Genomic DNA, 57,671 nt, shown 5'->3' with positions numbered 1-57,671 from the left:
TAAAATAACAAAAGGGATTGGGAAATCGATGAGATTAATCAAAAAGATGATACACCCGGATGTAAAATCGATTGAGGGCAATATATTTGAACGAAAAGCGGCAAGAGCTATAATTATGAGAGGCTCAGAAATTTTGCTCTTATATACCAAACGTTACAACGATTATAGTTTTCCGGGTGGTGGACTAGAGCTGAATGAGGATCTTTTAACCGGTTTGAAACGGGAAATTATAGAAGAAACAGGAGCAACCAATCTTCGCGTCCAAAGTGAATTTGGATGTATTGAGGAATATAGACCTCACTACAAACCCGATTTCGATTTGGTTCATATGATTTCATATTATTTTATGTGTACTGTAGATAAGGAACTGGGAAATGCAAAACTTGAGGATTATGAAATTACAAACGGAATGACTGCGGTTTGGATTGATATTAACGAAGCCATCAAGCACAACCGCCAAGTCATCAGGAATCAGGAAGAATCCATGGGTCTTTCCATTGAGCGTGAGACTACAGTACTTGAATTGATTGTCCAGGAGCTTATAAATAGATCCGCTTAATAAAAACCCTTCAATGAACTAGTCATTGAAGGGTTTTTGCTCATTGATATTATTTTCTACTTAACGATAACCACGGGGCAATGAACTCTTTTAACAACCTTATGGCTAACACTGCCTAGCACCATTTCTTGAAGCGCATTAAGCCCTCTGCTCCCGATCACGACCAGTTCAACCTTTTCTTTGTTTGCATAGTCAATAATTGTTGGTCCTGGTTCCCCGTGCAAAATTTTTATCTGATAATTGATCTTCCCTTGTTGAAGCAACTCTTCAACAGGGGCAAGCTTTTTACGCCGGTTTAATTCTAATTCTTCTCTTCCTTGGGCATGCAAAATTTCGCTTTTGGCTTTTGAAAAATCGGCGACAATAACAACTTCAACTTTGCTATTTGGTGATGCTGAAGCAATTTTGACGGCCTCTTTGGTAGCACGCAATGAATTTTCTGATCCGTCAGCAGCTAATAGGATTCGACTATACATTTGATTCACTCCTAGGAAATTAGTTTAATGTGCACTTAATTTTGCATTAGCGTCATTATATACAGCTAATTTATCCACGATTTTTTTACTTGAAGAGTTCAAGCCTTTAATCGTGACACGGTTCTGATTCTCTCTGTATTTAATGACCACTTTATCAATGGCCCCTACAGCAGAATCATCCCACACATGTGAATTGGAGAAATCGATAATGATGTCGGTGTCACTTACTGAAAAATCAAAATTGTCCACAAAACTCTCAACTGAGGCAAAGAAAAGTTGTCCTTCCACGTCGAAAATTAATTGTTTGTTCTGCTGACGCTTGCGCACTTCAATCTTTGAGATTTTAGCTACAAAGAAAATTGCACTCAAGATAACTCCAGCGATAACACCTTTAGACAAATCATGAGTAGCAACAACAATAATAACCGTCACAAGCATCACAGCTGCATCTGATTTAGGCGCTTTCCGCAAGTAAGCAAATGAAGACCAGTCAAATGTCCCAATTGAAACCATAATCATGATACCTACCAGGACAGGCATCGGAATTTGTACAACCAAATCACCCAAAACAAGGATAAGAAACATTAAAAACACACCTGCGATAAGCGTAGATAATCTGCCACGCCCACCCGATTTAACATTGATGACAGACTGTCCGATCATAGCACAACCAGCCATTCCCCCAAAAAAGCCGGTTACGATATTAGCAATACCTTGCCCTCTTGCCTCCCGATTTTTGTGACTACCGGTATCGGTCATATCATCTACAATGGATGCGGTCAATAACGACTCCAACAAACCTACAATCGCCAAAGCTAATGAATAAGGAAAAATTATTTGCAACGTTTCCAGATTAAATGGTACATCCGGTATGAAGAATGAAGGTAAGGATTGTGTTATATTGCCTAGATCTCCTACCGTCCGCAAATCAAATCCTGAGAAAATAGCTACTGCCGTCAACAAGATAATCGCGATGAGTGGTGCCGGAATTGCTTTAAAAAACAAGGGTACTACATATACTATGATGAGTGTTATTGCTACGAAAACATAAGTCATTGTGGATATTCCCCAGAAATGCGGAACTTGAGCCATAAAAATCAAAATAGCGAGTGCATTGACGAAACCAACCATGACAGCTCTTGGGATGAACTTCATCAGCTTCGCGATCTTTAAGAATCCAAACACCAATTGAATAACACCCGTCAATATCGTTGCAGCCAGCAAATAATTGAGACCATGATCTTTAACTAATGGAACCATTAGAAGAGCCATTGCACCGGTAGCTGCAGAAATCATGCCTGGTCGACCACCAACAAAAGCAATGATAACGGCTATACAGAATGATGCGTACAGGCCTACCATTGGGTCGACTCCAGCTATGATCGAAAATGCGATCGCTTCGGGAATTAGAGCCAAAGCAACAACAATACCCGCCAATACATCTCCTTTCACATTAAATAACCAATCTCTTTTTAGTTTCTCAATCACTTAACTCCCACCTCAAATTTAATTGGCTTTTTATTCTCTACTCATTGTCAAAGCCGTTTTTTATATCAACAGTCTAACATCATCTTTCCCCAAATGGAACCTTTTTGATTCAAATAATTTATGGTATGATAAAATCACCGTAACAGTACAAGGAGTGTAGGTATGATTATTGGATATACGCGTCCGTATCACGATGATTTGACTTGTGATGAGCAAAATATAATTATAAAAAACAAGTCATGTGAGACCATAATTACTGAAAGTCATTCTTCAGCTAAGAATAGAACTGCACTTAACCGGATGATGGATAATCTTAATCCGGGTGATAAAATCGTTGTTGCTAAACTTTTTTCATTGGCAGATTCAACACGTCATTTAGTGGAGTTATTAGAGGATTTAAATCAAAAAAATGCTTATTTAGAATCAATTAAGGAAGGAATTGATACCAGCAGTCCAAAGGGATACTTCTTTGAGGATATCGTCAAACACTTAGTTGATTTCCAAAGTGATGTTATAAGCGAAAAGACAAAAAAAGGAATGAACGAAGCCAAACAAAAAGGAAATGTTCCAGGAAGACCTCGAAAGTCAGATAAAAATGTAAAACAAGCGATTATGATGTATCAGAGTAAAAAATATAGCTTATCGGAGATAAAAGAGGAAACGGGGATCAGTAAGTCTACATTATATCGTTATTTAGAGAACTAATATTATTTGGGTCATTCGTTACCCTACGGTATCCTGAAAAAGTTCGACCTATATAATCCTAATCGCATATACATTCAGTAACTAGATCAAACGAAATAATTATTTTATTTCTAAAATAGCACAAACTTTCAATTGAGAATCTAGTCAATGTCTGCTCGGAAATCTTTACTCTTCGCTAACCCATAACCAGTTTACTCTACCATATTATCTTACATTGGATGGCTCTTGCTTCGCACTCTTCTTTTATCTTGCCGATTGCTCCATTAGAAATTACTAACATTTCGGAAGTTTTGTTCGCTAAGCAAATTTTACTTAAAAAGTCGAATTCCTGAACACTTTGGAACCGACTTTTTTAGATTGGTTTTTTGGATTATCGCGTCCTTGTAATGGTATCATTGGAATTCCTCCTTAAAAGATGTGTATTGAGGTATTGCATGTCATTTCCCTCTCATTTTTTTTGATTGTTCACCATCTAAATAAAAAACGAACATTACTCTAAGTGATGCTTCGATTGGAGAAAAAGCGACTTCTTCAAGCTGCAGGTACCAACCTACTAAAAAAATCAAGTTCAGACGTTTGTTGTGGCTGCAAAGTAAACAACCCCCAAGATGCTTCTGTCTAGAAAACGTGAGAGTTTATATAGGGAGAGGCTTCCAAGTCCCATCCTCATAGACTCCAGCCCATCTTTTGAATCGTTTACATGCGGCCGTACTAGGTTGTCGACAATTGTAGCTGGTGTGTTTCTGATGTTTCTGATCTTGGTAGAGTTGTGTTCCAAGGCCTGTCTTAGCAGAGATTATGATCATGGTGGGTCGGCGCCGTAGATAAAGTTGTAATTAAGTACCGTGCCAATCATATCCATGTCACGGTTAAAGGACAAAATGCATCAAGTAAAAAAATTTCAAATAGATTAGATATATACCATGATTCTAACGCGCGAATAAAATCACATTCGAACAGGAGTGATGTACATGTATCAACATATTTTACTTGCTGCAGATGGTTTCGTGCTGCAACTGAAGCAGCTAGAGTCGCATCTCTAAGTGATGGTGCAACAGTAGAGGTTTTCTTGCTGTAGATCCAACTAAAATAAAAGAAGAAGTCCTCCATCCACAGAACCATGATGAAATTGTGTTAAAACGGAAACAAAAACTATTACCAGTTACAGAAGAACTGGGAACCGTGAATCATCAAATCACAATTGTCATTGGTGATCCGGGTCCAACAGTTGTGGATTACTCAAAGAAGAAAAATGTTGATATGATCATTATAGGAAGTCGTGGCCTTAATTCATTTCAAGAATTTGTTTTAGGAAGTGTCAGCCACAAAGTAGTAAAGAGAGAGCCCGGTGTCCTGTTATGGTTGTAAAATAGAACTAACACCGTTTCACAATCTACGGTGTCGGACTTCCCCATAAGCCGCTGGTTACCCGTATGACTCTAATTTAGAGATTCTATTGTAATATGCGTTGTAGGCCCTTATCTATAGTTTATCCCACTTCTGGGACTTGGCCTTTATGGATTCAATCTAAGCCTAGACTGAAAAAGAATGGAAAGATAACAGATATAATATCTTCTACGAAAAAGAGCCTGTCGGTTTGATGGACCGACAGGCTCTTTAGTATTTAATGGGCATAGAAAGGTACTACCAATTGTTGTTGGATAACCTCAAATCTACAAACTCTTAATAAACCCCAAAATACGGATGATGCTTATAGTATTGATTTACGAACGATGTAAAAGTATTTTTCATAAAAAAGTAATGGTCCCGAAAGTCATTAACTTCGGGACCATCATACTACTTCATAATTATAATGCAAATTTCACATCTTTAATGTACACTTCATAACTATATTGTTTAGTTCGCAACTTTAATGTTACTGAACAGTCGGGACCTAAGCCAACAGAGAGGACACCTGCGGAACATAATTTGCTCTCAGAAGATCATCAATTCCTTTTCCTAAAGATGCATCCCACATCGCAAGACTCAGTGCCATATCGCTCTCTTTAGCAAAAAATTCTGCACAGAGTTCTAATGAACGTTGAACTTCTGGTGTTGTAACAGCGTCAGCATCATATGCTAGAACAACATGCCGGCAACCGAGCTGTTTAAGTGGTTCAAGAGCTAATCTGAAAGCTCCTGTTCCAGGTATAGCCATAAACGGCTTTACCATCATATCCGCAGCAAGATCTGCTTTCATTGCTCCCTCAGTGATCCAAATCTCCGAGCAGTCAATAAGGCCACTAGGATCCTCGCCTGTTTTCCAGTAAGGTAAACATGGATACGGTAATGCCAGATGAACCGGAAGCGGTCCACCTATAGAGGCTCCATTTAATTTTGAACCACTACTCCACCACCAGTACTTGGTACCTTGCTGCAATCGTACACTAAAGACGAATTGCCCTGACTTGGAATTGCATATCTTCTTATCCTTCTCTGTAAGGATCACTTCAAGGATCTTGTCCTGGACTTGAAGCGAGCATTTCGCTCGTCTCAATCCGTTAGAGAGTGGTTCAACCTCTTCCAAGATGTTCCCTTTTATAGAACCTTCCATCGTTAATTCCAGTTTTGGCTTGTCTACACGTATCTGCCAGCCTATGATCTCATTTAAAATCGAACGAAACGGCACCATCAATCCGGTATCGCCGGCCATCGTCCAATACGGCCCATATCGCCCCTCTTGAGCGAAAAAGCCTGGAACGCCCAATAAGTCCGTATCACTGCTTATGCGACCAATGACGCCTTTGGCGACTTTGTAACGATCACGATCCGGCATAGTCCGATATTCTCTCAAACGAATGGACTGGTCATCCATCATTCGATCCTTCAGCAGATGGTTAGCATGCTTTGCAGTTAACGGGATTTCTCTCGTTAAGGCACGGTATACACGATTAAGATGGTCGTTTGAACGTTTTTCTACGGCATTTGAAACCTCTACTTCGATCTTTTCTCGAGGAATATGTTCCGTCAAATAATGTGTATACTGTCGGCCAATATCTGTATCCTTGAATTTATCAGATGGTACCCGCATGCAATGGACAATGGTCTGGTCCTCATTGATCCCACACCACCCTTTCTTCCCGCAAATCGGGCATTGAGACATAATCTCATACCATCCAACATGTCTTGTTCTACGTAGCCTCATGCCTTAACTCCTTTCTTTAAGAAACCTGTTGATCCTCAATCTCTTGTTTAAAATGCATTTCAACCAATCGAAGTTGTCCGACCTCAAGTGAATTAAACCGCCCATTAAAGGTGACTTTTAGTAATTGGGAGATTCGATTTTTCACATAGGTTTGATCAAATCCCTTTGTAAGATTGATCAATTGGTTTACTAGTGAATTTTTCATTTTGACCGGATCATCAGGTTCACTTGTCTGTTTAGTAGTCGTGCGAGAGAAATCACGATCGAGATCCTGGACTTCTCCTCTGTCATTCTGATTCATCACCTTAGATTTCCTCTCATTTTTCAGATCCTCCAGCGCCTTCTGCCTAGATATGTCGATGAACATATCCTCGAAAGACGTTAGGCCGGATCCAATACATCCGTATCCTGCCTGAGCGAGTGATCGCCCTACCGCGCTTGTCGTGGCATTTTCAATTGGATTTGTCGCATCGACGCCGGTACCTCCAAATCCGATCACAGCTCGATCACGTGTTTTAACTCGCTGACCCTTTTTGTTGAGTCCATCAAATACGCATTCAATGACCCAATGAGTTCCGATCTGGTCCGCATAGGTTTCGAGTGTGTACCCGCTGTCATGCTCTTGGTGTACGTCAATCATTTCCGTAATGCGGCCTTCTACGTCCACATAAGGCCTGAACGTTTCAACAAATGTCTTACTGTGGTACGAATGCAGGCCACGTCTCCGCTGCTCATCCGTTAGAAAGAATTCCTTATCCCAGATTTTCTCATTTCTTGAGAGAATCCGGATATGTTTGTGATATTTAGCCGGGACCGAATCATATACCTGTTGAATATGATCTTTGGCTAGTTTACGTTTTTCAAGTGCCATGCCTAGTAGATGATCTGCCAGGCCACCACTAAGTTCTTTTTTTTGAGATTCACTACCATCATGTTGCCTGCTCCCATGGTTTCCAGCCATGTAAACACTCCTCCTCGAAGATTGTTTAGTTTCCCTCTTTCCTGTGCTGATCATGGATCCATGATCGTGCCTCCTTCACCTGTTTATGATCAAAAAAAGAGCCCATCAAATGATGAGCTCCGAAAAATGGACGCAAAAAAAGCACATACTTCTAGCGCATGCACCCTGCAAATCCACTACCTATTTGCCATAAACAGCTTCTCGCTCTCCGCCGAAATTGTCAGTCAGCAGAGAAAATCAATTCATCTTTCTTATAATACCTCAATTATAACATCTTCCACCGATAGAGAAAAGTTACGTCCTATACAAATCTAAAGTATAATAGCGTAAGAGGTGGTGACCAGCATATGTCATATGAGGCTTCCTATTTTGGCTTGCAGAAAATAACCCTTACTGAAATCAAAATCCTCCTTTGGCTTTCCGATGTGATCCGTTGGAACCTTACACCATTTCATTCCTATGAAGCTACGCTTGCCGATCTATCCCAGCGTATGGGGCGGAAAAGTATTAAATATTCAGAACTGAAATCTAGCCTGGACCAACTGGCAACACAAGAGATCATAATTCACGCCGGCAGTGTAGAATTCGAGAAGAAACTAATAGAACATTTAGAATTATCTCGTGGATCAGTTATCAAGTTTCGGATGCACGCCTTTGTGGAGATTTTGTTTCTCCGTATTGCCAAACTGTTTAATTCCGATGAAATCGACTTACTATTGAAGGCTAAGAGCAGCTTTACGATTAAGCTATACTCCCTGATTCGTGACAGCATTTGGGCCGACGAGGTGGTCTCCTTAGAAAATTTAAGGGCCATGCTTGGGGTGCATCATCAATATCCGCGATACGCCAATTTTAAAGCGAGAATATTAGCCCCAGCCATCGAAGAGATCAAGGAACTGCTCGGGTTATCGATTAACATTGTAGAACATAAAACGGCCGGCAATCGCATAATTGGCCTGCAGTTCCACCTTTCCCGATTTCTCACTCATGCTCACCTGGATATCAATCAAGAATACTTTTTTGATCAAGCCAGACTCTTCACTGGGTTCTTAGGGGTCAAGCTTACCCCAGATCTATATTCCAAGTGGCTGAGGAAAGGTGAATACGCCTTCATTATAGCACTTGACTATGTACAAACCCGGATTGATGGGATTCGGCAGCCAGTGCCGTATTTATCAAAACTGATTGATACCGGATCCTATGGCCAACCTTTAAATGGCCTGCGGCCAGAGGAGTATCTACTCATTCGTGATTTCCTGGAACCCTTCCGCGGTACTACCAGTTTCACTCCTCATTTTGTGATCGAAAATGAATTTAAAAAGTTATGCAGTGAAAAAGGATTTAAACAGAAGGCGGGTCAGATCTGGCTCAAGTCCAAAGAAAAAATCATCAACGATATCAATAATTACGTCACCCACAATCGAAAAAAGAAGCACCCCGCCGATTAGACATAGGGGTGCTCTAATAAATATTCATACAATTCTCGGACATATTTTTGGTCAAAATCCTCCGGTTCCAAGGGCCTTAAGTTACGATTTCTTCGTATCTCTAATGTACGGTGAATCTCATCCACTACATCCTGAGCCATATCACTCCGTAGTTTCTTCTCTTCGGATTTTTTAGCACCATGAATCTTTTCGTGATGCTGTTCGATTAAACGCCGTAAACGGGCATTTAAGTGAGGGATAGATGTATCAAAGTCAAACCTGTCTTCATCCTCATATCCGGCACCGTTATGAACGAAATCCTCGCGGATTGCTTTTACCATATATCCGCTGATATTATCGATATTTGCCTCTTGTTTTGTCTCATATACGTATTGAATGTTGTCCTTAACTCTCTTCTCACCAAATGTTTGGATCAGCTCTTCAGCAACCGGCTTTCGGACGCCGAAGCGGGTCAATAATGAGTATGCTGTGACATCCTTCTCGAAAATCTCCGGATCCTTTAGAAGCAATTTTTTGCGGTGATTAGGCTTTATGTAACATGTTATTGCCACTACTTTATGTCCGACTTTCGTTTCCTCAAAGTCAAAAGAAATATCCGTCTTTTCGGCTAGCTCTTCCTGTGTCTTCAAAAGAACCCGCTGCTTCAAATGCCCGTAATGAGTCAGTTTCCCTGGATCGATCTCCAACAAATTTCGGAGCTGCTCAAGCGTAAACCTTCTTTTTCCGAAATTCAGGTATCGCTTAAGTAGTTCATACATCCGTATCGAGTATTTACTCTTCAGAACTAAGACATTAGCCAATTTATATCGGGTGAAGTCCTTCTTCAGCTTCAGTAAATAAGGCTTCAACTGTGGTGAAAATTCAAGTTCGACCAAACCTTTGCGATGATGGTAACGTGATGCGGAAAGCCAGTTCACTACAAGATCCGATTCACCATTGTTTTCACGAATTACCAGCGTCTTTCGCTGTAATCCTGTCACAACTTCCCGGATTTTTTTATAAAAATTCTTCTCTTGCAAATCTAAGATGTCGGCAAACTCCTTCACCTTCACGAAATGCGTTTTGAAGTCTTCATCATCAGGTTGGATCAATGAAATGAGCGTATAGATGACACGCGATTCCTGTAGGTCAAGGTTAAGAGGCATTTCAATCAATGCATTTGACTTTGTGACGACATATTCAGGCGAAATAGACGTGGGACCCAAATCAAATTCTAGCTGTTCTAGCTGTTCTGCTTCCATTCCCTTAACCCTCCCTTCATGATTACTATAATTAACCGGCTCCCGATTTTCCACTCCTTTATATGTGACAGAAAAAAGTAAGATATTACCTGTAAATCAATGGACATCTGTCACAATATTAGGAGTTTTTTGGGGGATCCGCCACAAACAAGGTATTTTACTTATTCAAAACAGCCTTATAAGAGTCTTCTCGGTACAATTATCACACAATGAGGAGTTATGTACTACTTTACTGTCACAAAACAAGGAGTACGTAGATTAGAAGAATCCTCTAGCTGTCACAATTATAGGAGTGTTACGAGATAACTATCACATTTTTAGGAGTAAATCTATACTTCTGTCACAAATTGAGGAGTTCTTTATGGCTAAAAAAGATTATCTCCGGTCTTTTGTCACAAAAATAGGAGTTAGATACACAGAAGATCAAGCTCTACCGAAGGATTCACCTTTTTTGTTGTTATCAAGCGTCACAAATTGAGGAGTTTAAAGTAATGTCTGTCACATAAAAGGGAGTATTTCTATCTTGGGTTTGCCTGCAGTCACAAAAACAGGAGTGTTTTATAGCTCTGCTGTCACAAATCGAGGACTTATCGTTCACTTCTGTCACAAGATAAGGAGTAACCCATTCATTTTTTTGTTCAAAACTTCACCATAACGATATAAGAAGCTTCTAGGCGTTCAATCGAAGGTAACAAATTGGGCGAAATAGCCTTCATCCTACTCCCAAAGTTGTGACATTTCTACTCCACAAATCGTGACAGGCGACTCCTTAATTAGTGACAATCAACTCCCCCAATTGTGATTTCTATACTCCTTAATATGTGACGTTCAACTCCCTAACTTGTGACAGAAAGGCGCTAGAAAGCCAATAGAATCAATAGATTCTGAGACTTGTAAACAAACAATCATTCTTATAATCATTTAAAATAAATAAACATTAATATAAAACAAGCATTATGCGTCCAGCCTTCGGCTTTTTCTTAAATTTATTTTTCTGTCACAAAATAAGGAGTGGAAATATGTAGAACTTTGAAGGTAATATATTAATATATATATTAGAATAAGAGAAAATAATAAAGCCCCCATTCCGATCGACATTTTGCTGTCCGCGGCCGCCAAGCGTAAGACAGTAAAATATGGAGGAAGTAAGGACTTCATTTACATAACAAAGTTGTGAATATTTTATCATAACCTTTGTCCTCTGTGAAGTATCTGCTTTCAAAGGTAGGGCCAATCAAGGAGTCCATTATGATTGATAAGAACCTAAAAGGAACGCAACATAAGTTGTTGTATTATCGGTACCGGCCAACCGGTACGGAAAAACCTAAGGTAAGAAAAGTCGGTGGTATCGAGCAAATTTATACCGAAAAAGAGCTTGAGAAAATCTATATCTCTGAAAATGATGTTCGCAAGTTTACCTTGGATAAACATGGTCAGCCAATACCTTATGTGGATGGTCATGTTACGATACTTAGCAACTATATTTTCGATTATTGGAGTCATTTCTTAACCGCTGAAGGGGTTGCCCTATACGGACATTTGAAACGTTACTGTTACGGCGATAAAGATTATTGTTGGCCAGACCTTAATCTAATCGGCATGAAAATGAATAAAAGCCGAAACACGATCAAAAAAATACTCGGAAACCTTGAACGTTACGGATTTGTACTAGTTTTTAATGTTCAAAACGCTGACAAGAACAATATGGAGGAAAGCCCACTGTATAAGGTTCGCAAGCAGGTTCCTTTCCTACCTCAAGAGCTCTATGAGCAGCTGCCGACTGAATTGAAACTTGATCACGATAAATATATGCAAAGTATCGTTACGAACTTTGATCACATTCTCAATTTGGATCCAGCTGTCGACTATTTCGAAATTTATGAAGATGTTATCAAAAATGGAACCGTTGTTCGTAAAGAAAAAACTGTGCTGCAGCTCGAGAAAGAAACCCGAAATAAAATCAGTCTATTACAAGAGGAGCGCTCCGCAGAGGATGAACTTTTATGGGAGCAGGTCCTGTCCGAAATAAAATCCAAGATTTCCCGACCATCTTTTGATACTTGGTTTAAAAACACTTTTGCTATTAAGCGGGATCAAATCTATACAGTGTATTCCCCTGTTCCCTTTACACGGGACTGGTTAAGGGATCGTTATAAGAATATGATCTTAAATATCTTTCGCTCGCTAAATGGAGAAATCATCGATGTACAATTTGACAGTTTACAGTTAGATTAAGCAGGCCACAAAGGCCTGCTTTTTTGTTGGATTGAATCGCCTCTCAAATATTGAGGAGCCATCTATCAATATTTCTTCAACCGCTTCTCAATATCTGAAAGGCGGACTATAAAAAGATGAGAATCGGTGCCTCTCATTTTTGAATAGCGAGTTGTCCACTTTTCATCCGCCTGTCACATTTTGAGTATTTATCTCTCAAATTATGATAAACAGATACGCTAATCAATTACTGAGATACTCCTTCTTAAATTATGAGATAGTCTGGATCAATGGTTGAGAGACCCTCTATCAAGGTTTGAGAACAAATAAATACTTAATTAAGAATCAAAACAAATGAATCGAATTAAGAAAAATCATTTACACCTTCATCTTATGAGTGACAAGCAAAGGATATGAATAAGCAGAAAAAAACCACCAGATTGGGCAGCCTTTACTATAGTGATTTTGTTTCAGATAACCGAAAAATATATCCGCAATACTGACTGATTTCCACTTTCTGATGACATGGATGTTTAGCAGAAAATAAAGTATTAGACTGGATCTTTATATTCCACGCGGATTTTCGAATTGTCATACCATCAGACTCAATAACCCTTGAAATTGAAACAGCGACAGCCATGGACGAGAAAATAAAGTCCTAGACTGTCGCTGTTTTCATTGAACTAACGTGTCCAGTTAGCGTAATAAGGCTGTGGATGATCCGACAAAAGGCCAAGAGTTACATGCTATCTTAACGCCATTAACAAATCATCAAATTTTTCTCGCCATTCTCGGTGAGTCGTCCATTTAACGTCTTGATTGTCACCATGTCTCCTAGGGACAATATGGAAATGAGTGTGAAACACATCTTGTTGTGCCTCGGGTCCTGAACTGTTGATTATCTGGACATTTTTATTCCTAACTTTGTGTTATATAACATAGTTATCTTTTTAACAACTGGCATTACTTTTATCAATTCATCTTCAGGTGTGTCAAAAATGTTCTCATAATGCCTATTTGGAATAATTAAAGTATGATATTCATTTACGGGATTTATATCGAGAAAAGCATAAACGGACTCATTTTGATAAACCTTCCAAGAATTAGCTTCACCTTTTACGATTTTGCAAAATATACAGTCTTCCATTAACAATCTCTTCTCCTTACCCCAGTAACAGAACATTTACCATTGAGCGACATTCGAGTATTGATTTAAAGCGGAACAGGCAAGGTTACCGAACCTTTGGATATCTGAAATATAATCAAATCCATTTTTCCCTCCAAAAGTCCAAAGACTATTTGTCATTCTCACCACCACTGCTTTAAGCTTAGGTATAACAGTACATGAACATCCTGAAGCTCCAAGAATTTGATAACTCCCTTCTGGAAGGTCCGAGCCCATTTCAGAGTTTTTTACATTCTTGTCTTGTATCCACCAGAATGATCCTAGCCTTGGTAAATGGGATGGTAACGAAGAAGGAGTTAAGACAGAAGTGAGGTTATCAAACAACTCTTTGGGAAGGATTTGTTGACCTTGAAAATATCCCTTATTTAAGTGGAAATTTCCCCATAAAGCAAGATCCCTTGCGCTTACATAAAGATTACGATCACTACCTTCATCTGATTCAAGTCTTAAAGTGGGGTAGCTATTAGGATCATTTATATCACAAACTAAAGATTCTTTACCTGCTGTTCTCCACTCGGTCTCCGTTATACCCAACGGTTCAAACACTCGCTTGTTTATTAGTTCAGCTACAGTTTTTCCGGTTGCATTCTTGATAATTGCTGCTAGTATTTCAGGTCTTTTTCCTTCAAAAGACGTACCTGCTTCAAATCTACGTAGTACACCGTCTCCTTGAAATTGCAAACCCGTTGTCCTTGTAACTAAATGTCTAATTGTTGTGTTATTTAGAATGCTACTATCATAAGTCATTAAATAATTACTTATTGGCTCATCGAGACTTTTTATTGCGCCATCATGTATAGCAATAGCAGCTGCTAGACCTATATATGTAACCCTTGTTGAATAAACATTAAATTGAGAAAACACATCCACCCTTCTGGCACCCTTATGGAAATGATAATATCCAGAATACCACTCATGAAGGATTTTGTTGTCTTTCATAACGCATATTGCAGCAGCCGAAGCAGCAATGCGATCTTTAATTTCATTTGTATATTGATTCAAATCATTAAAGTAATCCATTTGCTACACCTCACTTCACAGAATTTTCGTTCGTATATAATGATAATGATTTCGCTTAATTTTTGGATCTGCCCTTAGCTTTAAAAAAGGAGTGTATTCGGCTCTACCTGTTTTTATTTAACTAACATGCCCGTTAGCTTGATGAGAATTGGAGCAGCTGCTAACCGGCAAACTGCTCCATGATGTTTTCAACTAACGTTTCTCGTTAGTATAACGTCAATTGGCGCTTATCAAATTCTCAAATTCCTTAGCGTAATCTGCTCGTTAGGTTAATGAAAGAGCTGTCGAATTTTAATTGGATATGTAGGATATGTGTCAAATCGGTAATCGGATCAAGTTCTTGTCCTCGGCCAATATTCAGCAGTATATGTAATTTATGAAAAGTGGGAAAACTTCAAATGGAATGTCGTTGACAGTGATCGATTTGAATATGGCGTTACCCCCCCAATGGCAACAATACGTAATGTAGGATTCTTCACTAGTGAACCAGGTTATTATCGAGCAAGATTATCAGGATCATTTACTTGTGTTGAAAATGGTGTCTACATGCCTGGTGGATATGATCCATCTAATTTCTGGATTAATTAAATCGAACAAAAATAGTAACCTATGATCATAGGTTACTATTTTTTTCTACACAGATTGGAGTGAGTAATTTGCATTGGCTGAGAAAATTATCTTCTCTTGAAAAAAAAGAGTTGCTAAAAGGTGGGAATAATAACCACAGTGACGAGATGCTTAGAATAAAAAGGATAGTCCCAGCCTACAGCGATAAAATTCATATTTCACCACTTGCGGAGTTTTTTCTGCGCCTCTCCCTTTCTTCAGGGGAAACGAATGTCGTATACATACCTATCACAAACCAGGAAGATTACGAAATTGCAAAAAAAGAATTAGCCATTCATTTTCAAGATGTAAAGGTCGCATATTGTGACAACACTATAAAGCAGCTCATTTTACAATATATTCGTGAGGAAACATTACAATACCTTAATAAAATCAATATAAATAAAGAAGAACCAGATATAATTACTGAGTTATTCATGTTATCGGATTCCAATCCAATACCTCAAACAAATGATGTTAACATATACGAGATAATGCACAAAGATTCAATTAATGTTGAAAGATTCAAATTTTTAGATGATAGTTTTGTTTTCATTTCTAGTTGTTATAAGAATCAGGACTTTCTTTTCACCCCAAGTGGTTGGAGCTTATCAGATAATCTTAAAGACTCTAATGCTCTTAGCTTCTTGGTACATCATTCGAGAAGATCATTTCTTTGGACTAATAATGATAATCAAATTCTTTATATACATCTTAAATTTTAGATTCGACAAAGATGGATTTTATTAAGGCATGAGACGTGTAGTGGAATCCCCTGATCACTATGAACGTTCAGTCTAGTCACGTCTTTTTGCTGAGTCCATGTCTAATTGTACAAGATCATTGTCATTTCGGTGACTTTTTTCATATTTGCACTTATCACCTCCAGGGGATTACTTTAATGTTTATAAGATATAGTCATCGGTCAGATACAAAAACCTGCTGTTAAAGGCTTATCTTTTAGGGTAATCTGCCCGTTAGCTTAATGAGGCGGTGGTAGTCTAATTCTTTATTTTCTTTGGACAATGGATACGAAGTGAGTACACAAGATATAGATAAACAATAAGAGCCTGCCGGGGTAATGCCTGGCAGTCTTATTGTTAGTACGCAGAAACAATATCATCAATCTTGATCCATTCCCATGCACCTATTCCGGTCGCCAGCTTGATTTCACGTCGGTATGTATGAATTACCGAGACTGTTCCGGCCAGCTCCTGGTCCTCATATTCGTCGAACAAGCGCAATTTAATTTTACGATGCGTATGAAATGACTCAGCCAGCGCTTGCTCGATCAATTCCATTTCCTGCGAATCAAGTACCGGCTTATCCTTCCTCCCCTCTTCCAGCTGCCTGCGGATGATTGTTTCCTTATGTTCTGGAAGCATCATCCGGCTAGACTCCCATAATCCGTTACCGTCTAATTTCGTCATTTATAGTGTCCTCCTATCTTAGCCGATCGATCGAGCGCCTGCCCGGCTGCCGTCATTGAAACTGCCCTAATCAAGATTGAATTTCCATATTTCAGTTTCAGCGCATCGGTTGTCCGCTCAAGCGCCATCTGTCTTTCACGTCCAGTATCAAAAAGCGACAACTGATATTCATTATCCGGAGTGAGCTGCGTTAGGCTGATCCCCACACGACGTATTGGTAGCCCATCCCAATGTTCTTCCAGTAGCCTACAGGCCCAGCGATATACTTGCATGGTGATATTGGAGGGATCCTCCATCTTCATTTGTCTGCTAAACCCCGTAGGACGGTCAAAGTCTGCCCCCATACAACCGACCGACACAACATGACCCATGAAACCGAGGGCTCTGCATCGTTGGCAGACCAGCTCCGTCAGTTCCAATAGCACGACCTTGATTTCCTCCAGATGAGCATAATCCCGTGGCAAGGTCATCATGTGGCCGACTGATTTAGGAGCTACTTGGTGAGTCCCTGGCCGGACCGGGCTGTCGTCGATACCATTTGCGATGCGCCAATACATTTCAGCTTGGATGTCGGAGTTTTTCCCGAATTTTCGCCGCATCATTTGCTTAAGCTTCCCAAGAGGTGTCTGTGCGACGTGTCCGATCGTCGGGAGGCCCATAGTAATGAAATGTCTCGTCATCCTGCTCCCAGCCATAAACATGTCACTGACTGGCCGTGTCCAAAGTGTTTCAGGCAGCATTTCTTTGGTCAGGGTGAATATGCCGGATGAGTTCTTCTTAGCGTAATTATCACAGGCAGTCTTGGCAAGGATTTTGGTTTCGGCTAACCCGAACCGAGTATAGACCCCCGTGACTGCCTGAACGTGAGCCTGGATGATCCGTGCCATTTCTTCTGGAGTATCCGCAAAAAGATGCATTGATCCTGTTACATCAAGAAATTGCTCGTCAATACTGTAAGGCTCGACCAAGTCCGTATAGCTTTTGTAGATGTCCGTTATCAGCATGGATACGTCGATGTATCGCTGCATTCGCGGCTTGATCACTACAAGGTCTGGGCATTTTGCCACTGCTTCCCCAAGTCGTTCTGCTGTTGTAATTCCCTTTGCTTTAGCAAGAGGACATGCTGCTAACACAATTCCTGAACGACGTTCCGGATCCCCAGCGACCACCAAAGGCCGATCCTTATATTCAGGATGTTCAGCCTTTTCAACTGAGGCATAAAAAGACTGGCAGTCACCAAGCATCACCACACGTTTGGATGATTTCAACGCATATTCCTCCTTCGATAAAACAGGAACATTTGTTTGTATTATATGCGAACAACAGTTCCTTTATCAATGAGAAAAAAAGGGAAACTTTCAGATGATGTTCCTATTTTGTTCGGCTGTGCTATACAACAATTTAAGATATTGTTAAATAAAGCAGCTGGGCTCTAACGAAGAAAACAGACCGCATTACGAAGGTAGAGAATTATAAGGGGGTATTATCATGCGAAGATTCAACGAAATAAATGTTCATAACTCCACAGTCATCGAATGGGAAGGAAAGTTGTTAATTACGACACAGGATCCTTATCCAACTGATGAGGGGAAAATGTACACGGCTTTGGCAATAGATGAGGATGGGAACAAATACATTCTGGTATGGGATAATATCGATCCATTAGCGGTTGAAAAATCGAAAAACCATTGGGACCAGCCTTCGGGGATAACCCGCATAAAGTAGCACTTGTTAGGGGGGATATAGGACAGAGCGTGGAGCATAAGGACGGATGTTCTTTGCTGGGACAAGCGAGTATTTGCACGTACATCAGAAGAACATTGAACGAATAATGCTGGGCCTACCTGACCCATCAATAGCTCGAAAAACCAAGACGTACGAAAATGTGAAAAGAACAAGCGGGATCTCATCCGCCTGTTCTTTTCAGTTATTTTTATTTATTTCGATTTCGACGATCCATTGACATTGCTGTATATTCATTTATCAAACAATCAAGTTCCTGTGATTTTCTCAGAACATAAGCGGAATGAAGCCCTAAGCGTTTCCCCGCTTTATTCAGTATTCCTCGTTTTCGCTCAATATCTCTTTCCACTTCTTTCAAGGTCCTGGTCATTCCGATTCCTCCCGGTATTTAGTGTTATATCAATGCGCATTCCGCCAAAAATGGTCACTTGTGAAAATACCAAGCTGCAGCATTACTTCCCACCATTTACGGAAAGCAGCATTAATCAACTGCCTTTCCTCACCGGTCGGGTATGGTCCACCAAACTGAGTGCCATATACTAAGTACGAATTAGTCATTCCGGCCTCGGATAATTCATCTTCAATCCATGCCTCGAATGCCCTAGCAAAGAGTTCATGATTGCTACGCCAGTAGGCTCCTCGACTTTTAGCATCGGAATAAAACAGGCTTTCGTCTGAAGGGATGTAGAAGTTGTTTGGAACTTCCCTTCCCGCTTCCTTAAGTAAGTTACAATAAAGAATGCCTATGTCCATCCACATATTTTTCTTTATACGATATCGGCCCACCAAGGACTGAAGTGCGGCGCTCACATCGTAGTTATTCTTAGCTAATTCTCCCTTAACGCTTTGGTAATAATGATTTTCTGGAAGAGGGAGCGGATCAGGAACGCGAACAAGCCGTCTACCAGTACCTTCTTTTATGACCTTGATCAACGCTGCGAATGTCTCTTTTACCTCAACTGGAAGATGGGGGCCTGCATCGGTTCCGGATAATAAAGCCCGCTTACCATTCGTAAACTGATGGGAGTAAGAATATAAATTCTGATCCAAGGCATGAGCCCATTCATGGCACTGAGCCCCACCGCCGCGATACTTAGTCAAGTTCATGACGTTGGTAGCAACTTCAAAATGTGCAGCTGCTTTACCACTCCCTCGTGCTCCAAAGGCAAGCCCTAAGGCGCCATAAAATGAAATGGCTTTTGGGGGAAGCTTCAAAATCGAACCGAGATCGGCCCATGCATTCCCTGAACATAAAACGTGATATCGGCCGGCAGCATCATCGACCCAATTGCCGAACTGAATGCCGCGAAATCCATAATATTCAATGAAATCATCTGGCTTCGCAACCCCCGAGGGATTCTCCGATAAACGGATAACCTCTTCGGGCACCTTACGTTCCCAAAATGCTTTATTATTTTGCCGACTACTGCTTCGTTCCTTGGGCTTTGCCCAGTTCCAGTCTCGTCCTTCCTCCGAATCGAAAGCCCTCTGATAAACCTTTCGGTAGCCAGCAACAGTGCGTGACTTTGAAATGAAAAAGGATATAAATCGGTCTCCGAGTGATAGCCAATAGCTATATGTCAAAAGATCCGGATTTTTCTTTACTCGATACTCGGATTGCGAATAATATGCATTGCGAACATTCTCGCGTAGTATTGTCACGGCCTCTTGAACAGAGTCTATCGTCTTTGCGTCTTTAAATAACGTTCTCAGTTCATTCACTGCTTGAATAAAGTATCTTCTTTGCAGCGGATCATCGGCAGGACGTTGGCTAACGCGGCCCCAAATGAGCTTAATCACTAGGGCAGCTTCAGATGTGTAGCCCTCCTCCTGGAATGTTTCAGCACTTAATGAGTCGATCATCCCATCTTTGCAGACTTGATGGTATGCCTGGATAGGGTCATCTTCAATCGCGGTCTGCCACTCTGGTGAAAATCTGGCCAGACCGGCCGTAAGATGCTTCCGTGCTCCGCGCAATTCCTCGCCACAATCGTAGGCGTATTGTTTCTTACTGCTGGATGACGACGGAAGTGGATCCAGTACGACTTCATGCGGCATAGAAACTTGAAAGTCCTGATCGTATAAGAAGTAATCAAACAGTGACATAACTGATTGTTTAGACATATTTATACCTCCATGCTCCTCCGCGCAAGGCGGAGGTATTTTACCGTCCGCCAGGACGTAGAGAAAACAATGGGCAGTCATTCGTTTATCTTCAAATCATCGCTCTTCTTTTAACAAGCGCCCGCTTTATAGCTTCTGCATCTTCCTCCGAACATTGATCGACCCCTGTTCCATACGGATCAAACACAGAGTGCCCGAGCAATCGCTGGAATGGACCAGAAACACCGATTAACCGGTAGATCGCTTTACGGAACCTTTCAGTTACAGGAAAGCCTTCGACAGTTTCACGTTCTAGAACCATCTGATAGGCCGTAATGATTTCACTCTTACGCCATTCAATATCGAATCTAGCCATGGTCTGCAGGACGTGGGTTCGACAATCGATCGTCAAGTCACCGATCCCGCTTCCGATTTTAGACTTTCCGATGCGTTGAAATCCGGTAATGCCACCATAACGAATGTCCTGACCGATGGCTTTCAGAATTCGCCGGAACTGATAGTACTTTTCGTATTCCGGATGAGTCGAGATTAAATTCCCCATGCTCTTGTCCTGCGCTATGGTACAAAGATAGCATCCCATTCTAGCCGATTTACCGCACTGCATCATGGCCTCATTATCATTAACGACGGCTGCACCGAGTGGACATTCACTACCTGCTGCATTTCCGTAAAAAGCCAATAACTCTGTATTGCGAGCTCCTTTCCATGGTGCTCTGTTAAAAGCTAAATACGTCACGACTTCCTGTTTTGTCCAATCTCTAACCGGCGATGCTGTGCGAATATTACCGACTGGGTGGTGTCCGTAGAAATCACTACCAAAGTGCTTAGAGAGGCTGCGTCTTCTTTGTACACTTTCATTATCTCTGGAACCCAACACGAGCACCGTATCATCCGCTCCATCTGCTAGGAATACCGCTTCAAGAAACTCACGCGCCGGCTCAATTTTTAAGCGGCGGACACAATACTTAAAGGTTACTGACGGGGCCTGGTATCCCTTGCCGATCATGCATACCAGGAGGGTGTTATCCTCACGTGGCTCGACGATATGGTACTCAATCCATGAGAAAGCTTTATGTAAAGCTTCCCGGAGATCATGAATAACTTTTTTGACGCCTGGATTTTCTACCAACGTGTCAGCAGAAATGACCATGATGCGTTTCGATGGATCCGGATTCTTTATTGCATGTTCAATCATCAGCTGCAGCGTAAGTCTAGAATCAACGCCCCCAGAATTTAAAAGTCCGATGATGGAATGTTCGTCATAAATCTTTTTGATTTTCGCCCTGGTGACTGCCAGCAGCTCGTTATCAACCTTTTCAAGGTAATCCAAGGTCTCCCCCTCAATTGCTCGTTTGGATCGCTTCTTCGGCTCGTTAGGTACCAAATCCCCAAAATCAAAAGATGGCTGGCAGCGATCTTCCGGAAACGGGAGCGGGAGTTTACTCGCACCGTATGGAGGGATATCTAGCGAATATATTTCAATCAATAAAGCGCACGTTGTATGAACTCCGTAAACCTGGAACTTATGCTTCGGACTCATAAGACTCCAGTCATTTATCGACGGATACAGAGCGGTTCTGAACATATCCGAGTCATCACATACTGTAGAGGCCACCAACGCGTCAATGGCTGCTTGTTCAGGCATTCTTAACCGGAACCCCGACTTCTCCAGGAACAAAAAAAGCGCTCCTGCAGCAGAATCGCTTCTAAAAATATCCTTCCATAAGTAACCACTGTCGGGAGCAATGCAATCCTGATCCGGCCGATCCTTTACGAAATGGTGGACTGCGTAGTAGGCTCCATTATGAAAAACGCCGGTCCAGTCCCGAATGACTCCATGAAATGCGAATCCGGCAGACTCGAAGTAATCCCACATGTCCAAGATGACCGAATTATAGTCTTTTAGGCGGTTCTGGATACCAACCTTAGTGGTGTTTTCGACTCGTTCATATGTCTCCATTGTTTCTATTCCCCTCCCTCTCTAGCATCCAGAAGTATGAATGTTGTAATAAATCCGGATGTAGTGCTCGTCAACAATGTCATATGCCCTGACTATCAGATGTAACGAGTAAGAGTTGCGGCAATACAGCTCCTTATTCTTGATGAAATCTACTGCTTCCTCAATCGTATCGAATTGTTCTGAATCGATACGGCTCTCCAATGCACTAATTTGGTTTACATTAGGAAGGCTTAAGATCAACCGGTCATCCTTATAAACTCGCAGCATCCTCAATCCGTCTTTTTCAAATACTGTCTCCAAGTCGATCATCTCTATTTCCTCCTTATTTTTGGACATAAAAAAGAAGGCCCTAAAGGCATACGTGTAGCGCGTATGCTTTATAGCCTTCCTGTTTCAATCCGATTTTTATTAGCTGTAGCCAGCTATTCACCATCTTTACCGAATAAACAACGGCAAAGAAAATACAAAGATAAATCTTAATATTTTTATTATAAAGCTGGATAAATACGTTGTAAATAAGACCGTAATTAACGATTAATTGTTGGGCCGTCCCAGTTCATTAAACTATTTGACATATAAGTGAAAGCATCGGATAAATATGCAACTATTGTAGGCAAGATCATAACAAAACATGCCATAGCTATGACTACTAACACAAGTTTTCTAAGTCTGTATTCCATCTGTTTTTTTCCTCCTTTCCTCAGTGTAAACGTTGGGACTTAAATTGAGGTTTCATTTTTTGAAGTGGCTGCTCTAATCGATATCAGCCTAGTGTATTCCCATTTCGAAATACCTTAATAAATAACAATATTAGACAAGAAAGAAGGGAAATCCTTTCATTTTGTCGAATTTGGAAAATCAAATACTTTGAGGGTGGTATATATGTATCTTTCACGAATGATTATTGAAGACTTCAGAGGAATCCAAACAATGGATTTGTCTTTTAACCCAGATATAAATATCATAATCGGCGAAAATGGATCATCAAAATCGACAATAATCGATGCCATTCGGTTACTTTATAATTTAGGCGAGCCAATAAAAGAACTATTTGTCAAAAACGAAGACTTTGCAACAAACCTTCAAACCGGTGATTCCGCAAGCACCATCAGGATCACTTATGAATTTAGAGGGCTAACGGATATTCAAAAAGGAGCCCTATACGAATACATAGTTCTCGACCCTAATGAAGATTTCGCCTCAATTACAATTAGTTATGAAAAAAGGCGAGACAAGCACCCTAAATTTGAATACTTCACTGGAGCAAATCCGGGTCAAAGAGCTAGCTCTAGCACATTTGAAATATTCCAACATTACTATTTAGGAGCTCTTAGAGACAGTACTAGCGACTTGCTTTCAGCGAAGAAGAATATTTTAGGCAGGGTTATCAAGCGGAGTGTAGAGGCTAACCAAACTGAAGAAGAGTATAAGGCTATTCTTGAACAGGCAAATACCGATTTATTGCAGAAGGTAGAAGTAGGTTCAACTAAGACTAATATTAACAATAATCTTGCTCAAATTTATTCTACTATTTCACAAATAGATTTACATATTGAACAGTCTAAAATCGATTATATAGTCAATGTAATTAAACCATATCTCCCCTTTTCAAATCCTAACGTTGGGAATTCAGGGTTGAGCCTTTATCAAAACAGTCTAGGATATAATAATTTAATTTACATTGCTACTGTATTAAGTGATATGAGCGATCGGGTAAATAGAGATAATACCATTCATTATGCCCTCTTAATCGAGGAGCCCGAGGCTCACTTACACCCTCAGTTACAATTAAATCTGTACAATTTTTTGAAACAACAAATTTGTAGCGATAGTTGTCAATTGTTTATCACAACTCATTCGCCAACCTTAACTTCTAAATCCGATCTAGATAAGTTATTTATCGTTGACGGCAATAAGACCGTAAGTATCGGCCAAATTTTTAACGATAGAGAGCAAGAGAACTTATCACAAAACAATAAAGTATTGAGAAACGCAGACTTTCTCACTAGAAGAAAAATGTTAGAAAGATATTTAGACGTAACTAAGTCTCAGCTGTTCTATGCAAAATCTTTAATCTTAGTAGAGGGCATTTCTGAAGAACTTCTACTATCAGCCTTCGCAGAACTAGAGAATTTTAAATTTGAAGAAAAGGATATAGAACTCGTACAAACTGGAACATCCTTTTACCCTTTTCTCCTTCTATTCAATTCAACAAATGAAGCTAAAAGAATAAATAAAAAAGTAGCTGTACTCACAGATGACGATAGATATACTGAATCCAAACACTCAGAATATTCGTTCGAAAACTTGTTGTTAGACAACTATAGAAAACTTAATGAATTGAGGGAAAATATCTCTCGAAGTTCCATAAGTAGTAGAATTGGAAATTTAAATTCATTCAAAAATCATCAGGATACAATTGGCATATTTGCAGGATATAAAACATTTGAATTTGAAATAGCTTTTTCTAATGTCGTGGCTAGAAAAAGTGAGGTGTTTAATAATACTTTATTTAAATATCTAGTTGATATTGAAAATGAAAAACTAGGCAGTATTCGAACCTACTTAGATCAGTGCTCCAGTGAACTAAATGAAATTGAAAGAATGAATGTTGCATTACTAACATGGAAGTGTCTCCCATCAAAATCCGAATTTGCTCAAGATTTTGCACATTACCTTATTACTAATAAAACTGATGCGATGCAGCATTTTACGATACCTTCTTATATAAAAAATGCATTTGCACATTTGAGGTAGGTTTTCAATATGGAATTTGAGACTAATGATGAACGCCAGCGGTATTTATCAAGTCAAGGTAGAATTATTGTAAATGCATGTCCCGGAAGCGGTAAAACTACTTCAGTTGCATATAAGCTAAATAAGCTTGTATGCAACTGGAGACAAAGCTATTCGGGTATCGCTTGCTTATCTTTTACTAACGTAGCAAAAGACGAAATTAATGAGAAATATTATTCATTTTCAGGGAATTCACTAAGTCATCCTCATCTCGTCTCAACACTTGATAGCTTTATAAATCAATATATAACTTTGCCCCATTATCAAAAAGTATTAGGTTATACTAATAAACCAGTTATCATTGAAGATAATACTTGGCTTGATAACTTACCCTTACATCGATTTAAATTTGGAAATGTTCCCATTCAGTTCAGATATAGTCCATCGAAAATTGATATTACACATGATGACCAATTTGTTTACGATGGTCATTCATTAAACCTTAATCCGGAAGACAAAAATAAATTTAACCGTTATTGCCATGAAATTAAAAGAATTCAATTTAATAATGGACTTCTTAAAAACTCCGATTCGTTATACATTGCCTACAAGATCATATCTACTAATCCTGAAATTGCTAGATTATTAAGTTTAAGATTTCCTTATATCATCATTGATGAAGCTCAGGATACTTCCGAAATCCAACACCTGATATTGGAAAAGCTCATCGAAAACGGTCTTGAAAATATTGAATTAATTGGGGATCCTTATCAATCTCTTTACGAATGGAGGGAGGCACGACCAGATTTGTTTTTAGAGAAAATTGCTTCCGGAAAGTGGACACCTTTAGAACTGTCTACTTGCAAAAGATCAGTACAGCCTATTGTTAACGCCTATAGCTTATTTAGAATGCAAGAACACAATAATCTTATCGGGCAGAAACTCCAAAATAAAGGCGATATGCCTTTACATTTAATTTACTTTGAAGAATATGACCGATTACTTACAAAATATCAGGAAATTTCTTCGGGCTTTAACGAGAAGAAAGTTCTTGTAAGAGGAAAATCATTGTTGGAATCACTTAATGCGACACTCCAATTTGATGATTATTGGAAGGACTCACCCTTCTCTCCATTGCAATTAATACTTTCTAAATCGGAGCTTGATAATGGGGACATAAAAGCAGCAATAAACAGGTTGTACAAATTTGTCCCGCTACTCCTTGACACGACAATCGCAGGAGATGAACTGAAGAAGAAATTATTTTATGATGATAATAAGCAAAACTATGCGCTGAAAGCTCAGATTCTTACACTTATTAAGAACGTTCCTGACTATGATATTTCTTTATTGGACTGGACGGCAGAGTTGGAAAACCTATGTCAGAGAATACTGGGTTTGTCCGAAGCGCCTTCGTTTACATTAAAAGCAGGAAAGTTTAGGCCCTATCATAAAAGAAGAGTAAACGAACTATATAAACAGCCAAGCAATTATTCAAAAGTAACGACAATCCATAAAGTAAAGGGAAAAACATTCGACTCAGTAATGCTAGTTCTTAGTGCTAACAGTACTGGTCAAAACCTCTCTATTAATGACTTTTGTCGTCCCAATCAAATGCCCGATGAGAAGAAGCGTTTACTTTATGTTGCAATGTCCCGACCAAAGTGGCAGTTGGTAGTAGCAATCCCGAAGTCAGCAGGAATGGACCAGGAAAAAGTAACATTACTTTTTGGGAATTGTAAAATTCATGAAGTATAATACTGTAATACACCAACAAACGACTTGTCATTTATTACGGTAGAGGGTATTCAGTTTTATGGAATTACTTTCAACGTGCCGCTGCTGAACGTGTTCCGGTACACATGGGGAGATCATGCTAAGAATTGAAACGGCATGCAAGACTGGATGTCAGTCATTGCAGCCGTTTTTTTATACGCTAGTATATAACATTAATAAACTCCCTTCGTTTCCGGAAAGATTAAAATATCGAGCACAATGATTCTACCAAGCGCCACTCCAACTATGATCTTCCTTTAAATAAACCTTCGATAAGGAACGTTTGTACTCGTCTGAAATAACGACGCGTAACGCAGCGTTACGTATAAGGTGTATGTATACCGCACTTTCCATATTATGAAAGGCATATTGAAGCAACATTGGTAACGTAAAGGATCCTTAGATTATTAATGTGAAGAATAAATCCTTAATTATGTGGATAAACATATGAATAGATCATCACTTGGAGGTATTCATGAGAAGGAAAGATGAATGGAGCTATGAAGACGACCTATTACTAGCCCAAACAGTTTTAGAACACATAGAGAATGGTAAAACTCAACTCAAGGCATTTGAAGAGGTAGCATTAAGGATGAAGCGCACCCCAGCAGCATGTGGTTTTCGTTGGAACAGTACTGTAAGGAAAAAATTCGATAAGCAGATTAAATCAGCTAAATTGAAAAGTAAATCTGAAAAGAAGAACCTTCGAAAAAGCATTGTATCAACTATCACTCACGGTAAGGATCTTCTTACAGAATCTCAACAATCCGTTTCTCCGTTTGATCCACTTATTGAGACTCTTACTATGTTGAAGCGGGAGTATGAAAGAATGAGGGAAACAATCGATGACTTAACGAAGCAAGTTTCTCATCTCACACTACAAGTTGAGAACCATGAATCGGCCAAGTCTCTTGTATCAGGATCTCCGTCAGAAGATATGCAAAACTTAATGCAAATTATAAGGAGAGCTGAGCAATTAGGAATGTTTGAAAAAAATGTACCAAAAGAAAAACCTGCCGGTTAAAGGCAGGTTTTTTGAGTGATTAAGTGCTCCCGTCGCCCTCTCGATTCGATCAGGAACATCTTAATGAACAATGGCTTCAGGCAGTTGTTCAGATTCTTGACGAACCCAAACTGCCTCATAACTGAGTGTAAAGCCGGCATCTACAGAAGCTGCCATCAAGGCTACGAGGAACGTAGTTCCCATTGCTTTAGCTGCTTCTGGAGGAACGGCATTCCCTATATACTCCCTTGCCTTTGCATCGCTGCAGCCAGTAAGTTGAAAAGGCAAGCCGTTAGGAAGTCTAGCTGGGAAAGATTGAAGCATAGCTAGTTCGAACGTTGTAAGAGGACGATGCCACGTACCATCTTCTGCAATAATTAGATACACCCCTCGATCCTGATCCGCAGGAAAAATGCTTCCTTTTTCCGAAACCTCAGCATTCGGAGATAAAGTGTTTCGCGGATCCGAAACGCTCGCTGCAGACTGCATAATTCGATTTGCGGATCGAACAGTTTTTGCGGTATCATCCCATCGCTGTATGACATAGCTATCGGGGTGCAGATTGGTTTTACAACGTGGATCCGAAAACGCCAAGGCCCCGCTTCCGAACCGCGTTCCAGTTACACACGGGGAGGGTTCATCTGATCGAACGACCTGGTAAACGTCAGGGTGTCTCCCCTTACGTTCTTTTAGCCGCGGATCATTCACGCAAACGGCACCATTATTTGGTCCCACAGCCCCTGTTACGGTTTGGGATGACTCATTCCATCGAGATATTCGGTAAATGGAACGATGAGTGCTATTTTCGTTCAAGCCCATCCGGGGGTCCGACACCGCTGTAGCCCCATTACTTCGTCCGGGACCAGCTCCACCTGTTACCGTTCGTGCAATATCGTTCCAATCTTCGACTGCCCAGGCTCCTCTCCGAGGCTCGTGTTCAATGCGATAGTTCCACCAATCCAACTGATTCAGATCTCTCCAATCCCCGCCAGCGGGGATCAGGGCTAGCCGCATCCATGTCTTCCACTCAAGCTTTGGAAGGCGATGAAGCGGGCCACCTGCGAGGGTATCACCTGGTAATGGCAAAGCATCAAGAACTTCACCAATCGTTTTTAACGGCTTCCGCGGCGGCTGGTATACAAAGTTATTCATACGCTGTTCATTTCTTGCTATTAATAAGTACCGCTTTCTCCGTTCTCCCAGGCCACCTAGCTCTCCACAATCATGGGTATTATCACTCGAAAGATACCCAAAAGACTTCAGCATCTTTTTAATCCGATCGAGAATGTTTTTCCCTCTGGTCATGATTCTTGGGACATTCTCTAAGAGGATTAGAGCAGGTAGATTGCCACCATACTCGAGGCAGGCTCTAAGTGCGATTTCAAGTCCACGAATTGTTAACTCATTGAGTGCTTGATATTTCTTTGTTTTTGCAGACTTCTCAGGCAGAAGCCCTGAGAACCCTTTACAGGGAGGGGATGTAAAGATAACATCGGGCACTTCCCATCCGAATGCATCCCAAAGATCGCCTGGAGTAGCCTCGTGCCAATTTTCCGGCGGCTCCTGTCCGTGAAAATCGATGTATTGTTCTCTTGAAAACAAATCCATGCAAACAGCTTTACTGCCGGTGATCATCTCATAATTTTGGCATACCACAGGGTCAGAATCTATGCTGCAGAGCGTTCGAAAACGTCCTACATACCCCATATAATCCCCGCGGGCTTGAGCAAAACCAAGCGAACCGCCGCCGGCGCCGCCAAATAAATGAGCCACAGTGTGTTCCGTTTTAACTTTTGGTTTATTTACACAAACGACCATCTTTATTCCTCCTGCTCCTCCCCGTCTGCACTGGGGAGGAAATTGATGTCCCCAGTGCAGAGGGTTAAAGCATTCGATGTATTGGTTTGGTCTTATACCGTGAACAGTCTTCCTGTCTCTCTCTTACCCCAGACAATAGGCATATTCGGCGATGTCTTTCCGGGATACTTTACCACCGAAGACACCGTATTTGGCCTTCTGAATATTTCTGAGGGCAGCATGCTCCTCTAGTGTTCCGCGTTTATCGCGGACGTTGACAGCCGGATTGAATGAAGGCCGAATTCCGGCATTAAAAGCTTTGATTGCTGTATTGGAAATCTTCAAATGAATCTCTCCTCTCTTTTGCTCCTCCGTAATAGTCGGGCGTTTCACAAGATGCTGGCCGTGATCTCCGAAATTCGTTGGATGTCCGGTTGTGCTTCTTTGTAGAGGTTCGAAATGGCTAAATACTGCTTAGCGGATATCCGTTTTACCTCACTCCAGTTTGTTTCTAAAGTCGACGTAGCTCGATCATTGATCTCGTCCATCACTTCAAGTGTACCTGGTTGATCCCTTATGACTTTGTAGATAAAACCCCGTTCAACTTCTTTACCATCGTTCAACGCCATCACGTAAACGTCGGTGCTGCCTCGGTCCAACCAGACAATTTCATTTCCTAGGGTGTTGAAGAAGTCCTCAACTCTCATCTCGCCATCGAAAGGATAAGACCAAATGTAGACTTCGGATTCCGGATCACCCGGAATGACCGAAGTTAAATGAAGATAGCCCGTTTCCGTCGTAAGCTCCGATTTGCCATCCTTCTCCAACCCGTGTTTCGTTAAATAATGCTTGGTTTGGTCACTGCAAATTCTCACGAAACGATGGAAATCAAAGTCGGAATACACTTTTTCTATAAGTCCTTCGTCCACAAGGACGCAATTAAACAATCGTTGTTCTATCATTTCAGGTTGCCTCCTTTCCTTCTATATCGCTCCAAATTAAAAAAACGAAATCTGCTGTTCAGAACGTTTTGGAACGTAGTTCATGAACAAATATTCCGTCTCCACCCTGCGTTTTTGGCCAAGCGACGCCTTTACGACGGCACCGACCTTCGCTTCTATGGTCACATAATTCCATTCTTTATATAGCTCAAGTACAAGCGGGTCACCATAGTAGGTGACGAGACACTTACCTTCGATATATTTGAGAATTTCGGCAAGCTCTGCATGATCCTCTTCTCGGAATCCACCTTTATAGCAATTCTCGCGACCAACATAAGGCGGATCAACAAAAAAGAAAACATCCGGACCGTCATAACGCTTAATGATTTCTCGAAAGTCTAAGCATTCTATCATGACGTTTCGAAAACGCTTCTCCAATGCATCCAATTTGGCAATCGAGGATTGATAATCGGCTGCCGCATTTTTAACTTTCCCAGCGCGCCAACCGCTCGGTTGATTTGGCATGGGGATGATGCTTTGTCTCAGCAGATAGAAATACCGGACTGCTCGCTCATAGGGATCCTTTGGCATTTCTTCCCGAAGCCATGTTTCGTATAAATAACGACTTGTCGGTAAAGAAGCTAAGTCTTCCAACAGTTTCTCTTTTTGTTTCCGCAGAACCATGTAAAAATTGACGAGGTCTCCGTCCTTATCATTGAATACTTCGACCTTACTAGGCTGCTCTCGCGCGATGGTCATGTTTGCAGCTCCACCGAACAGATCAACCCAACAATAATGATCTGGTAGATAAGGAATAATAGACCGTGCCAACTTAACTTAGCCTCCGAAATATCTCAACCCAGACTGTACTACAGTTCCATTCAACGCCATCATCCATCTCTCCTATTTTCCGAAGTCGGTTTATCGATTCGGAAATAGGCAGGACTCTCTCTGTCCTCTTACGTTACCTCGATTAGAGAAGCGTAAGTGCTACTTATCCCGATAGGGAGCTCGCAGAAGGGGGCTACAATGAACCGCAAAACGGGAAAATACCCGCTCCTTCATTCACACCTGAAATTAGAGAGTATGGGGGCGCCTTCTTCTCTTCGTCATCATAACTTCTCCTACTATTTAAGAAGTGCGATTTGCATACGCTGCAGTGCAGCAAAAACATTGTTTTCAGCCATCAAAGCGTAATTGTGTTTGATCAAGTACAACCTTAATTTTGCTACACTCTGGCCGAACTTGCTCTTAAAGTGCTCAAAATCAGCATGACAATGAAGCTCCGCTAAGGATTGTATAGACTCCAGGAAGCGGGTTAGATCGCCAGTGATATCCTCTCTCTCCATAATGACTTTAAAAGCCTCATATGCTTTGTTCGCATCCTTTTTCTTTTGTCGATAGCTGCCGATCAGTTTTTTCAGTTCCTCCAAGTTGGCCTCAATGCCATACAAATGAGCTCTGTTCTCGAACTGATCAATCAGTTTACTTGCTTCAATTGGTGACTGGAATTGAATCAAAGACGACACTATCATTTTCTCTCGTTCTATTTCCTTGAGTCTGATCCGGGTAAGCTCGTCCTCAATCAACTCCGCGTACCATGATGGCTTTGCTCCAAGCGGTACTCCGTCGCCGTAAACGCGATATTCGATCCCATTTGCATTGAATAGTTGCTTTAACGGGTCGGATATTGTTTTACCGGTATGGATCTCCACGAAGGGAAGCGGGTGAATCTGTTGAATAAAGGCTACGATCTTCTCCGCAAATGCCACACATTCATCTTTGCGTGGGTGCCATTTCTGGACAGGGTACGGCTCAACGAGCTCCTGGTACTTGAAAATGCGCTGCCCAAATACGCTTAGAAAGAAAATGTTCTCTTGCGGAAAATTACGAACCTCCATATACCGAATGATGTTATTGACCCAGCGGCTGCGCGATCCTTGATAGAACGTAAAAGCCGGCATCGAACTAGTTTGCCGGGATGATGATTCTGTGATCAGGGCAATTCGGTTCAAAACAATCACTCTTTCTTTATTTCTCCTCGCAAGTTCGAAGGTCCATAACCAAAATCTTCTTTGGCCCCGTAGGATGACGATCTTGTCGTTTACTGCGATGGCTCCGCCAACTCCCCCCTGGGCTTATTCCATCGAATCGGAATCCTGCTGCTCGTAGTGAGGCTCCCGCTTCTTCTTCCAGCGTGTAAGTAATGAGGGAGTGGTATCCCATTTCCTTTGCTACTCGTGCAGCAGCTGCATATAACTTACTACAGACGTTTTTGTAGGCACGATGGACGCATAAACGGGTAACTTCTAGCGTCTGACCGTTATCTCGGAAGCGGGACACGTGCCGGCCGGCAGTAAGGACACCAACTAAGCTACGTCCATTGCTGAAGCCAAGCGCAAATTTCATACCTTGTGGAGCTGGATGATGGCGATGATACATGCCAATGAAGTTATATGCTTCTTTAAAATTCACTGGCACTGGAACCAATTCGAATTTCCTCCAATCCGGATAAAGACATTTCATGTACCGGGTCGCTTGTTTACGGCTATGGGCTGAGTCCCATAAGACGTCAAATCCTTCGTTCATTAACTCCCAGCGCAGAGAATCTGCACTGTCCAACTCCTCATCTGAAAGCACCATGTACCGCTTCAAATCTTCATTTACGAATACCCAATAAAATTGTTCGTGCTTTCTTGATGAAGTTGAAGTGATGTGACTCAATTTTCTTCCTTCCTCCTTTTTTGCACAAAAAAAGAAGACGCAAAAAAAGCGTACGTATCCCGTACACTTTTACGTCTCCTTTGAGTGCAAATCATTTTTAAGCAGCTAGTTGACTGCTGACCCTTCCTCGCCGAAACTGACGGCAAGGAAAATAAAAAAACTTAAGTAATATCAGTATTATATCGCATATTTGTTCCTGGTGTAAATCTTAGGTGCATCCATCAGATAAATATACATGCATAAATGGTTCTTAAGGAACATTCCAATATTACCCATGTTAGAATATATTAGGTTTATTCAATTAAATCTATTAATGGGAGTGTGTGTTAATTTATGAACATTAAGAAAATTGTTGTACTAGGTATTATCGCATCAATGGTTTCGATTCTACCTACCAGCGCTTTTGCAGAAACTAAAACTTGGACCAATCCTAATAATTATGTATGGAAACCTGATTCCGGATCAATGTCTGCCTATAAGTACACATCGAACGGTAAAAACTACATACATGCTGATATAAACTTTAAATATGGTAGTTCTCAAAGGACAAGCATTATCAATTCAGGATACTATCCAACTGTTGAAATAAAAGTGGATGGGGGTAATCCAAAACTACAAGGATTGTCATACTCTACAACGATGCCAGATCCCAAGTCAGATTATGATTCTTGTTATTATAGTACATTTAGTGCAATTTGCGAAATAGAAGTTGCTTCTAAATCCCCGAGCAGTATCGCCGCCAGTACAAATTACTATTTGGGTACTGAATGGGGCTATTACCCCTCATATAACACTGGAGCACCATACCTTATTTCTTGGGGATCTCCAAGCAGAGAACCTAAAACATGGGAATGTGCTATAGGTCAATGTGAACTGAATACAGTTGATGAAAGTCTTGCAAAATCATTACAAGGATTTTACGATTATCAAATTTCAGGAAGTACAACTGGTCTCCTAGAAAGCAGTATAACTGCTCTTGAAGAGGAGTATGTAGAGGAACAGCAGGGATCAAGAAATGAATCTGTGGAACAAGCAGTTATACCAACTGAATATGTAACAATGAATGCAAGGGATACTTTGGATATGTATGCTGAAAAGAAGAAAAACCAGGTCAAAGAGATTGACGATGAAGAACTTCTTGATTTCACATTAACTTTTAAAGAAGAAGAGCTAGATGATCTGAAAATTAAGAACTATGCTAAAGATATTCAAGAATTAATTGTTCACGGTAGAGGGTATAATAGTAATGGTGAACGTGTCACCTTCGGAGTTTTTGCTGTAGATGATGAAACATTAAACAGTGTAAAATCTAACCCTAATTATCAGTTCAGAGGATATACTGAAATTTCTGGTAAAGCCAAAGGAAGTGAACTTAAAAAGTTACTGAATGACAAAAACGTTTATACAGTTGAGGTGGCAAAAGACGGAACAATCCCAATGGGCTTGTTCTGGAAACTTGAAAATACAACAAAATAAATAGGATGATAGGAACTGCTCATTAGAGTTGGTTCCTATCTTCTTTATATGTATAATATTTTTGGAGGTGTCTCATTGAAATATACTAATTCTGCTATCTCGATATTGACACTAATCGCAGGAATTATTTTTCTGATCAATGAAGTTAAGCTTAAGGCTGATTTTCAATACGCTTCTTTTATTTTTCTTTTTATGGGAGGATTTAGTCTTTTTGTTCGGAACAGATTTACTGATTTCATCATTTTCTTTATGAACTTGAGCCTAATTGTGTTATTCATGATAGATTTTATTAATAACAAGCATATGTTCTTTAATCAATTGGAATGTACGATAGTAGTAATTAGCATCCTCGTGATCATCATTTTTTTTGCCAGGTTGTTATTTAAAACAAAAGGAAATCCGCGGCCTTGATTTTGAAGACCGTTTTTTTACTGTGCATTTGAGCTAAGGGATTATGACCACACCTTTTTTCGATGTCTATCGGTATCCCAAGATGCTCCATTATCCGACGATAGTTCCAGTATTCTTCCACATATAATCGGATAGCCTCTACTTTCTTCTCAAATGGGTATTAGTTAAACGTCTGTCCTTTTTTAGCCATAGAACTCATCGGATTAACCAGGGGTTTTATCCAATGTCCATTCTAAGTGGTGCACTTCAAAGCCTCCTATGGATCTAGATTCAAAATTGAAAAAGGAAAAGGGGGTTATCGCTTTCGTTCTTCCAACCTTTTAATAGTCTCTTCTCTCTTTTTTTGATTTTCTCTGGTGATTTCGTCTTGAGACTTAAATTTAACCTTTTTCGGCTTCGTCACAAAAGGTACGACTTTTCGATTTTGCATATTCACTGATCACCACCTATTGAATACTCTATTAGCAATCAGTTTGCCCGAATCTACTTGATCTCAAAACCAAACTATGAAAATAAAATGAAAAAGACCTTGGCATACACCAAGGTCTGGTAACTCTATTTATTAATGTTTTTCTGACGACGCAGCAGCTTCTTCCCGAACAGCCTTTAAATCGTCGAGAATCCTTAAGACTTCCTCGCGTTGGTTGCGATTTTTATCCTCGATATCTTTTTGAGACACGAAATTAATTTTCGTTGGCTCTTTGACTTTTGGCATTACCATCTTGGATTCCCTCCTTGCCTTCGATCTCTCGTTTTTGTAATAATAGACAGAACGCCTGTACGAGACGATATACTTCACGTATCTCTATAATATCATTTGATAGAGTCAGACTCAATGCCTTATCGTTGGAATCGTCAAAATGGAAGTTCCAGATCCACGTCTCCCCATAGATTTCCATACGGTAGGCTGCAACCGTCCGACCAGGGAATGGATTATTATAGGAAAATCCATCTTCTTCACTAGGAAGCATTGCAACGTATACAGCCGCAAATTTTCTGGCATTCTCTTCGGTGAGGGTGATTTCGGCAGGACTTGCGCCGGTTGTGCCTTTATCATGGATTTTTCGGATTTTATCCTCTTCCACTCGATATATCGTATAAGCACAAACAAAATCCAGTTCATAAAAGTTCATGCAATCATTGGCGTACCGGTAAAGTGATTTATTAATAGCTTTAACCAAATCGACCAAGTATCCAACAGCCCGTTCGTACCTTTCAACCTCACTCTTCAAGAAATCACGTGCAGTCCGATATTCGTCCTTCTCTGTTTGTACAGCCGCAACGTGACCTTTCGTGTATTCAATAACACTCTTTAAGTCTTCTCCATTGTTGGGGTTGAAGATCGGTATCATAAAATCATACAGACCTTCAAATGTAGGACCGTTTCTATCCAAGAAAGGTTTCCACAGCTTATATTCCAATGGCCTTTTTTCCTTAAATGCACCGATATGGAAATGAGGATCCCCCATCGTAGCCATTTTTTTTGTATGTTGAATAACAAAAATCCAATATACACCGAACAAAAGCAGAAGTGGGAGAAAAATAATCAGCCAAACTGGTATGGAGGCTAGTATTCCCCCAACTACCACCAAGGTTGGACCGATAAGCGGAGCTACAACCCCACCCAGTTTTCCAAGTGCGCCGGCTGCTTTGAACATCCCTATGTAGGATTTTAAGGGACCACTCCAAGCTTTTTTTCTCCAATCCGAAGAGTCTTGTGTTCTCGCATTACGAAAGATCGGATCAAAGGTTGCCTTTAAGTCCCCAAGAAAACTGTGATAATTGTTTTTCGTATCTTTATGCGACATCCATGTCACCACTCATTCTTTTATACTACGAACGCTTGTCCACTCTATTGTAGCGGGAGGTTAGCGAGGTGGCAATAAATCTATGCTGATTTGCATATCATCATATCGATCCTCAAGGCTAGAAAATATTCTGACGTTAAAGGCAAGCGCTTCCTCCGATGTCATCCAGATTGGCGCCCTAACCGTCCCGTGAAGAGAGAGTAGCTTACCGAATATCCGTCCGTTCAGCCAGGATGAAGCATCCGCTGAAAACCATGGGTATTGAAGTAGTAATTCCGTGGAACCTACACCAAGAGCGTGAAAATTCGCTATATCACCGAAGCGTTTGAAAATATCATCGAACAGCTGTGCACGACGCTTAAGACCAACAAAGACGGAACCGCCAATGGCAATGACCTCATAGCCTTGATCGATGTAATCCTGCAGCACGGCCAGCGAATTCTGGACATGATATACCGGAATTGGCTTTCGGCCAACTGCCCGCTCCAAATAAAGCGTATTCGCCTGTGTTGTTTCCGGATCCCCAATCTTATCGATCGTTAAAAATTGATAGATGATATCACTGTGTTGCTTCACGAACTCTGCATATTCATCCAGGTCTAGCGGTTTCACTGTTTTCCCTTTCCGCTTAGTTTCATGAAGGGTCTTCTCCCCCGGATCGAGCATGACGGATTTATAATCAAATCCCAGCTCGCGAAGGTTATCCTTCCAGGTTGCTGCCGTGTCCGATCGAACGGTAAAGTAGTTAATCAAGACGAACAAACCGCCGTTTTGTTTTACGATCCTCACATCACGTTTCCCTTTGCTGATTCCAGAGTAAATGTATCGCAATCCCTTTAAAGAAAGACGAACGCCGGCTGGCGTTCGCAGTACCTTACAGATATCGATCATAATAATCCGGATTAAAGCAGCAAGTGCGCTTGAAAACTTTTGAATCCGGATCAATTCTTTTAAGGTGATTACTCTTTGGTGAAACAGAATAGCTAGGGCTTGTCTCAGACGTTCCCGGGGAATACGATTCGCTTCGTTCCCGCTGGATGTCTTGATGTATACGTATTTTTCAGTAACGCGTTCAATTGTATTTGCTCTGCCAGTCACCGTATGTACCTGGTAACCGGGTTTTCCGTATTTTCGGAAGAATAGCCGTTCCTTTGCCTCCGCTTTTGCCAAGAAATGAATTGTAGACATGGGCGCCTCCTATGGTAGAACACGGTTAATGGGCTGTATCATCCCGCCTTGAACCGGTTTCTCCTTTGTCAACGTGATCGCATGCCTCATTACAATGCATGACTTACACAGCGCCTGCTGCAGCTTTTTACCCGCCGCGATGTAGGCATCTTTAAAATAAACCATCCAAAACAATCCGGCTGCGGAGCCGCATGGTTGAATGGATACTTTGTCGGGAATGAGAAAGAACTCAAATAAATAATGAGCGGTCGTCAAGCACTCTGTTGGCTTAAAGTCTTCAACCCGCAATATCTCAGCAGCTTCAGTAATATACAAGCCTGCATTTTCCCCGCTACCGAGGGTCCATCCCATAACTTCGGTTGCGATGTAATGATTCTGGTCTTCAGGACACATGTGGTCCCAACGACGAAGCAATGGTTCAAGCTCCAGCCGAACCTTTCTCAAAGTATCTACCGTTAAGTTTTTTAAACCTTCACCATGTAAATGATTGATCATGTTTTGCCCGTTTGATTGCGGAGGAAAACCCTCCCACAACCGTAGGGTCTCCCTCCTTTTATGATGAGCCGATTTCTACTGACTCAAAGACTATACTGTTCCCCAGGAATCGAGGCACGATGCTGCTTCCTGTTCACAGTCACTGATTATTTATTGCAGAGTTATGCTGACTTTCGTATGGTTTGGCCGTACATTCTACGTGCCTCAGCAAGCACTGCTATCTCCTGTGCCCAGTGATCTTTACCGAGGGATCCCCAACAATGGCTGATTTGGTACTGTCGCTTTAAATGTAGAGAGATCGCCTCTGCGTTCCAACGGCTGGTCAGTACAGACTCACAGCATTGGTATAAGTCGTAATTGCCCACTTCTTCCTTAAAGACTCGTTTCACCGTATACACATTTACGTATTGAAACATGAACAGAAGCGGGGCTGCCTTGATGAACCACGCAGCAGCCGTACGGATCGCCAGTAACTGTCTCTTTCCAAATGTCCTGGCCCTGTCCATGAAGTCCTGAATTCCTGTTGTCCAAGGTGAAGGGAATGAAACATCTGTCTCAAGAAAATCTTGATTCTCTGAGAGCTCCATCTCCTCTAGATACTCAAATAAATCGATTTGCTCATATTGCATGAATATCCCTCCCTAACCCTCATCCCTGCGGAAAGAGGGTTACAATCTTTATCCCATAACAAAAAGGGACGAGCTTCAAAGCCCCTCCCTTTTCATTCTAAGTAACAATAGTTGCACTCAGCGCGCCCATCTTATGCAGTTTAAAGCCGGATATCTCAACAACGGATTCAATCAGCATAAAGATTCCGACAAGCCTGTTTCCCTTGGAACTGGGAATGTGCCGTGTTCTTGAAAACTGTAGTATTTATCGCCACCAATAATGATATGGTCCATCACCTCAATACCAACAATGATGCCCACCTCAGCCAACCGTTGAGTAATCATGATGTCCTCAGGGCTAGGGTCCGGTATTCCGCTTGGATGGTTATGGGCAAATATAACGTTTGCTGCCCCTTTACGGATCGCCCCTTTGAATATCTCTCTTGGGTGTGCAATGGAGGCATCTAGACTACCCACAGAAATGGTCTCACGACCAATCATATGGTTTTTGGCATTCAGATAGATCGTGACGAAATGTTCACGGTCCAAATATTTAAGATCCTGAAGGACGTCTTTCACATCTTCAGGACTTCGAATTATTAATTCATCTTTTATAATTGGAGCATTCATTCGTTTAGCCAATTCAAAAACCGACATCAACTGAAAACTCTGCTTTTCATCCAGACCGAACAGGACAGATAATTCAAATTCGGATAGCGTGCCCAGATGGGACAATCCATTCTGTAGAATATCGTCCACCATGGCTGAGATGGATCGGTCTCTTACAATCGGTTCCAGGATAACCGTCAGTAAATCTTTTGCAGAGAGACGGCCGGCGTCACACGAATGAAAATAGACGTTTTTCGCTTCCCTAACTGCCGATTCATTTAAAATAGAAATTGACATATTAAATGCACCTCCCGCTCTAGCGTGACAAAAGTTTACCGATAACAGTATACTTTTTCATTTGTGCCCGGCGGTTGTACATCCATTGTAGTTTATAAAGGTTCACCTTGTTATTCATCTTTAATCGCCCTTACCGCAACTGAGGGTATACACCCCCGCCAAAGTTGCAGCAGAGGGGCTCCCTCCTTACGATAATGGTATTTTTATGGCTCCCTGGGCAGACGCCTAAGCGTACCCATCACTTAAGCCGATTCAATGGATCCGGCTTGATCAAAATTTCTATTACCCCACGTTCAGATCAAGGCAGATCTGATCGTCTGGACGATGATGCCCAAGTAAATTATGTTTCAGTTCATCAATCCATAATGAAAAATGATTATGCGGAATTGATTTCCGGATATCGCTGTTTCTAACCTCAAAGTAATAATGATCAAGGATAGGATAGAACGAAAATCGGATCTGTTTTTCTGATTTCACCCAAATGTTAGGGACGCTTTCATAAAAGCCAAATAAAGGTGGTTTAAAATCAGAAGTCGCAACTTTAACTTGTAGCCAGTTGACCGTTATCGGAATATGACTATTGACTGTAAAAAACCAATCGCTTATCAGGCGCTCCATTGGTCCCTTATCGACGATACCCCTTGCATTTAGCCAACGGATCCAGAAATAAGACCGATCAGGGCTATTCATCCGTACACGGGCCTCAATTTCCAGCTTATGATGGCCCACGGAGCGGGACCAGATGTTTTGCCTACCCAGTGTGAAACCTGCTAGCTGTAATATGGGAGCTACGGTTTCCAGTGGTGCGTCCGCATGCCATTTAAATGCGATACTCTGCAGCTTCATCGCTCACGCTCCAATCCGAAGGCCTTCAAAGATGATCGTTCCTAGGGGCAATACGCCACAGTATTTACGACCAGCAGCGAGGATGACGACATTCGCAACATTCATCTCCCGCTCCTGCAGCTGCTCGTTGACCAAGGAGGACCAGACGTGCAACTCACCTGAAGAAAGGGACATTACGTTCACAGGGACAATGGCACTTTGAGCTGGGAGAGGAACGATCCCCTCGCCTGTTAACGAGAATACCTCTTCTCCTAAGCAGAATGCCTTGGTCAGCAGCTCATCCATACGGGTTTCGAAACCTCCAAGATTCATGAGCAGACAGATGGGTTTACGGCTGGATAATCGCATCTCTATTACTCCTCTCTATAGCACGTCGTTGTAAACAGAATATGTGCCAATTTGAAGCGGTACATTATGTCTTACGAACAGTTCCAGAAGGGCATGTTCGTATTCATCTGCTTCATGTTCAGGCACTTCTTTACCACGGTTGCCGACAATTACTTTGATGGGGGTGGATTTGACAACATCGAAGAAAATACAAGCATCGATGCCATTCTTCTCAACGACTGCTACCCCACCGCAAATCAGGCTTCGGTTAAGCTGAATCGAAACCTTTTTAATCATCTTTATGGCCTCCTTTTGGCAACAAAAAAAGAGCGTATTAAGTCGTCGCTCTCTTTATCGCCCTTGTTTGGTTTGCATTAGGCAATTGAAGTTAACTTTGAATTGAGTCTTCGTCTCAGATTTTCCAAAGTAACTTCAACGGTACCGTATACCTTGTACTGATTGAGAAGATCGATGTATTTCTCGATCGTCTGCATGAAGTTGGCATCTTCATCACGAATGTTCGTGACAATCAGCGTCCCCCCATTTAATCGGTACTGAAATACATTCATTGTCTATTAACCCCTTTCACGATGGATCGTTATCCAAAAATCAATCGGTCTATCGTCAGGCATATCCCGATGACATAGCAAACGATTAACAACACTTTGGTCTTATCTGTACTTTTAGTCGGCACTAGAATCAAACCCTTCGTTTTTATGATCTTATAAATAAAAAAAGCCCCGAGAGAATCACGCTTTTTCAACGTTAGACTCTACTCGGGACTTTTCTTTTTATGTCTCCAGGTCACGTGCTGATGTGCGGGTTGATAAAATCCAATGGTGTAAAATGCTCCTTGAGCTTGGACAACGAAACCGTTACATCACCGATAATTCCATGTTTCTCTAGCAGCATCTTATAACCATCGACAATTACACCATCAGGAACCTGTGTCAATACTTCACATTGGCATTTCCTAGCGGGAATGTCGGATACGGTTAACTTACCACCTTCATAAACTTGTGACTTTGTGGTTAACATATTTACGTACTCCCCTTTGCAACGGTCACAATGAGTCGTCATACACAACGCCTCCTTCTGACCTTATTGTATCACGGAACTTGATTTCCCCAAAAAAATTGGTGATTAATCAGTCTCGATATAAGGAAGATAACGCCTTCCAGGTGGGTAACAAGTAATCACCCTGAAATGCTTGCTCGAAAGTAATCCAACTACAATGATAAACCAATTCCCCTGAAGATCCTTACCGAGAATTAAACGGCTTGGGGTAACTAGTTTCATGGAGCGGGATGGCCTTTTTCGATTGTCTTCGCTCGAATATCCTTCAATTATTTTCCCGTTAAAGATCGCAACGGCGATATCGATTTGTGTGTATGTACGATCTTCGTACTCCTCATTGTCGAGACGATCATTTAAATAATGATCGGCGATTTCCATGATGTATCCATCGACACTTCCGTTCACGGCCTTCCGGAAACACTCTAATTCATGTGGCCAGTTTTCCTTATGGTAATCCACGTCTCTATTACCCCCCTTCTTAAAAATAGAAATAAAAAAAGCCCTGAACGCAAAAATAAAGCACACCAATACAAGGTCTGCTCCGTCCTTTTTGCATCAAGGCAATTATTTAGTGTTGTCGTATAAAGACAACATACTCCCTCTTCGCTGAAAAATAGCAGCAAAGAAAATTAATCCATTTAATCGTAATACCTTAATTATAGTCTATTAAAGGAAATGGGGCAATAGGAAGGCTGTTTATTGGCCTTATCTATTGCCCCAGATATTAACTACTAAAGAATTCGTGAATCGATCTGTATTTCGGCTGCTCTTCCATCCGATCACGGTTTAAAGTCTCCCAAAGCTCTAGCACTGCATTTTCTTCCCCATAGAGAGTGCGAACGTTTAATATCCGAAGCATTAATTGATGGATCGGATCATCTGTAGGGAATCCTCTGTGCATCTGGAAAAACACATCTTCGTGCCGGAACAGTACTAGTTGGGCAAATTCAGCTTGCTTTTCAGGTGCTGCTTTTTCAGGCATCAGGACGGCTTGAAAGAGGAGCACATCGTCGTATTGTTCACCAGCCATGAGGAACCATTGTCTTAAACCGGTGAAGGTGATTTCTAAATTCAACATAAAATATGTTTCGGTATGCAGCTGTTTAGCTAAAAGTGCATTCATTAGTATGTCCCCCTAACGTATTGGACGTGAGAAACGAATAGATCCTCATCGGTACCGCTCGAAAGAGTCACTATGATGGCGGCAGGAAGGTCTTTTACATATAGATCAGGAGATTCAGTCTCACCGTAACTACCATAGTTTACCACATTGTTGTAATTAACCGAATTTATTATCGGCTTATTAAAGGTTGGATCGATTAAATCCGTTCGAGTAACTACTTCCGTTGTTTCGGTTTTCCCCGTTTTGGGGTCAGTAACCGTAGATGTGGATCGATGCACCTGCTTCGCATAGTAGCCAAAATATTGCTGGATGCCGAAAACAAGGGTTACGTTACCATCGCCACCTACGCCTCCGCTGCTTCCTCCCCCACTACCCCCGCCAACAAACGCTACATCGTTAAACGGCTGTCCCGTTGCTGGATCGATTCCTCCATTGGCGTCAAGGGATATGAGGTTTTGACTTCGCATGATGCTCTTTAACTTATTGGCATACTGACTATCTGTAGCATAACCGGCACGCTGTAACTCGTTTGCAAAGGCGTAAGGATTGTCTTGAGCTAAGGCAAAACGATAGCGCGAGTTTCTTAAAAGAAATGCGGAATGATCGGCGAAGGATTGCTCTACACTAGAATAGGCACGAAATGATACGATGATTGTTACGATTTTGCCGCCGTACTCTTCTTTAGTTTGAGCTGAACAAGTTGGACCGGTATACCCTTTCTGTGCCTTAATACCAAAAACGTTGTTGCAAATACTTCGATTCCCATATCCGGACTCGAGCGCGGCTTGAGCAAGCGTAATACTTGCAGGAACCCCGCTTCGCCTCTCTTCAGCCTGGGCGGCGGCAGCGTACTGCATGAAAAAGGGATGTGTCAAAGAACCCAAGTTTGGAGGGACCGTGACTACGGGGGCTTCCTCCGGCGTTTCAGTATCCGTCCCCTCACCTGTTCGTGAATCACTTGTTCCAGAATGTACATTCCGTATCGTCACAGTCCCAATATCACTAAATGGCGGAGCGGGAGATTCCATATATACACCACTTAAATACATCATTTTGTCTGAAAAAAAGTCATAATCCCCGCTTTCCTTCGTCCACTTCACCTTATTGAATAGTTTGAATGCTTCTTTACTGGCTGTATCCGTTGCCTTAGACATCAACATTATGAATGGGGTAGGATCTACTGGCTCCTCACCATCCGGGATCCATTCGTAGTGTAGATGAGGGCCGGTAGACTTCCCAGTATTACCCGAAAGACCAATAATCTCCCCGCGGCGAACAGTTTGTCCGGGCTCGACGAATGCCTCACTCAAATGAAGATACCTTGTAGTTGTTGCTAGTTCAGAATCTGAACTTTTTATCGCCACGTATATGCCGGCATTGTAATTGCTTTCCGATGAGTTTCTAGACGGATAGCTTACCGTTGTTACAATACCATCAAACGAGCTGATGATCGGTGTTCCGACAGGTAAACCAAAATCAATTCCCTTGTGAAAGGCTTTTGTTCCAAAGACCGGATCTGTTCGCTCCCCAAACTCACTTGTTATGATTCTATCTAAATCACGATAATAAATTTGAGGAGGAACAACTCTTTCAGTTATAAATGCTGATGAAGCTACTACCGTTGTTGATGAGACTAACGTAGCGATTATCATAAAAAAGGCGAGCACACCTAATAGGACTGCGAGAATAATCCAAAAAATAGGGTTTTTAATAAGCAAAGGCATTGCTTTATTGAGTATTCGCCGCTTGACTTCGCCTTTGAGACGTTGTTTCATGTTCTCCTTGTTTAATCTACCACTTACGATATCGCCAATGAGAGCTTTAGAATCTTGCATGATAATTTTTTCCCCCAATTAGTCAAGCTGTCTATAAGCCCTGGTCTGCTTTCTACCGCTCTGGGCTTTATTGGCTACTGACTTTTCCATACTCCGGTTCGCTGTCGTCACTTCCGCACGATTTAATTGACCGCGAGCCTTTTTCATGATTTCAAGGGAGGCTTGCATATCATCTAGTCCACCTGATACTTCACCGGAGACCTTATTTCTTAGGTTCATAACGACTGCTGTTTTCGCGTTGGTGTCGATTTCTAAGCGCATGTCTTGTAAGTCTTCCGTTGTTATGTTGTTTTTGAGGTTTGCCCGTGAAGTTTCAATTTTGTTCTTGAGATCCGGGTTGCTGAACTTCACGTTGTTTACGGTCAACTTTGGTTCGGTCACAGGTGTCGCTGTGATTGAAGTAGGAAGCTTAATCTGCGTAGCATAATCCATCTTTCCTCCAGTTCTGATTTGAGCTGAAGGAAGCGGGGGCATGCTCTTTATAATGGTTGCGGGATTCTGTAACGGATGAGGCTGAAACTTAGGTGTTTCTTGGATCCCACCATTTTGCACAGCAACCTTTCTGAACGACTCGTTCGCTTTCAGCAGCTTCTCTTTTTGAGTTCCGTATTCAGGGATGGATTGAAAATGTGTAGCGACTGAAATTCGGCCTTTCCTGGACAGCATAGTGGTATTCACTTTATTGGTCGTATTAAGGCCTGCTTTCTTGAATCCATCATCCATGTTCTTAACAAAATCTGTATGACGCACCGGCTCGCCAGTTTCGATAGAAGTATCTACGGCTTGTTTGTACTCGGTTTTGTAGCGTTGGAAAAGTTGGACCATGACAAAATCGTCCACCGCGGTCTCCAGCTTTCGGTTTCGATTAAGTGTTTTTGCTCTATTCATTTGGTTCACAGCATGTTTAGGGCGGTTAACCATGAAAGTACTTGCCTCTCGGATCGCATTTTCATTTGAATACAAGGTTGCTGCAACCTCTTGGTCATTCATGTCCTCATTCACGCCCTGCATAAGGATTGCATTTCGCATATCCCCGCCATCAGCTTTGACAGACGATAACCGAGTCTTTTCTTCCTTCCATTCCTTGTCCAGGCCACGAAATGGATTTTTGCTTCCATTTTGTAGGTTTTCATTTACTTTTTGCACGAATGGCGAGTATTGAGGCTGGCCTCCAGTATCGTTAGATAGCTGCTCGGCAGCCTTCTTCTCCCTCTGGTATCGGAGCACCATGCTCGCAGTGGTAGCATCATTGATGTTATTATCAGCAGTACTGAGTGCAGCCGGCTTAAATGTACTAGGAACCCCTTCATGTTCCTTGCGATTGAACATACTGCTAATTTTACCCGTCGCATTACTGTACAAGGTTCTTGTTACATTACGCTGCAATGCGTCAACAACTGTAGATTTGGCGCGAGCTGGCATTGGGATATGACCTGCAGCTTTACTAAAGACATCCCCAATCTCGTTACGGTATTTGAACACCACGACAACTACGATAGCTTCTACGATCATTGCAGTAAACCAGCCGGCTCCCGCTTGATAGACTACATCATAGGATTGATGTCCAAATACAAGGGATAAACTAAGGAAGAACATCACAAAAGTGGTCATAACACAAAGACCGATTAACTTGATAAACTGCTGCTTCATGGAGTTGAATCCCGCTTCTCGACCTGGAAGAAGAGTGACAAGTAATGTTACGGCCATTACGCCGGCATGAATCAGTAGTTTCACACGATAGAAAACAGAAAGAATTGCCCAGAAGGTGAATAACCCTAGCGTAAATATTGAAAATATATAGTAGCAGACAAGGATAAGCATTTGTTCATAAGGTCTCTCACGACCAATTGCTGGGTACTTACTTTGCGCTTTCTGCAAAATCGCTTCACGTTCCTCCGAAAAAGGTGCCGTAGCGAGTACCTCATTAAGCATCTGAGGGTCTTTTTTTCGAAGCTCCGAATCATCAAACTGAAGCATGCTATATGGTCGGACAACCAGCTCATTCCATACTTGTTCGGAGATTATACCAACGCCGGCATTGGGGTCCATATTGAGTCCCGTTGCTTTGGCAAGGAGTGAATATACCAATCCCCCCATTTCGTTTCCAATACTGTTAAAGGATTTGATAATCGTGCCGGCATTTGAAAAGAACCCAAGGCAAATAACGACAGCCATTATAAAACCAACAGCGGATTGGTAACCGTCCATATAACGCCCACGAATCATATTGAACAAAATATATAGGACCGTAATGGACGCAAAAATTCCGAACAGACTTCCCCATAAACCGTTTCCTAATAAACCGTTATTCACTCCGGTTATGTTTTGAATAATGCTTTCAATGGCATCAATCAGCTGATCCATGAAAGAAAACGTAAATGCTTGATGAGCTAAGAACGTAAATAGTCGCGTGATCTGAACAAGGACGAGAAAGAAGAAGCTTAGAATATGATCATAGACTCTTACAATTCCGTCCGATGCTTTCTGGCCGATTTGCCAAAAGGATCGCTCAGGTAGAAGCGTCTGAAATGAATAATTTGTGGCCCCATACTTGTTGTAAATAGCTTCTTTATTGTTGTCGGAAGGAACCATTTCATCAATGGATGACGCTTCTACTACGGTAGGAAGAACAAGAATCAATAGAAAACAGACGACTATACCAAGCAGTACAAGAGGTTTCTTAATTTTGAGCCGACTAATCTTCGTCTGGATCTTCTTCATCAAGCTCCCCTCCTACATCACCCGCTGCAGAAAACTGCTCGTAATGTTCTTGGAACTTCTCCAGAATCGAGAACTCACTTTCTTCTTCTTGATCAGAACTCTCTTCCTCTGGCGGACGAGTATCAAAACAGTCAAATAGTCGTTGAAACACAACATCGACTGTAAGTACGCCTATACGGCCGTAGATGTCTTGCATGAGACATTGACCATTATCAAGATTTTTAATAAGGTCAATATTTTCTTGGGTGTGTTCCAGTCCGTAATAGGAGAGTGTATTTTTAATCTTTGTTGTATCAGAGTCACGGAAGGCAAACTTCATTCCAATGTTCCCTGCAAGATCTCCGGCTACATCGGTAGGATTCTGTGTTGCAATTCCAAGCCCCCCATTTAGGGAACGGCCTGTACGGATGACTCGATCTGCCATTTCTTTTCCGATTTGAGTCCGTAGGATCGCCCAGGCTTCATCCATTTCGGCTAACGTGAAAACCGAACGATCAAAATAAATAAAGGTATCCATGAAACGGCCGATCGAATACATAGTAGCAACGGACATCTTCTCAACCAGTGAATAGTTCTCTGGAGGTTTTTCGACTGGAGGCATCTTAAGATTTTGGACCTGTAAGATATTCATTGCATAGTCCAGGTTAATGGTTTTTTGCTCTCCATTGCCAAAGAGTAACTTCGCAAATGACAAGTCACTGAAACTATCGAGAACTTCAGCAACAACAGCTGCAGGCTGTCTAGTCTCTCCCATTTCACGAAGAACATCAATACATTTTTTCAGATACGGATTCGGTTCAGATGCTACTCTTGTCACAGCTTGAGAAATATAACTATATTCAACCCGGTCACTTTTCACAGAGGCTAGATAAGATAGGATGTCCATCGCTGCCTCTTTGGCGTCTTCGATGTTGTGCAACATCACGAAAGGATCGAGTTTCCCCTGGTCTTCATGAGAAGCGGATAAGGTAGCTACCTGGATCTGCCCCTTTAGTTCTGGGAGCATTTCTGGCCAATGGGATCGCTCGCCTTTGGGGTCAAAGATCAAAGTTTTTCCCCCACAGGTCGCATTGATATAACCTAACAGATTAAGCAAAACCGATTTACCGCCACCTAATGTCCCACTGATGGTGAAGGAAGGTGAGCGGTTAATTTGGCTTGCATGCCGAAGATCGACATAAACAGGCTGTTGTAATGTTCCCGTCGTACCGATATAAACTCCGATGTTGTCTCCCAGCTGCTGAGTCGCTCCAAACATTCCTGAAGCCAGAGTTTCTGGAGGGATTCGTTGAATATAATCAGAGACATAGCGAGGTGATCCAGGGATAAAATCATTGAAGAGCAGCCATTGATCCCCAGCAGGCATTTCGACGTGAATGTTACCGAAATCTCGAAAATGATCCTGCAATATTTTTGCATTGCTCTTAAGCAAATTGACATCGGTATGGAAAAGACCGAATGTAACATGTGTTATGAATGTAGGGTTTTTCCGTTTTTTATACTCATCTTCGAGGTACAGGGCCTTCTCTTGCTTTTCTGCGAGTTCAATCGGAACTGCAGCTCCAGCCTCCTGTACATTCTTTACCTGGTTATCGATATCAGTCTTTTTCTTAAGGAGCTTCTTGATTGCCTCTGGCGCTTCCAAAACTTCTACTTTGATGCTCATTTGAACTGGAAATGGGAGCGTGGCGGCACTGTAGAGCCATTCACTTCCAGGCATGTCCATATTATCTGGTAGTTCAGAAACGGTTAGGTACGTATGGTAGACAGATTGATCCTCTCCATTATGCGGCTGGCTAATTTGTAGTCGGCGGGGATGCGTGCCACAGTCAATTTCGGCTTCGGTTAAGGTAATGATCTGCCTAGAATCATACAAAAACGTATCGAGCCCACCCCGCTTCCCTTTCCTTTTCTTTGGTGACCAGGGTTTTTCTTTTGTCGAACGTAATACAGGATCGGATATTCCCCACCAGAAATTGCGTTTAATTAACCATTCTGAAGTAGCGGGAGTGCCACGTTTTACTTTTACTCGTCGTGAAATCCTATCATATATTTGCCTCTCTTTTACCATATAAGCTTGAAATTCATGTTCAAAAATCTCTGGTTCATTAAGACCGGAGATATGTTCGAAAAAACGTTTAGGATGAAGAAACAATTTTTTCACTTCGGTATACGCGGTCTCAATTTGCTCTACTAGGTCCTTATCACCGTTTTTGGGGATGTAGACAATGATATATGGACGATACTCTGCGTTGTTGGATCCTTCCGAGGTATCATAGGCTTCGCTCAAATACTCTTCAAGTCCGGTTACATACCGGTTTCCCCATTTTTTAAGCGGCCCGGAGTTTCGTTGCCTGAGGCGTTCATGATGTTTCGCAATATCATGGGCTTTAGGTAGCCAGAGTATATGGAATTGATCCGTTAACATGCTTAAAAATGAAGTTTGTGCTATCAAACGGTCTATTTTTTGTTGGTCACTTTGATGGTCATATACGAAGGGATCTAGCTCATAAATGGCCCAGACCTGCTTGTTATGGTTAAATATTAGGTTCCCTTCAAAGTAAGCGATAGGAAACTCGATGTTGATTTTGTTCGCTTTTTTTGTAGCTTCGACGCTCAATGTCCTACCCTCCTTATTAACAAAGGGAGCGCGGATTACCCGCGCTCCCTTTGAGTGCGATACACCACTTTACTGCCATAGGAATATCGTTTATTGTGCTGGATCGATTTGTATCTCCTAAGGTATTTCGGTCTAATCCAATGGAAAATCATAGATAGCAGCCATTTGTGTGGAGCCTTACCATCAAGCTTCTGCTTCATAATCAGCCACGCTGAGACGAACGGTAAAACAGCATATGTGTAAGCCGGTGGGATAAAAAATAAGATTTTTCCTACGATAAACCAAAACACTAAACAAGCGAAGAATGTGCCGATCGCTCTTACGTTCGCCGGAACGGGTAACTTCTTACCTTCAAAAGCATATATAACCCAATCCCATGTCCATATCTTCGAGTAGTTCGATACGGTCACCCGAGGAGATTCAGATTGCTTTTCGCTCATTAAATGCCCCCGAAGATTGCATCAAAGAAATATTTGGATAATTTTTTGACGTCTTCCCAGTTCATCAGTACTGCCACAATAAGTGCGATTCCCATAAAACTGACGAGCTTCATCCAATCTCGCTTTATCATGTGATAAGCACCAATTGTGATTAGGATTCCTGGTATCACTGCACCAATATTTGATGTAAGCCAAGTCCCCAATTTTTGTCCAGGGCCACTAGCAAATGCCGGCGTGGCCATTAACATTAATGCTATTGAGAGCAATGTGGTGCGGATCACCAGATCCTTATTTAATTTTCTCATTTATCAAAGCATCCCTTCGTTATTCTTGATTATTGGAAGCGGGTTGGTCTGGGTTTTCCTCATCCGTTGTCTGCTGCGGATCGGACGTCAGTTCTTGATTTTCAGTTCCGATAATGTCTTCCTCTTGAGCAGTATCAAGCATGTAGAGGCGCCCATCTTTTTCAATTACTTCGAAAGACCATGCATTGGTGAATGATTCTCCAATATCACTTTTCACTATGACTGTTGCCAGAATTTTCATTACTCCACTTTGTGATTCATTTCGATACATGTTTAGGCTCTCGACACGATCAAAGTCAAAGGCGGATTTATTTAGGGATTTGGGAGCATCGTCTGCATTAGAGTAAAAATATCGAAGCTGACTAATGTTTCCCTCATACCACGCATTAAGAAAGCTGCTGGTTAGTTCTTTTGCTAAAGCAATGGTGCTAGTATCAGAGATTGAAGGACCGTTCGATGCCGCTTCGACGGATTCCGCCTTGGGCATCTCGGAGACAAACCGCGGATATGATCGGATTACCATACCTTCTTCAACCAGTGTTACAGGAACTACCATGTAAACCTTCTTAATTGATTTCTCATTTTCCGGCAATGGTATGATCGCGTCCTCTTGAGTAGAATCATCTTTCGATTGTGGAGGCTGCGATGTGGTTTGGTCCATAAGAGGTTCAACTTCTCTTCGGACCATCACCGTAACCTCAACTTGGTTATCGCTTAGTTTTTTTGTATCAAAGACCTCAGTTGAAAGAACTCGACTCGAGCCTTTGATGTCGAGCGCCTTAATACCAGCATCGGAATCTATGCCCGATATGAATCCGGATAATCGTGTTGATCGTTCAGAGAAGTTGCCCGTGTTCCAGGTGAAGTATTCAGCTGCAAAGTCCGCTGCGAAACCTTTTACCTTTTCTTCGATGATCGGAGCCGTATTCCCGTTTATAACGGTTTGGTTAATTACTCGGGTCCCTTGGACAAACGACATGCAGCCTTTAAAAATTATGAAGCACATGAAAACCCAGACGCATGTTCTGAGCAGCTTTAAGCCGGTTCTAGATTTTGGTGCTCGTTCCTTAATCGACTTATCGGGTTTCTTCTTTTCAGGTGCTTGTCCTTCGGATTCTTTCGTTGGTGAAGAATCATTCACTTCATCTTTCTTTTTCTTCGTAAACAGTCCCAATTTTGTTTCACCTCCTATCGATGACGGGATTGATCACGATTCTTTGGATTAAAGACGATTCCAATTAAGAAGAACGCGACAAGTGCAATGATAATGGCATGCTCTGTCTTAAATCCTAGGAACCACCCCCACCATGATTCAATTTTGTCCCACCAGCCTGGTGCTCTCTCTGAAATGGCATGTTTCGCATCATCAATTACCTTAGCCACTCTCTCATGGGATTCTTGGTATTCGCCTGAGTGAGTTGTTGATCCAACAGGATCACTAACTTCTGTATGTACTTCTTGAGAAGTTGGTTCCGGTATGGTTTCTTTGGTGGGGCTCCGAAATAGAATTACTGAGGCAATCAAGAGTAATAGAACACCAACACTTACCAAGACCACCTTTTTGTTTTTGCTCAAATAATCACCTCCGATACTTATATATTAATTAATCAATATAATAACACACAAGTATATTAATTAATATACAACAATTGGAGCGGGGTTTTCTCTAAAATGTAAAGGTCTCTCCCTCTACTCATTGTTGGATGTTCCTGCAAGGTCCGAGTATGCTATTAAAATATCTTCAATATTTCGACCTATTAGTACGCGATGGTTTATACCAAAAACTTTATCAGCAGCTTTTCCAATATTAAGTAGTCTTGTTTTATAGACTGCATCTGGAATTACAAATGCAATAATGGAATTCCGAATAATAGTATTTGTCGAAGCTTTTATAACATCCCTATATCTCTCTAGTTTTTTTTGTATGGATACCTGTTCAGTATGGAATGGAGATCTCTGAATTGGTTCTGTCGAGCGGTCTAACTCGATACAAAACAACTGTTCCCCTATTCGCAAAATAGCATCCGGACGCACCTCTATCACCCCATTGTCTCCCCATACACTTTCAGATGGATACCAATCCCAATCAATAAACTGCTTCAGATCATTGAAACTTACCATCCAACGATATCTCAAATCGAGATATATTTTGCCGAGTTCCCAGTAGTGCTCTTTCTTCGCCCGTTCCATATCCACTTCAACTTTAGATAATTTTGAATCATCAGGTATTTCTAATCTTTTTTCGATAACTCGTAATCCCCTCTGCGAGAGATAGTACCAAGTCTCCCCAGTTACCCTTCCTCTTCGGGCCACTGGTAAATCTACAGCATCTGGGATTATTGAGGTTCCTTCAACCAAACCACGATCCTTTAATCGCTTGAATGTTCGACGTGCTTTTAGAACAGCTCTCTTTCTATTCTTTTCCTCGAAAGCAGCCTTGGCATGATTATCTACACTTTCATACTCTTCATAGTACAAGTCTGGCGAGTCCAAAAAGTATGTTGTGACGACAACTGATTGTGGTATACATCTACATTTGTAGAGGTCTACCAATAAGCGCCACTCTCTTTCATTCAAGAGGTCAATTGCTTCGCCTATAGAATAATCGTTCGCTCCTCTTTTGCGTTTTCTACCTCCCTCTTCTGCTTGATCATTACGATCAAATTTCCCCTGGTCAGCCATTATACCTCATCTCCTTCAAAACCCATGAATGGGTTTGGGTTGAATTTACCCTTTTTAGGGTATTAGTCGGGGATTACTAGGAACAATAAACATGCACTATACATGATAATGCAGCAAAAATACAGACGTTTTTGCATTAAATGAAGAGTGTGGTGGAAATATAGATAAAAGAACTAATGGATGAACAGCTTGTAACTTGATAAAAGGATCGATGAAGGAAACGTCATAAACACGATGAATGAATCAATAAAATATAAAAAAAGTCATTCTCTTGGGCCCCCCGTCTAGACTAATTCCCACTCGTCAACAATATAGTAATTGAACCCATTCGATAATTTCAATCTCTCAAATGAGGGTCTCCAGAAAGAAAAATTACTCCCTATAAACTTGACAGGAAACAATATCCTGCTAAATAATAATAACGTAGCGTAACGCATCGTTAACTCTTCGATTTAAGGTTATATAAAACTAGATAATATGCAGGAAACAAGACCTTCAATAACGAATTACATAATTAACGACGCGTAAAGCAACGTAAATAATCGTTTCATTCAACTATTTAGTGCATCGTAACGCAGCGTTAATATATCCTGATTTAACGCTAATCTGGATTGATTGAGTGGAATAACGCATCGTTACGTCGCGTGAAAGGGGTGATTGAAATTGAATGATCAAGACCTTCAATATCCCACGGAAGTTTTGGAGTTTATCGCAGGAAGGATTCCACGAGAAATGACAAGTGTTTTTGCTGAGATATGGAATCACAGAGCTGATGGAGGAATTACCTGGACACATCTTGTAAGCAAAATTGGGGATCGGTATCTCGTTGAAAAAGCTCTTCTTCTTTTAGAGACGAATGGGTTTGTAAATGTAGACCCCTCCCCACTCGATCGCCGGCAAAAGAAGTACATTCCAGACGAAATCAGAGGCAAGCAGTTAGCAGTGTACTTGCGTAATAGTAAACTCAACCCAAACAAGGAGGAGTAAGTTATGGAAATGAATCTTGGTTTTATTACACTTGAGGGGTTTATGCGCCGTGATGATGGGAATAAGAAAAAGCTTAAGTTTTGCTTTATCTCATGCGGACAGTTTGGTGGCCGCCAAGGGGATGAGCTCGCTCGTCTAGGGCACGATGTATATGCTCTAAACACTTCTGAATCTGACCTCTCTGATCTTAAAATCGTTCAGAATATCATTAAGTTGGATGGCTACAATGGAGCGGTTAAGGATATTGAGCGTGGACAGGCAGCAATTAAGGATAACCGCGATAAGGTGTTATCACTACTCAGTAATTCTGATGTGGTTGATGCGGATTTTGTATTTGTTATTGCAGGTATGGGCGGAGGTACGGGAAATGCAGCAGCCCCTATCATTCTAAGTAACTTGAGTAGAGTACGAAAACCCTTTAATGGTAAGCCATCGTTCGGTGCTATTGTGTCAGTACCGGGATCATGGGAAAAACGAGGAATTAAAAAGAATGCTCGCTGGGGATTGTCACACATTGATGAGCTGATTAAGAGAAACGCATGTGGATCCGTGACAATCGTGGATAACGAGAAGCTATTTACAATGACGGAGGGTATTTTTAGTGATACAGAAACTAGGCTGGAATGGACAGATTACGGTAATAGTACTCTCGCAGCTTTATTAACCGAAGTGGCTTTCCTGACCTCTCTCCCTTCAAGCAAGACCTTTGACGAGGATGAACTGCTTGATGTATTAAGTACTCCAGGCTATTATTCATCAGGAAAATGCTATATATACGAAGATGATTCTCTTGAAGTGAATAGCTTAACTTCGCTTATCGAAAAGAGTTTTAGAGAATCCCCAACAGCAAATGACTTTGATTATGAATTAGATGCTGTTAATGGTTTCGTTGCTGTTATTCATCCTAAACACAAGAACCCGATTATTTCGGATTCTGAATTCAGAACATTAGAAGAACGGTTCGGCCGCTTCATTGCTAATGCAGAGAAACCCCATTCTGGCTTAATTGACAATAGTAATTGGGGAACGATTACAAGTCGTGGGAAACATAATGAGGGCGAGCGAAACAAAGCCATTCTTTACACAGGTGTCGTTTGCTCCGCACTGCCTGATCGGATCGCCAAGATGCTAGAAGAGATTGACCGAGAAGAGCAAGAACTAGAATTGAAGAAGAATGAACGTAAGAATAAGACTGCCTTAGATCTGTCAGCATTCAAAACAATTGCTAAAAACGAGGTAGCAACGACTAAGGAACCGGTAAATAGTGAGTTTGATCTCTTTGGAGATTCCGGCAGCAAATCTAATGAAAAAGACGATGAAGATTTTATGCTCTGATCCTCCCTTCTCCCCTCTCGATGAGAGGGGTTTCTTTTGTCCTCAAATTAACGATGCGTAACGCGTCGTTAATTTTCAAAGAGTGCCCTCTGTTTTAAATAAGGCCGTCGTTACGCGATTTTCGGCCATAACAAAAGCGCTGCGTAACGCAGCGCTTTTCTGGATCTTTTTAATCTCCACGTCCGAATAACCCAAGGAAGCCTTTCCTCTTCTTTCTGTTTGAGTTCTCTAAATCTTCTCGGGAGATTACTGCCCATTTTTTCATATTTTCCTCCAACTGCTGTTGGAGCTGGCTCTTGGTGGTTGCCATAAGCTCCTCTAACTGTTGTTTGCTATTTGCTGTGGTTGTTTCTACCTGAGATTTAAACTCGTCTTTCATTGAATTTACATTGGAAACAATTTCTTTATGTTCTTCTTGGATTTTTTCATGAAATTTTGATTCGATTTGTTGAATTAAACTTTCATCACGACTAGCTTGGCTATTTTTTAGTGTTTCAATTTCGTTTCGTACGAATTCTTGTGTAGTCTCAGCATGTTTCACTAAGACTTGATCAAGATGCCCAAAAAATTGTTGCATTCGTGCTTCCATGTCTACTACAAGTTGCTGAACTTCTTGTAGTTGTAAGGATTGGGAGTTCGACTGGGAGACGGATACAAGTGAATTGGAACCCTCTTCCCCCCCACTTGGAGGCATAAACATACCGGTGGTAGAGCCAGCTGCATTCATATGGAGAAGCATCTGCTTTATCTGGGTGAAGCTTAATTCATATTCTGAGTCCCGCCACTTTTGAATTAACCGCACTAATTCTAAGTGTCTGTCAGTGTAAAAACGGTTGTCGTGCGGATCTCTGGGAACCATAAAGGCATCCCCAAGCTTCTCTTCCCAATTCCGAAGAGTGTTTTGGGGGACTCCGGTAGCATCGCTGAATTCCTTGATCGTATAGGCTTTTTCAAAGACATTTTCGTTCACAATAACCCTCCCTTCGTATTGGAGACCCTCTCCAAATTTATTGAGAGATGTATCTATGCGTTGCAATATGCTTCTCTTACTAGAATTATATACGACTCCCATAGAATCGGGAAGCCCGTGAAGGTCACATGTATATGTCTCCAATAGATAGGAGGATGTATATATTAATATTGTTGGAGATGGATTCATAAGGTGTAGGATATGTATATCTATATAAAGAGAGATGTA

Annotated in this window: 55 protein-coding genes; 13 read left to right on the top strand and 42 right to left on the bottom strand. The window is 41.4% G+C overall.

Going from position 1 to position 57,671, the window contains the following annotated elements; genetic code table 11:
• Positions 1-28: 28 nt before the first annotated feature.
• On the top strand, positions 29-559 hold the full coding sequence (locus B9D94_RS00815) for an NUDIX domain-containing protein (protein WP_148246217.1): 531 nt from the start codon (positions 29-31) through the stop codon (positions 557-559).
• A gap of 56 nt (positions 560-615) precedes the next feature.
• On the opposite strand, the gene B9D94_RS00810 is transcribed toward B9D94_RS00815, so the two are convergent.
• Together B9D94_RS00810 and B9D94_RS00805 are read right to left on the bottom strand one after the other, a co-directional pair.
• Complete coding sequence (locus B9D94_RS00810) at positions 616-1,035, bottom strand: universal stress protein (protein ID WP_103110984.1); 420 nt, start codon at positions 1,033-1,035, stop codon at positions 616-618.
• Between the two features lie 24 nt (positions 1,036-1,059).
• Positions 1,060-2,523 carry a SulP family inorganic anion transporter gene (locus tag B9D94_RS00805; protein WP_148246168.1) on the bottom strand — a complete coding sequence of 488 codons (1,464 nt, stop codon included), beginning with the start codon at positions 2,521-2,523 and terminating at the stop codon, positions 1,060-1,062.
• A gap of 162 nt (positions 2,524-2,685) precedes the next feature.
• On the opposite strand from B9D94_RS00805, the gene B9D94_RS00800 reads away from it, so the two are divergent.
• Both B9D94_RS00800 and B9D94_RS31845 read left to right on the top strand, forming a co-directional pair.
• Positions 2,686-3,228: a recombinase family protein gene (locus B9D94_RS00800; protein ID WP_148246167.1), complete on the top strand. Its 543-nt coding sequence runs from the start codon at positions 2,686-2,688 to the stop codon at positions 3,226-3,228.
• 1,182 nt (positions 3,229-4,410) lie between these two features.
• Positions 4,411-4,596 (top strand): universal stress protein, encoded by a 186-nt coding sequence (locus tag B9D94_RS31845; RefSeq protein ID WP_367613769.1) that lies wholly within the window; start codon positions 4,411-4,413, stop codon positions 4,594-4,596.
• Positions 4,597-5,122: 526 nt separating this feature from the next.
• On the opposite strand, the gene B9D94_RS00790 is transcribed toward B9D94_RS31845, so the two are convergent.
• Both B9D94_RS00790 and B9D94_RS00785 read right to left on the bottom strand, forming a co-directional pair.
• Positions 5,123-6,373, bottom strand: coding sequence for a toprim domain-containing protein (locus B9D94_RS00790; protein ID WP_148246166.1), 1,251 nt, complete (start codon positions 6,371-6,373; stop codon positions 5,123-5,125).
• A gap of 16 nt (positions 6,374-6,389) precedes the next feature.
• Positions 6,390-7,334: a hypothetical protein gene (locus B9D94_RS00785; RefSeq protein WP_148246165.1), complete on the bottom strand. Its 945-nt coding sequence runs from the start codon at positions 7,332-7,334 to the stop codon at positions 6,390-6,392.
• Between the two features lie 347 nt (positions 7,335-7,681).
• On the opposite strand from B9D94_RS00785, the gene B9D94_RS00780 reads away from it, so the two are divergent.
• The gene (locus tag B9D94_RS00780; protein ID WP_148246164.1) at positions 7,682-8,782 is read left to right on the top strand and encodes a replication initiation protein; all 1,101 of its coding nucleotides are present in this window, start codon (positions 7,682-7,684) and stop codon (positions 8,780-8,782) included.
• On the opposite strand, the gene B9D94_RS00775 is transcribed toward B9D94_RS00780, so the two are convergent.
• Positions 8,779-10,023 (bottom strand): replication initiation protein, encoded by a 1,245-nt coding sequence (locus tag B9D94_RS00775; RefSeq protein ID WP_148246163.1) that lies wholly within the window; start codon positions 10,021-10,023, stop codon positions 8,779-8,781. The two genes, B9D94_RS00780 and B9D94_RS00775, sit on opposite strands and share 4 nt — an antisense overlap.
• A 1,248-nt stretch (positions 10,024-11,271) precedes the next feature.
• Between B9D94_RS00775 and B9D94_RS00770 the strand changes: the two genes are divergently transcribed.
• Positions 11,272-12,258, top strand: a complete 987-nt coding sequence (locus tag B9D94_RS00770; RefSeq protein ID WP_148246215.1) for a helix-turn-helix domain-containing protein — start codon at positions 11,272-11,274, stop codon at positions 12,256-12,258.
• Positions 12,259-12,983: 725 nt separating this feature from the next.
• Here B9D94_RS00770 and B9D94_RS31840 read toward each other — a convergent pair.
• Genes B9D94_RS31840 through B9D94_RS00755 form a run of 3 tightly spaced genes read right to left on the bottom strand, consistent with a single transcriptional unit; the run spans position 12,984 to position 14,443 of the window.
• Complete coding sequence (locus B9D94_RS31840; protein ID WP_367613771.1) at positions 12,984-13,136, bottom strand: HIT family protein; 153 nt, start codon at positions 13,134-13,136, stop codon at positions 12,984-12,986.
• The gene (locus B9D94_RS00760; RefSeq protein ID WP_216642855.1) at positions 13,136-13,384 is read right to left on the bottom strand and encodes an HIT domain-containing protein; all 249 of its coding nucleotides are present in this window, start codon (positions 13,382-13,384) and stop codon (positions 13,136-13,138) included. The genes B9D94_RS31840 and B9D94_RS00760 overlap by 1 nt, the downstream gene beginning before the upstream one ends.
• Positions 13,385-13,420: 36 nt before the next feature.
• A complete protein-coding gene (locus B9D94_RS00755) occupies positions 13,421-14,443 on the bottom strand; it encodes a serine hydrolase domain-containing protein (protein WP_148246161.1) in 1,023 nt (340 codons plus the stop codon).
• Between the two features lie 656 nt (positions 14,444-15,099).
• Here B9D94_RS00755 and B9D94_RS00750 point away from each other — a divergent pair.
• Complete coding sequence (locus tag B9D94_RS00750; protein ID WP_148246160.1) at positions 15,100-15,774, top strand: hypothetical protein; 675 nt, start codon at positions 15,100-15,102, stop codon at positions 15,772-15,774.
• A 375-nt stretch (positions 15,775-16,149) separates the two neighbouring features.
• Here the strand turns inward: B9D94_RS00750 and B9D94_RS00745 are convergent, their stop codons facing one another.
• Both B9D94_RS00745 and B9D94_RS00740 read right to left on the bottom strand, forming a co-directional pair.
• Complete coding sequence (locus tag B9D94_RS00745) at positions 16,150-16,479, bottom strand: YolD-like family protein (protein WP_148246159.1); 330 nt, start codon at positions 16,477-16,479, stop codon at positions 16,150-16,152.
• Positions 16,476-17,747, bottom strand: coding sequence for a DNA polymerase IV (locus B9D94_RS00740; RefSeq protein ID WP_148246158.1), 1,272 nt, complete (start codon positions 17,745-17,747; stop codon positions 16,476-16,478). Before B9D94_RS00740 ends, B9D94_RS00745 begins: the two co-directional genes overlap by 4 nt.
• A gap of 220 nt (positions 17,748-17,967) precedes the next feature.
• On the opposite strand from B9D94_RS00740, the gene B9D94_RS00735 reads away from it, so the two are divergent.
• Positions 17,968-18,204, top strand: coding sequence for a hypothetical protein (locus B9D94_RS00735; RefSeq protein WP_148246157.1), 237 nt, complete (start codon positions 17,968-17,970; stop codon positions 18,202-18,204).
• 208 nt (positions 18,205-18,412) lie between these two features.
• Here B9D94_RS00735 and B9D94_RS00730 read toward each other — a convergent pair whose 3' ends face one another.
• The 4 genes from B9D94_RS00730 to B9D94_RS00715 all read right to left on the bottom strand — a co-directional run bounded on the left by B9D94_RS00730 (position 18,413) and on the right by B9D94_RS00715 (position 22,615).
• Positions 18,413-18,592, bottom strand: a complete 180-nt coding sequence (locus B9D94_RS00730; protein ID WP_148246156.1) for an aspartyl-phosphate phosphatase Spo0E family protein — start codon at positions 18,590-18,592, stop codon at positions 18,413-18,415.
• Between the two features lie 29 nt (positions 18,593-18,621).
• Positions 18,622-20,346 carry an LPD1 domain-containing protein gene (locus B9D94_RS00725; RefSeq protein WP_148246155.1) on the bottom strand — a complete coding sequence of 575 codons (1,725 nt, stop codon included), beginning with the start codon at positions 20,344-20,346 and terminating at the stop codon, positions 18,622-18,624.
• 91 nt (positions 20,347-20,437) lie between these two features.
• Positions 20,438-22,306 (bottom strand): phosphoadenosine phosphosulfate reductase domain-containing protein, encoded by a 1,869-nt coding sequence (locus tag B9D94_RS00720; RefSeq protein WP_148246154.1) that lies wholly within the window; start codon positions 22,304-22,306, stop codon positions 20,438-20,440.
• Between the two features lie 21 nt (positions 22,307-22,327).
• Positions 22,328-22,615: a hypothetical protein gene (locus B9D94_RS00715; protein ID WP_148246153.1), complete on the bottom strand. Its 288-nt coding sequence runs from the start codon at positions 22,613-22,615 to the stop codon at positions 22,328-22,330.
• A gap of 573 nt (positions 22,616-23,188) precedes the next feature.
• On the opposite strand from B9D94_RS00715, the gene B9D94_RS00710 reads away from it, so the two are divergent.
• From B9D94_RS00710 to B9D94_RS00700, 3 genes are all read left to right on the top strand, one after another.
• Positions 23,189-25,063 (top strand): ATP-dependent nuclease, encoded by a 1,875-nt coding sequence (locus B9D94_RS00710; protein ID WP_148246152.1) that lies wholly within the window; start codon positions 23,189-23,191, stop codon positions 25,061-25,063.
• A 9-nt stretch (positions 25,064-25,072) separates the two neighbouring features.
• On the top strand, positions 25,073-26,800 hold the full coding sequence (locus B9D94_RS00705) for an ATP-dependent helicase (RefSeq protein WP_148246151.1): 1,728 nt from the start codon (positions 25,073-25,075) through the stop codon (positions 26,798-26,800).
• 493 nt (positions 26,801-27,293) lie between these two features.
• Complete coding sequence (locus B9D94_RS00700) at positions 27,294-27,842, top strand: hypothetical protein (protein WP_148246150.1); 549 nt, start codon at positions 27,294-27,296, stop codon at positions 27,840-27,842.
• A 60-nt stretch (positions 27,843-27,902) separates the two neighbouring features.
• On the opposite strand, the gene B9D94_RS00695 is transcribed toward B9D94_RS00700, so the two are convergent.
• From B9D94_RS00695 to B9D94_RS00670, 6 genes are all read right to left on the bottom strand, one after another.
• Positions 27,903-29,639 carry a DNA cytosine methyltransferase gene (locus B9D94_RS00695; protein ID WP_148246149.1) on the bottom strand — a complete coding sequence of 579 codons (1,737 nt, stop codon included), beginning with the start codon at positions 29,637-29,639 and terminating at the stop codon, positions 27,903-27,905.
• Between the two features lie 123 nt (positions 29,640-29,762).
• A complete protein-coding gene (locus tag B9D94_RS00690; protein ID WP_148246148.1) occupies positions 29,763-29,963 on the bottom strand; it encodes a hypothetical protein in 201 nt (66 codons plus the stop codon).
• Positions 29,964-30,007: 44 nt separating this feature from the next.
• Positions 30,008-30,580, bottom strand: a complete 573-nt coding sequence (locus B9D94_RS00685; RefSeq protein WP_148246147.1) for a hypothetical protein — start codon at positions 30,578-30,580, stop codon at positions 30,008-30,010.
• A 36-nt stretch (positions 30,581-30,616) separates the two neighbouring features.
• Entirely contained in the window at positions 30,617-31,390 is a 774-nt protein-coding gene (locus B9D94_RS00680) for a DNA adenine methylase (protein ID WP_148246146.1), read from the bottom strand.
• 296 nt (positions 31,391-31,686) lie between these two features.
• Positions 31,687-32,583, bottom strand: coding sequence for a hypothetical protein (locus tag B9D94_RS00675; RefSeq protein ID WP_148246145.1), 897 nt, complete (start codon positions 32,581-32,583; stop codon positions 31,687-31,689).
• A gap of 7 nt (positions 32,584-32,590) precedes the next feature.
• Positions 32,591-33,283, bottom strand: coding sequence for an XF1762 family protein (locus tag B9D94_RS00670; protein WP_148246144.1), 693 nt, complete (start codon positions 33,281-33,283; stop codon positions 32,591-32,593).
• A 333-nt stretch (positions 33,284-33,616) separates the two neighbouring features.
• Between B9D94_RS00670 and B9D94_RS00665 the strand changes: the two genes are divergently transcribed.
• Complete coding sequence (locus tag B9D94_RS00665; protein ID WP_148246143.1) at positions 33,617-34,759, top strand: hypothetical protein; 1,143 nt, start codon at positions 33,617-33,619, stop codon at positions 34,757-34,759.
• 973 nt (positions 34,760-35,732) lie between these two features.
• Here B9D94_RS00665 and B9D94_RS30805 read toward each other — a convergent pair.
• The 21 genes from B9D94_RS30805 to B9D94_RS00565 all read right to left on the bottom strand — a co-directional run bounded on the left by B9D94_RS30805 (position 35,733) and on the right by B9D94_RS00565 (position 54,151).
• The gene (locus B9D94_RS30805) at positions 35,733-35,891 is read right to left on the bottom strand and encodes a hypothetical protein (RefSeq protein ID WP_172963871.1); all 159 of its coding nucleotides are present in this window, start codon (positions 35,889-35,891) and stop codon (positions 35,733-35,735) included.
• A complete protein-coding gene (locus tag B9D94_RS00660) occupies positions 35,854-36,978 on the bottom strand; it encodes a hypothetical protein (protein ID WP_148246142.1) in 1,125 nt (374 codons plus the stop codon). The genes B9D94_RS30805 and B9D94_RS00660 overlap by 38 nt, the downstream gene beginning before the upstream one ends.
• 60 nt (positions 36,979-37,038) lie before the next feature.
• Positions 37,039-38,166 (bottom strand): hypothetical protein, encoded by a 1,128-nt coding sequence (locus B9D94_RS00655; RefSeq protein WP_148246141.1) that lies wholly within the window; start codon positions 38,164-38,166, stop codon positions 37,039-37,041.
• Positions 38,167-38,175: 9 nt separating this feature from the next.
• On the bottom strand, positions 38,176-38,700 hold the full coding sequence (locus tag B9D94_RS00650) for a BC1872 family protein (RefSeq protein WP_148246140.1): 525 nt from the start codon (positions 38,698-38,700) through the stop codon (positions 38,176-38,178).
• 122 nt (positions 38,701-38,822) lie between these two features.
• On the bottom strand, positions 38,823-39,290 hold the full coding sequence (locus B9D94_RS00645; protein ID WP_148246139.1) for a hypothetical protein: 468 nt from the start codon (positions 39,288-39,290) through the stop codon (positions 38,823-38,825).
• A 171-nt stretch (positions 39,291-39,461) separates the two neighbouring features.
• Positions 39,462-40,175, bottom strand: coding sequence for a RadC family protein (gene radC / locus B9D94_RS00640; protein ID WP_148246138.1), 714 nt, complete (start codon positions 40,173-40,175; stop codon positions 39,462-39,464).
• Between the two features lie 282 nt (positions 40,176-40,457).
• Positions 40,458-41,021 (bottom strand): hypothetical protein, encoded by a 564-nt coding sequence (locus B9D94_RS00635; RefSeq protein ID WP_253805976.1) that lies wholly within the window; start codon positions 41,019-41,021, stop codon positions 40,458-40,460.
• 3 nt (positions 41,022-41,024) lie between these two features.
• On the bottom strand, positions 41,025-41,369 hold the full coding sequence (locus B9D94_RS00630; RefSeq protein WP_119851418.1) for a hypothetical protein: 345 nt from the start codon (positions 41,367-41,369) through the stop codon (positions 41,025-41,027).
• A 15-nt stretch (positions 41,370-41,384) separates the two neighbouring features.
• On the bottom strand, positions 41,385-41,645 hold the full coding sequence (locus B9D94_RS00625; RefSeq protein ID WP_244235592.1) for a hypothetical protein: 261 nt from the start codon (positions 41,643-41,645) through the stop codon (positions 41,385-41,387).
• A gap of 77 nt (positions 41,646-41,722) precedes the next feature.
• Complete coding sequence (locus B9D94_RS00620) at positions 41,723-41,917, bottom strand: hypothetical protein (RefSeq protein WP_148246137.1); 195 nt, start codon at positions 41,915-41,917, stop codon at positions 41,723-41,725.
• Positions 41,918-42,152: 235 nt separating this feature from the next.
• The gene (locus B9D94_RS00615) at positions 42,153-42,386 is read right to left on the bottom strand and encodes a hypothetical protein (protein ID WP_253805975.1); all 234 of its coding nucleotides are present in this window, start codon (positions 42,384-42,386) and stop codon (positions 42,153-42,155) included.
• Positions 42,387-42,491: 105 nt separating this feature from the next.
• Complete coding sequence (locus B9D94_RS00610) at positions 42,492-42,884, bottom strand: DUF4258 domain-containing protein (protein ID WP_148246135.1); 393 nt, start codon at positions 42,882-42,884, stop codon at positions 42,492-42,494.
• 265 nt (positions 42,885-43,149) lie between these two features.
• Positions 43,150-43,548 (bottom strand): hypothetical protein, encoded by a 399-nt coding sequence (locus B9D94_RS00605; RefSeq protein WP_148246134.1) that lies wholly within the window; start codon positions 43,546-43,548, stop codon positions 43,150-43,152.
• A complete protein-coding gene (locus B9D94_RS00600; protein ID WP_253805974.1) occupies positions 43,548-45,383 on the bottom strand; it encodes a glucosaminidase domain-containing protein in 1,836 nt (611 codons plus the stop codon). The genes B9D94_RS00605 and B9D94_RS00600 overlap by 1 nt, the downstream gene beginning before the upstream one ends.
• 18 nt (positions 45,384-45,401) lie before the next feature.
• Positions 45,402-48,104 (bottom strand): CD3337/EF1877 family mobilome membrane protein, encoded by a 2,703-nt coding sequence (locus tag B9D94_RS00595; protein WP_148246133.1) that lies wholly within the window; start codon positions 48,102-48,104, stop codon positions 45,402-45,404.
• Positions 48,079-50,724 carry an ATP-binding protein gene (locus B9D94_RS00590; protein WP_148246132.1) on the bottom strand — a complete coding sequence of 882 codons (2,646 nt, stop codon included), beginning with the start codon at positions 50,722-50,724 and terminating at the stop codon, positions 48,079-48,081. The genes B9D94_RS00595 and B9D94_RS00590 overlap by 26 nt, the downstream gene beginning before the upstream one ends.
• A 35-nt stretch (positions 50,725-50,759) precedes the next feature.
• The gene (locus B9D94_RS00585; RefSeq protein WP_148246131.1) at positions 50,760-51,164 is read right to left on the bottom strand and encodes a TcpE family conjugal transfer membrane protein; all 405 of its coding nucleotides are present in this window, start codon (positions 51,162-51,164) and stop codon (positions 50,760-50,762) included.
• Entirely contained in the window at positions 51,164-51,469 is a 306-nt protein-coding gene (locus tag B9D94_RS00580) for a hypothetical protein (RefSeq protein WP_119851408.1), read from the bottom strand. The genes B9D94_RS00585 and B9D94_RS00580 overlap by 1 nt, the downstream gene beginning before the upstream one ends.
• A gap of 19 nt (positions 51,470-51,488) precedes the next feature.
• Positions 51,489-52,643 (bottom strand): conjugal transfer protein, encoded by a 1,155-nt coding sequence (locus B9D94_RS00575; protein WP_148246130.1) that lies wholly within the window; start codon positions 52,641-52,643, stop codon positions 51,489-51,491.
• Positions 52,644-52,657: 14 nt separating this feature from the next.
• Positions 52,658-53,044, bottom strand: a complete 387-nt coding sequence (locus B9D94_RS00570) for a hypothetical protein (RefSeq protein WP_148246129.1) — start codon at positions 53,042-53,044, stop codon at positions 52,658-52,660.
• Positions 53,045-53,158: 114 nt separating this feature from the next.
• Positions 53,159-54,151: a replication-relaxation family protein gene (locus B9D94_RS00565; RefSeq protein WP_148246128.1), complete on the bottom strand. Its 993-nt coding sequence runs from the start codon at positions 54,149-54,151 to the stop codon at positions 53,159-53,161.
• Between the two features lie 663 nt (positions 54,152-54,814).
• On the opposite strand from B9D94_RS00565, the gene B9D94_RS00560 reads away from it, so the two are divergent.
• Both B9D94_RS00560 and B9D94_RS00555 read left to right on the top strand, forming a co-directional pair.
• Positions 54,815-55,138, top strand: a complete 324-nt coding sequence (locus B9D94_RS00560; RefSeq protein WP_119851404.1) for a hypothetical protein — start codon at positions 54,815-54,817, stop codon at positions 55,136-55,138.
• Between the two features lie 3 nt (positions 55,139-55,141).
• Positions 55,142-56,473: an FtsZ/tubulin family protein gene (locus B9D94_RS00555; protein ID WP_148246127.1), complete on the top strand. Its 1,332-nt coding sequence runs from the start codon at positions 55,142-55,144 to the stop codon at positions 56,471-56,473.
• Between the two features lie 169 nt (positions 56,474-56,642).
• Here B9D94_RS00555 and B9D94_RS00550 read toward each other — a convergent pair whose 3' ends face one another.
• Entirely contained in the window at positions 56,643-57,443 is an 801-nt protein-coding gene (locus B9D94_RS00550; RefSeq protein WP_172963870.1) for a helix-turn-helix domain-containing protein, read from the bottom strand.
• Positions 57,444-57,671: the final 228 nt, after the last annotated feature.

The organism is Paenibacillus sp. Cedars, from assembly GCF_003184205.1.
Lineage (GTDB): Bacteria > Bacillota > Bacilli > Paenibacillales > Paenibacillaceae > Paenibacillus_AQ > Paenibacillus_AQ glucanolyticus.
The sequence above is the reverse complement of the archived record's forward strand: the minus strand, read 5'-3'. Positions and strand labels throughout refer to the sequence as shown.

Coding starts and splice junctions, on each gene's coding strand:
- B9D94_RS00815 (WP_148246217.1), top strand. CDS start 29: ATGAGATTAATCAAAAAGATGATACACCCGGATGTAAAATCGATTGAG.
- B9D94_RS00810 (WP_103110984.1), bottom strand. CDS start 1,035: ATGTATAGTCGAATCCTATTAGCTGCTGACGGATCAGAAAATTCATTG.
- B9D94_RS00800 (WP_148246167.1), top strand. CDS start 2,686: ATGATTATTGGATATACGCGTCCGTATCACGATGATTTGACTTGTGAT.
- B9D94_RS00790 (WP_148246166.1), bottom strand. CDS start 6,373: ATGAGGCTACGTAGAACAAGACATGTTGGATGGTATGAGATTATGTCT.
- B9D94_RS00785 (WP_148246165.1), bottom strand. CDS start 7,334: ATGGCTGGAAACCATGGGAGCAGGCAACATGATGGTAGTGAATCTCAA.
- B9D94_RS00780 (WP_148246164.1), top strand. CDS start 7,682: ATGTCATATGAGGCTTCCTATTTTGGCTTGCAGAAAATAACCCTTACT.
- B9D94_RS00775 (WP_148246163.1), bottom strand. CDS start 10,023: ATGGAAGCAGAACAGCTAGAACAGCTAGAATTTGATTTGGGTCCCACG.
- B9D94_RS00770 (WP_148246215.1), top strand. CDS start 11,272: ATGATTGATAAGAACCTAAAAGGAACGCAACATAAGTTGTTGTATTAT.
- B9D94_RS00760 (WP_216642855.1), bottom strand. CDS start 13,384: ATGGAAGACTGTATATTTTGCAAAATCGTAAAAGGTGAAGCTAATTCT.
- B9D94_RS00755 (WP_148246161.1), bottom strand. CDS start 14,443: ATGGATTACTTTAATGATTTGAATCAATATACAAATGAAATTAAAGAT.
- B9D94_RS00745 (WP_148246159.1), bottom strand. CDS start 16,479: ATGACGAAATTAGACGGTAACGGATTATGGGAGTCTAGCCGGATGATG.
- B9D94_RS00735 (WP_148246157.1), top strand. CDS start 17,968: ATGCGAAGATTCAACGAAATAAATGTTCATAACTCCACAGTCATCGAA.
- B9D94_RS00730 (WP_148246156.1), bottom strand. CDS start 18,592: ATGACCAGGACCTTGAAAGAAGTGGAAAGAGATATTGAGCGAAAACGA.
- B9D94_RS00725 (WP_148246155.1), bottom strand. CDS start 20,346: ATGTCTAAACAATCAGTTATGTCACTGTTTGATTACTTCTTATACGAT.
- B9D94_RS00720 (WP_148246154.1), bottom strand. CDS start 22,306: ATGGAGACATATGAACGAGTCGAAAACACCACTAAGGTTGGTATCCAG.
- B9D94_RS00715 (WP_148246153.1), bottom strand. CDS start 22,615: ATGATCGACTTGGAGACAGTATTTGAAAAAGACGGATTGAGGATGCTG.
- B9D94_RS00710 (WP_148246152.1), top strand. CDS start 23,189: ATGTATCTTTCACGAATGATTATTGAAGACTTCAGAGGAATCCAAACA.
- B9D94_RS00705 (WP_148246151.1), top strand. CDS start 25,073: ATGGAATTTGAGACTAATGATGAACGCCAGCGGTATTTATCAAGTCAA.
- B9D94_RS00700 (WP_148246150.1), top strand. CDS start 27,294: ATGAGAAGGAAAGATGAATGGAGCTATGAAGACGACCTATTACTAGCC.
- B9D94_RS00695 (WP_148246149.1), bottom strand. CDS start 29,639: ATGGTCGTTTGTGTAAATAAACCAAAAGTTAAAACGGAACACACTGTG.
- B9D94_RS00685 (WP_148246147.1), bottom strand. CDS start 30,580: ATGATAGAACAACGATTGTTTAATTGCGTCCTTGTGGACGAAGGACTT.
- B9D94_RS00665 (WP_148246143.1), top strand. CDS start 33,617: ATGAACATTAAGAAAATTGTTGTACTAGGTATTATCGCATCAATGGTT.
- B9D94_RS30805 (WP_172963871.1), bottom strand. CDS start 35,891: ATGGTAATGCCAAAAGTCAAAGAGCCAACGAAAATTAATTTCGTGTCT.
- B9D94_RS00660 (WP_148246142.1), bottom strand. CDS start 36,978: ATGTCGCATAAAGATACGAAAAACAATTATCACAGTTTTCTTGGGGAC.
- B9D94_RS00655 (WP_148246141.1), bottom strand. CDS start 38,166: ATGTCTACAATTCATTTCTTGGCAAAAGCGGAGGCAAAGGAACGGCTA.
- B9D94_RS00645 (WP_148246139.1), bottom strand. CDS start 39,290: ATGCAATATGAGCAAATCGATTTATTTGAGTATCTAGAGGAGATGGAG.
- radC (WP_148246138.1), bottom strand. CDS start 40,175: ATGTCAATTTCTATTTTAAATGAATCGGCAGTTAGGGAAGCGAAAAAC.
- B9D94_RS00635 (WP_253805976.1), bottom strand. CDS start 41,021: ATGAAGCTGCAGAGTATCGCATTTAAATGGCATGCGGACGCACCACTG.
- B9D94_RS00630 (WP_119851418.1), bottom strand. CDS start 41,369: ATGCGATTATCCAGCCGTAAACCCATCTGTCTGCTCATGAATCTTGGA.
- B9D94_RS00625 (WP_244235592.1), bottom strand. CDS start 41,645: ATGATTAAAAAGGTTTCGATTCAGCTTAACCGAAGCCTGATTTGCGGT.
- B9D94_RS00620 (WP_148246137.1), bottom strand. CDS start 41,917: ATGAATGTATTTCAGTACCGATTAAATGGGGGGACGCTGATTGTCACG.
- B9D94_RS00615 (WP_253805975.1), bottom strand. CDS start 42,386: ATGTTAACCACAAAGTCACAAGTTTATGAAGGTGGTAAGTTAACCGTA.
- B9D94_RS00605 (WP_148246134.1), bottom strand. CDS start 43,548: ATGAATGCACTTTTAGCTAAACAGCTGCATACCGAAACATATTTTATG.
- B9D94_RS00600 (WP_253805974.1), bottom strand. CDS start 45,383: ATGCAAGATTCTAAAGCTCTCATTGGCGATATCGTAAGTGGTAGATTA.
- B9D94_RS00595 (WP_148246133.1), bottom strand. CDS start 48,104: ATGAAGAAGATCCAGACGAAGATTAGTCGGCTCAAAATTAAGAAACCT.
- B9D94_RS00585 (WP_148246131.1), bottom strand. CDS start 51,164: ATGAGCGAAAAGCAATCTGAATCTCCTCGGGTGACCGTATCGAACTAC.
- B9D94_RS00580 (WP_119851408.1), bottom strand. CDS start 51,469: ATGAGAAAATTAAATAAGGATCTGGTGATCCGCACCACATTGCTCTCA.
- B9D94_RS00565 (WP_148246128.1), bottom strand. CDS start 54,151: ATGGCTGACCAGGGGAAATTTGATCGTAATGATCAAGCAGAAGAGGGA.
- B9D94_RS00555 (WP_148246127.1), top strand. CDS start 55,142: ATGGAAATGAATCTTGGTTTTATTACACTTGAGGGGTTTATGCGCCGT.